Annotated in this window: 54 protein-coding genes and 2 pseudogenes; 24 read left to right on the plus strand and 32 right to left on the minus strand. The window is 72.7% G+C overall.

From position 1 onward, the window contains the following. Positions 1–480: 480 nt before the first annotated feature. Positions 481–798: a hypothetical protein gene (locus ABTZ91_RS22235; protein ID WP_352078936.1), complete on the plus strand. Its 318-nt coding sequence runs from the start codon at positions 481–483 to the stop codon at positions 796–798. Between the two features lie 37 nt (positions 799–835). Here ABTZ91_RS22235 and ABTZ91_RS22240 read toward each other — a convergent pair whose 3' ends face one another. Next, positions 836–1516 carry a DUF305 domain-containing protein gene (locus ABTZ91_RS22240; protein ID WP_352078937.1) on the minus strand — a complete coding sequence of 227 codons (681 nt, stop codon included), beginning with the start codon at positions 1514–1516 and terminating at the stop codon, positions 836–838. A gap of 331 nt (positions 1517–1847) precedes the next feature. On the opposite strand from ABTZ91_RS22240, the gene ABTZ91_RS22245 reads away from it, so the two are divergent. Continuing rightward, on the plus strand, positions 1848–2777 hold the full coding sequence (locus tag ABTZ91_RS22245) for a hypothetical protein (protein ID WP_352078938.1): 930 nt from the start codon (positions 1848–1850) through the stop codon (positions 2775–2777). Between the two features lie 434 nt (positions 2778–3211). Here the strand turns inward: ABTZ91_RS22245 and ABTZ91_RS22250 are convergent, their stop codons facing one another. The 3 genes from ABTZ91_RS22250 to ABTZ91_RS22260 form a co-directional block, all read right to left on the minus strand. Continuing rightward, positions 3212–3631 (minus strand): hypothetical protein, encoded by a 420-nt coding sequence (locus tag ABTZ91_RS22250; RefSeq protein WP_352078939.1) that lies wholly within the window; start codon positions 3629–3631, stop codon positions 3212–3214. 199 nt (positions 3632–3830) lie between these two features. Then, entirely contained in the window at positions 3831–4847 is a 1017-nt protein-coding gene (locus ABTZ91_RS22255) for a zinc-binding dehydrogenase (RefSeq protein WP_352078940.1), read from the minus strand. Positions 4848–4893: 46 nt separating this feature from the next. Continuing rightward, a complete protein-coding gene (locus ABTZ91_RS22260) occupies positions 4894–5265 on the minus strand; it encodes a MerR family transcriptional regulator (RefSeq protein ID WP_352078941.1) in 372 nt (123 codons plus the stop codon). Between the two features lie 193 nt (positions 5266–5458). On the opposite strand from ABTZ91_RS22260, the gene ABTZ91_RS22265 reads away from it, so the two are divergent. Further along, positions 5459–5911: a hypothetical protein gene (locus ABTZ91_RS22265; RefSeq protein ID WP_352078942.1), complete on the plus strand. Its 453-nt coding sequence runs from the start codon at positions 5459–5461 to the stop codon at positions 5909–5911. Between the two features lie 52 nt (positions 5912–5963). Here the strand turns inward: ABTZ91_RS22265 and ABTZ91_RS22270 are convergent, their stop codons facing one another. From ABTZ91_RS22270 to ABTZ91_RS22285, 4 genes are all read right to left on the minus strand, one after another. After that, entirely contained in the window at positions 5964–6323 is a 360-nt protein-coding gene (locus ABTZ91_RS22270; RefSeq protein WP_352078943.1) for an STAS domain-containing protein, read from the minus strand. A 336-nt stretch (positions 6324–6659) separates the two neighbouring features. Continuing rightward, positions 6660–7877 (minus strand): FAD-dependent oxidoreductase, encoded by a 1218-nt coding sequence (locus ABTZ91_RS22275; RefSeq protein ID WP_352078944.1) that lies wholly within the window; start codon positions 7875–7877, stop codon positions 6660–6662. 53 nt (positions 7878–7930) lie between these two features. Next, entirely contained in the window at positions 7931–8884 is a 954-nt protein-coding gene (gene sigJ / locus ABTZ91_RS22280) for an RNA polymerase sigma factor SigJ (RefSeq protein WP_352078945.1), read from the minus strand. Positions 8885–9096: 212 nt separating this feature from the next. Next, positions 9097–10200 carry a glutamate--cysteine ligase gene (locus ABTZ91_RS22285; RefSeq protein ID WP_352078946.1) on the minus strand — a complete coding sequence of 368 codons (1104 nt, stop codon included), beginning with the start codon at positions 10198–10200 and terminating at the stop codon, positions 9097–9099. A gap of 383 nt (positions 10201–10583) precedes the next feature. Between ABTZ91_RS22285 and ABTZ91_RS22290 the strand changes: the two genes are divergently transcribed. The 3 genes from ABTZ91_RS22290 (at position 10584) to ABTZ91_RS22300 (ending at position 13173) form a co-directional block, all read left to right on the plus strand. Continuing rightward, on the plus strand, positions 10584–11264 hold the full coding sequence (locus ABTZ91_RS22290) for a DUF4142 domain-containing protein (RefSeq protein WP_352078947.1): 681 nt from the start codon (positions 10584–10586) through the stop codon (positions 11262–11264). Between the two features lie 6 nt (positions 11265–11270). After that, positions 11271–11876 (plus strand): class F sortase, encoded by a 606-nt coding sequence (locus tag ABTZ91_RS22295; RefSeq protein ID WP_352078948.1) that lies wholly within the window; start codon positions 11271–11273, stop codon positions 11874–11876. Between the two features lie 331 nt (positions 11877–12207). Then, positions 12208–13173 carry a helix-turn-helix domain-containing protein gene (locus ABTZ91_RS22300; RefSeq protein WP_352079111.1) on the plus strand — a complete coding sequence of 322 codons (966 nt, stop codon included), beginning with the start codon at positions 12208–12210 and terminating at the stop codon, positions 13171–13173. 220 nt (positions 13174–13393) lie between these two features. On the opposite strand, the gene ABTZ91_RS22305 is transcribed toward ABTZ91_RS22300, so the two are convergent. After that, positions 13394–13702, minus strand: coding sequence for a hypothetical protein (locus ABTZ91_RS22305; protein ID WP_352078949.1), 309 nt, complete (start codon positions 13700–13702; stop codon positions 13394–13396). 441 nt (positions 13703–14143) lie between these two features. Here ABTZ91_RS22305 and ABTZ91_RS22310 point away from each other — a divergent pair, with 441 nt between their 5' ends. Both ABTZ91_RS22310 and ABTZ91_RS22315 read left to right on the plus strand, forming a co-directional pair. Further along, positions 14144–14512, plus strand: a complete 369-nt coding sequence (locus tag ABTZ91_RS22310; RefSeq protein WP_352078950.1) for a VOC family protein — start codon at positions 14144–14146, stop codon at positions 14510–14512. A gap of 281 nt (positions 14513–14793) precedes the next feature. Continuing rightward, positions 14794–15276: a VTT domain-containing protein gene (locus tag ABTZ91_RS22315; RefSeq protein ID WP_352078951.1), complete on the plus strand. Its 483-nt coding sequence runs from the start codon at positions 14794–14796 to the stop codon at positions 15274–15276. Between the two features lie 600 nt (positions 15277–15876). On the opposite strand, the gene ABTZ91_RS22320 is transcribed toward ABTZ91_RS22315, so the two are convergent. Beyond that, a complete protein-coding gene (locus ABTZ91_RS22320; RefSeq protein ID WP_352078952.1) occupies positions 15877–16461 on the minus strand; it encodes a TetR family transcriptional regulator in 585 nt (194 codons plus the stop codon). Positions 16462–16555: 94 nt separating this feature from the next. Between ABTZ91_RS22320 and ABTZ91_RS22325 the strand changes: the two genes are divergently transcribed. The 4 genes from ABTZ91_RS22325 to ABTZ91_RS22340 all read left to right on the plus strand — a co-directional run bounded on the left by ABTZ91_RS22325 (position 16556) and on the right by ABTZ91_RS22340 (position 20584). Beyond that, positions 16556–16933, plus strand: coding sequence for a DUF6463 family protein (locus ABTZ91_RS22325; RefSeq protein ID WP_352078953.1), 378 nt, complete (start codon positions 16556–16558; stop codon positions 16931–16933). Positions 16934–17090: 157 nt separating this feature from the next. Then, the gene (locus ABTZ91_RS22330; RefSeq protein ID WP_352078954.1) at positions 17091–18287 is read left to right on the plus strand and encodes a hypothetical protein; all 1197 of its coding nucleotides are present in this window, start codon (positions 17091–17093) and stop codon (positions 18285–18287) included. Then, entirely contained in the window at positions 18287–18943 is a 657-nt protein-coding gene (locus ABTZ91_RS22335; RefSeq protein ID WP_352078955.1) for a hemerythrin domain-containing protein, read from the plus strand. The genes ABTZ91_RS22330 and ABTZ91_RS22335 overlap by 1 nt, the downstream gene beginning before the upstream one ends. An 84-nt stretch (positions 18944–19027) precedes the next feature. Next, positions 19028–20584: a peptide ligase PGM1-related protein gene (locus ABTZ91_RS22340; protein ID WP_352078956.1), complete on the plus strand. Its 1557-nt coding sequence runs from the start codon at positions 19028–19030 to the stop codon at positions 20582–20584. On the opposite strand, the gene ABTZ91_RS22345 is transcribed toward ABTZ91_RS22340, so the two are convergent. Both ABTZ91_RS22345 and ABTZ91_RS22350 read right to left on the minus strand, forming a co-directional pair. Beyond that, positions 20542–23007, minus strand: a complete 2466-nt coding sequence (locus ABTZ91_RS22345) for a M20/M25/M40 family metallo-hydrolase (protein WP_352078957.1) — start codon at positions 23005–23007, stop codon at positions 20542–20544. The two genes, ABTZ91_RS22340 and ABTZ91_RS22345, sit on opposite strands and share 43 nt — an antisense overlap. After that, entirely contained in the window at positions 23004–23489 is a 486-nt protein-coding gene (locus tag ABTZ91_RS22350) for a DUF2243 domain-containing protein (protein ID WP_352078958.1), read from the minus strand. The genes ABTZ91_RS22345 and ABTZ91_RS22350 overlap by 4 nt, the downstream gene beginning before the upstream one ends. A 247-nt stretch (positions 23490–23736) precedes the next feature. Here ABTZ91_RS22350 and ABTZ91_RS22355 point away from each other — a divergent pair, with 247 nt between their 5' ends. Both ABTZ91_RS22355 and ABTZ91_RS22360 read left to right on the plus strand, forming a co-directional pair. Beyond that, a complete protein-coding gene (locus tag ABTZ91_RS22355; RefSeq protein ID WP_352078959.1) occupies positions 23737–24084 on the plus strand; it encodes a hypothetical protein in 348 nt (115 codons plus the stop codon). A 90-nt stretch (positions 24085–24174) separates the two neighbouring features. Beyond that, a complete protein-coding gene (locus tag ABTZ91_RS22360; RefSeq protein ID WP_352078960.1) occupies positions 24175–24924 on the plus strand; it encodes a DUF4241 domain-containing protein in 750 nt (249 codons plus the stop codon). Between the two features lie 733 nt (positions 24925–25657). Here ABTZ91_RS22360 and ABTZ91_RS22365 read toward each other — a convergent pair. The 6 genes from ABTZ91_RS22365 to ABTZ91_RS22390 form a co-directional block, all read right to left on the minus strand. After that, a complete protein-coding gene (locus ABTZ91_RS22365; protein WP_352078961.1) occupies positions 25658–26077 on the minus strand; it encodes a DUF3592 domain-containing protein in 420 nt (139 codons plus the stop codon). A 141-nt stretch (positions 26078–26218) separates the two neighbouring features. Continuing rightward, a complete protein-coding gene (locus ABTZ91_RS22370; protein WP_352078962.1) occupies positions 26219–26857 on the minus strand; it encodes an HAD family phosphatase in 639 nt (212 codons plus the stop codon). A gap of 26 nt (positions 26858–26883) precedes the next feature. After that, entirely contained in the window at positions 26884–27633 is a 750-nt protein-coding gene (locus ABTZ91_RS22375; protein ID WP_352078963.1) for a polysaccharide deacetylase family protein, read from the minus strand. Between the two features lie 191 nt (positions 27634–27824). After that, a complete protein-coding gene (locus ABTZ91_RS22380; protein ID WP_352078964.1) occupies positions 27825–29519 on the minus strand; it encodes a histidine kinase in 1695 nt (564 codons plus the stop codon). A 222-nt stretch (positions 29520–29741) separates the two neighbouring features. After that, on the minus strand, positions 29742–30590 hold the full coding sequence (locus tag ABTZ91_RS22385) for an ABC transporter permease (RefSeq protein ID WP_352078965.1): 849 nt from the start codon (positions 30588–30590) through the stop codon (positions 29742–29744). Continuing rightward, positions 30587–31525 (minus strand): ATP-binding cassette domain-containing protein, encoded by a 939-nt coding sequence (locus ABTZ91_RS22390; protein ID WP_352078966.1) that lies wholly within the window; start codon positions 31523–31525, stop codon positions 30587–30589. The genes ABTZ91_RS22385 and ABTZ91_RS22390 overlap by 4 nt, the downstream gene beginning before the upstream one ends. Positions 31526–31873: 348 nt before the next feature. On the opposite strand from ABTZ91_RS22390, the gene ABTZ91_RS22395 reads away from it, so the two are divergent. Continuing rightward, on the plus strand, positions 31874–32557 hold the full coding sequence (locus tag ABTZ91_RS22395) for a response regulator transcription factor (RefSeq protein WP_352078967.1): 684 nt from the start codon (positions 31874–31876) through the stop codon (positions 32555–32557). Between the two features lie 107 nt (positions 32558–32664). Further along, the gene (locus tag ABTZ91_RS22400) at positions 32665–33705 is read left to right on the plus strand and encodes a vWA domain-containing protein (RefSeq protein WP_352078968.1); all 1041 of its coding nucleotides are present in this window, start codon (positions 32665–32667) and stop codon (positions 33703–33705) included. A 112-nt stretch (positions 33706–33817) separates the two neighbouring features. Here the strand turns inward: ABTZ91_RS22400 and ABTZ91_RS22405 are convergent, their stop codons facing one another. Continuing rightward, positions 33818–35398, minus strand: a complete 1581-nt coding sequence (locus ABTZ91_RS22405) for a right-handed parallel beta-helix repeat-containing protein (protein ID WP_352078969.1) — start codon at positions 35396–35398, stop codon at positions 33818–33820. 166 nt (positions 35399–35564) lie between these two features. Between ABTZ91_RS22405 and ABTZ91_RS22410 the strand changes: the two genes are divergently transcribed. Next, a complete protein-coding gene (locus ABTZ91_RS22410) occupies positions 35565–36128 on the plus strand; it encodes a GNAT family N-acetyltransferase (RefSeq protein ID WP_352078970.1) in 564 nt (187 codons plus the stop codon). Positions 36129–36252: 124 nt separating this feature from the next. Here ABTZ91_RS22410 and ABTZ91_RS22415 read toward each other — a convergent pair whose 3' ends face one another. Then, entirely contained in the window at positions 36253–36564 is a 312-nt protein-coding gene (locus tag ABTZ91_RS22415) for a hypothetical protein (RefSeq protein ID WP_352078971.1), read from the minus strand. Positions 36565–37013: 449 nt separating this feature from the next. On the opposite strand from ABTZ91_RS22415, the gene ABTZ91_RS22420 reads away from it, so the two are divergent. Further along, positions 37014–38135: an ABC transporter substrate-binding protein gene (locus tag ABTZ91_RS22420; protein ID WP_352078972.1), complete on the plus strand. Its 1122-nt coding sequence runs from the start codon at positions 37014–37016 to the stop codon at positions 38133–38135. A 155-nt stretch (positions 38136–38290) separates the two neighbouring features. On the opposite strand, the pseudogene ABTZ91_RS22425 reads toward ABTZ91_RS22420, so the two are convergent. After that, positions 38291–39129, minus strand: a pseudogene (locus tag ABTZ91_RS22425) (TioE family transcriptional regulator). Between the two features lie 69 nt (positions 39130–39198). Here ABTZ91_RS22425 and ABTZ91_RS22430 point away from each other — a divergent pair. Beyond that, entirely contained in the window at positions 39199–40410 is a 1212-nt protein-coding gene (locus ABTZ91_RS22430; protein WP_352078973.1) for an erythromycin esterase family protein, read from the plus strand. 165 nt (positions 40411–40575) lie between these two features. Here ABTZ91_RS22430 and ABTZ91_RS22435 read toward each other — a convergent pair whose 3' ends face one another. From ABTZ91_RS22435 to ABTZ91_RS22450, 4 genes are all read right to left on the minus strand, one after another. Beyond that, the gene (locus ABTZ91_RS22435; protein ID WP_352078974.1) at positions 40576–40848 is read right to left on the minus strand and encodes a GlsB/YeaQ/YmgE family stress response membrane protein; all 273 of its coding nucleotides are present in this window, start codon (positions 40846–40848) and stop codon (positions 40576–40578) included. A 112-nt stretch (positions 40849–40960) separates the two neighbouring features. Then, positions 40961–41341, minus strand: coding sequence for an STAS domain-containing protein (locus ABTZ91_RS22440; RefSeq protein ID WP_352078975.1), 381 nt, complete (start codon positions 41339–41341; stop codon positions 40961–40963). A 108-nt stretch (positions 41342–41449) separates the two neighbouring features. Further along, positions 41450–41875 (minus strand): hypothetical protein, encoded by a 426-nt coding sequence (locus tag ABTZ91_RS22445; RefSeq protein ID WP_352078976.1) that lies wholly within the window; start codon positions 41873–41875, stop codon positions 41450–41452. 55 nt (positions 41876–41930) lie between these two features. Next, positions 41931–42941: a helix-turn-helix domain-containing protein gene (locus ABTZ91_RS22450; protein ID WP_352078977.1), complete on the minus strand. Its 1011-nt coding sequence runs from the start codon at positions 42939–42941 to the stop codon at positions 41931–41933. Positions 42942–43306: 365 nt separating this feature from the next. On the opposite strand from ABTZ91_RS22450, the gene ABTZ91_RS22455 reads away from it, so the two are divergent. Together ABTZ91_RS22455 and ABTZ91_RS22460 are read left to right on the plus strand one after the other, a co-directional pair. Beyond that, complete coding sequence (locus tag ABTZ91_RS22455) at positions 43307–45034, plus strand: PP2C family protein-serine/threonine phosphatase (protein ID WP_352078978.1); 1728 nt, start codon at positions 43307–43309, stop codon at positions 45032–45034. A gap of 228 nt (positions 45035–45262) precedes the next feature. Further along, a complete protein-coding gene (locus ABTZ91_RS22460; protein WP_352078979.1) occupies positions 45263–45799 on the plus strand; it encodes an NUDIX hydrolase family protein in 537 nt (178 codons plus the stop codon). Positions 45800–45886: 87 nt separating this feature from the next. Here the strand turns inward: ABTZ91_RS22460 and ABTZ91_RS22465 are convergent, their stop codons facing one another. The 5 genes and pseudogenes from ABTZ91_RS22465 to ABTZ91_RS22485 form a co-directional block, all read right to left on the minus strand. Further along, positions 45887–46357, minus strand: a complete 471-nt coding sequence (locus tag ABTZ91_RS22465; RefSeq protein WP_352078980.1) for a hypothetical protein — start codon at positions 46355–46357, stop codon at positions 45887–45889. A gap of 25 nt (positions 46358–46382) precedes the next feature. Further along, the gene (locus ABTZ91_RS22470) at positions 46383–46769 is read right to left on the minus strand and encodes a VOC family protein (RefSeq protein WP_352078981.1); all 387 of its coding nucleotides are present in this window, start codon (positions 46767–46769) and stop codon (positions 46383–46385) included. A gap of 146 nt (positions 46770–46915) precedes the next feature. Next, a pseudogene (locus ABTZ91_RS22475) lies at positions 46916–47185 on the minus strand (ArsR/SmtB family transcription factor); the annotation flags it as partial. A 125-nt stretch (positions 47186–47310) separates the two neighbouring features. Beyond that, on the minus strand, positions 47311–47934 hold the full coding sequence (locus tag ABTZ91_RS22480; protein ID WP_352078982.1) for a histidine phosphatase family protein: 624 nt from the start codon (positions 47932–47934) through the stop codon (positions 47311–47313). A 190-nt stretch (positions 47935–48124) separates the two neighbouring features. Continuing rightward, positions 48125–50035: an FAD-dependent oxidoreductase gene (locus ABTZ91_RS22485; RefSeq protein WP_352079112.1), complete on the minus strand. Its 1911-nt coding sequence runs from the start codon at positions 50033–50035 to the stop codon at positions 48125–48127. Between the two features lie 432 nt (positions 50036–50467). Between ABTZ91_RS22485 and ABTZ91_RS22490 the strand changes: the two genes are divergently transcribed. The 3 genes from ABTZ91_RS22490 to ABTZ91_RS22500 all read left to right on the plus strand — a co-directional run bounded on the left by ABTZ91_RS22490 (position 50468) and on the right by ABTZ91_RS22500 (position 53293). Beyond that, positions 50468–50905 (plus strand): nitroreductase family deazaflavin-dependent oxidoreductase, encoded by a 438-nt coding sequence (locus ABTZ91_RS22490; RefSeq protein WP_352078983.1) that lies wholly within the window; start codon positions 50468–50470, stop codon positions 50903–50905. 253 nt (positions 50906–51158) lie between these two features. Then, positions 51159–52244 (plus strand): nitric oxide synthase oxygenase, encoded by a 1086-nt coding sequence (locus tag ABTZ91_RS22495; RefSeq protein ID WP_352079113.1) that lies wholly within the window; start codon positions 51159–51161, stop codon positions 52242–52244. A gap of 143 nt (positions 52245–52387) precedes the next feature. Beyond that, positions 52388–53293, plus strand: a complete 906-nt coding sequence (locus ABTZ91_RS22500; protein WP_352078984.1) for an oxygenase MpaB family protein — start codon at positions 52388–52390, stop codon at positions 53291–53293. A 69-nt stretch (positions 53294–53362) separates the two neighbouring features. Here ABTZ91_RS22500 and ABTZ91_RS22505 read toward each other — a convergent pair whose 3' ends face one another. Both ABTZ91_RS22505 and ABTZ91_RS22510 read right to left on the minus strand, forming a co-directional pair. After that, positions 53363–53893 (minus strand): hypothetical protein, encoded by a 531-nt coding sequence (locus tag ABTZ91_RS22505; RefSeq protein ID WP_352078985.1) that lies wholly within the window; start codon positions 53891–53893, stop codon positions 53363–53365. 290 nt (positions 53894–54183) lie between these two features. Continuing rightward, positions 54184–55173: a Gfo/Idh/MocA family oxidoreductase gene (locus tag ABTZ91_RS22510; RefSeq protein ID WP_352078986.1), complete on the minus strand. Its 990-nt coding sequence runs from the start codon at positions 55171–55173 to the stop codon at positions 54184–54186. Positions 55174–55538 lie beyond the last annotated feature (365 nt).

Here is a 55538-nt window from a genome sequence, read left to right on the forward strand (position 1 = left end):
AGTTCACCACGACCGGGAACCCGAAAAAGCCGAGGAACACACCCGCGACGGCCGCCAGGGCCGAGACGAACGCCGAGACCTCCCCCACTCACCGAAGCGACGGGGTTGCCACCGGAGGCGGCTCGGGAGGGGCAGTCAGCGGCCCGGGTGGTGCGGGTGCAGACTCCGGCACCGGAGGCACGCTGTCGTCCGGCGATACAGCACCGCTGCTCATGTGCCCCCCTAGACACAGCCCCATCCAACAGCCACATTGAACCGGATCGCGCAGTCAAGTGACAGTGCAGCAAGGAGAGTTGGCCACGAGGAACCGCGCCGTCAACGTCGCACGGAAAGCCCTCCCTCGGCCCGGGTTGGGCAAAATACCGGGCGGCGGCGGAGCGAGCGTGCGGAGGCGGAGCTGCTCGGGGCTGGCTGATACGGATCGCACCCATGGGTGTCTTGAGGCGAATCGCTCGCCTCCGGTCGTGCAGGTCCAGCAGGATGCGGGCGACCGATCGACCTGAAGAACCGCGTGACGACCGTGACGAACGACGTCATCGGCGTGAACATGGCAACGCCGTCGGCTCCCTGTGCGCCGACAAGAACGGCTACCTGGAGTGGATGTTCTGCCAGGCCCTGGTCGACCGCTTCCTCGGCGCCTACGGGCTGGCACAGACCGCGTGGACAGCCACCTACGCCGCCCTCGCGGCGCCCGGCCCCGGCGGCACCACGGTGCCGCTGCGGCGCCTGCTGCGCCTGTCCACTCCCGCTCAGCTCCGGCCCCTGCCTACCCCCTTCTCCAGGCGCGCCCCGAGATGAGGGCAGGGAGGGCGCGGACAGCAGCGAGTGGATGCTCCTACCCGCGGCGGGCGAGCCAGTCTCTGAAGTCCTCGATCTCGGCCTGTTGGGCCGTGATGCCGGTCGAGGCGGCCTCGCGGAGCCGGTCATGGACGGCGCGGGACTGGGCTTCGAGCGAGAGGGCGATGCCCGCGGAGTGGTGGGGGATCATGCGCCTCACGAACGCGGTGTCGAAGTGCTTGCCGGCAGGCGTCCTACGCAGCTCGTCGACGCGTTGGCGCATCTCTTTGTCCATCTCGGCCATCTCCTCGCGCACTTCGGCGGGCGCCTGGTCCCTGGCCTGCTGCGGTGTGAGGCCGTACCAGTCGCGCAGCCAGCGGGTGAATCGGTCGAGCTGGTGCTGCTGGCCGCTGATGATGTTCCCGGCGCGGTCACGGACGCGAGGGTCGGCACCGTGTTCCCGTTCCAGCTTCGCCATCGCGAGGGCGTTCCGGTGGTGCGGGATGATCGCCGCCAGGAAGCTCACTTCGAGCTGCCTGCCCGACAGCCCGGCGAGCTCCTCTCCCAGCTCGTACGCCGCCGGAGACGTCGGCAGCGGCTGTGAGTCCTGGGATGTCGTGGTCACGGGCCGCTCGGGAACCGGACCCCCGGCGGCGAACGAGGCCGGCGCGAGGGCGAGGGACAGCACGGTGGCGACCGCTGCGACGGCGCCGCCGCGCCGCATGGGGTTCTTCGTCAAGGCTTCCTCCGAGAGGACGGTTGCGGGTGGCGTCAGTAACGTGTGGCCTCCCCTCGCCCTTCGGAAACCCCACCGGCCCAGCGCCACCCGATCACTGCACCGCCTCCCCCGACCGGCGGCCCCCGACCGGCGGCCCCCGACGGCGGCCCCCGACGGCGGCCCCCGACGGCGGCCCCCGACGGCGGCCTCCGACCGGGGCCGCCGCCGGCCCCGCCCCGCGCGGCGGAACACGAAGCTGGGAGGCCGAGGCAACGCGGGCGCCCGATCCCACGTCTGGCAAGCGGAGAACGCACGGGGCGAACCGGCCCCGACCGTGTGAAGGGACCCGCTTGTGCTCATAGGACTGCTGACCGCCGTCGCCGCCTCGATCTGTTACGGCACGGGATCCGTCCTCCAGGCTGTCGGATCCCGCAAGTCCGCCCAACGTGAGGCGGCCGCGGCGGGGCAGATCACCCAGCACGGCGGTCCGAGCCTGTCGTCGACCGCGAAAGCCGCGATGACCTGGGAGTTCATCGTGGGAACGATCCTGGACTTCGTCGGCTTCGGCCTCGGGGCGCTCGCCGCCCGTATGCTCCCGCTGTTCCTCTCCCAGACCGTCATCAGCGCCAACCTGGTCATCACGGCCGTCCTCAGCGTGAGGCTGCTCGGCATCCGGCTGACCCGCGCGGAGTGGACTTCGATCGGTGTGGTCTGTTCGGCCCTGGTGCTGCTGGCGAGCGCGGCGGGGCCGGAAGGCAGCGGGCACACGCCGATCGCGACGCATGGGTGGCTGCTCGCGGTCTCGCTGCTGCTGATGGTCGGGGGCACGGTCCTCGTACGCGTGCTGGGCGCCCGGGCGGCGATCCTCGCGGGACTCCTGTCGGGTCTCGGCTTCGGTGCGCTCGGGGTCGGTGTGCGGATCCTGAACGGAATCGACCCCTTCGACCCGGGCGCGCTCCTGACGGACCCGGCGCTGTACGCGATCCTGGTGGCCGGCGTCGGCGGCATGTACCTGCACACGGTCGCGCTGCAGATCGGCTCGGTGAACGGAGCGACGGCAGCCCTCGTGGTCGGCGAGACCGTGCTGCCGGGCATGATCGGCGTGTGGTGGCTGGGGGACGCCTCACGCCCGGGCTTCGCATGGCTGGCCGTCCTCGGCTTCGTACTGGCGGTTGCGGGCGCGGTGGCGGTGGCGTGGTTCGGCGCCCCGGAAAGCCATGGCGCGGAGCCCGGAAGCCAGCCGGATCCCGCACGAGACCGGGAGCCGGCGCGCGTCGGGTAGTCGTCGGCGGCCATCCGCTGTTCGCTGGGCCGGCCCCGACGGCTCAGCTTCGTCGCCTCTCCGTCGACGAGGTCCGGGCCGCTCTGCCTCGGGCTGAGGAAGCCATGCTCATGTCCGAGGCGCAGCGGAGCACCGCCCTGTCCGGATTGCCGATTGACCGCGGCGTACCGGACAATCCGTAGCGGCGCGTCGATGAGTTCGCCGCCTCGCCGGTGGGAGTGTCGCCCATGGCAGAGGGCGGTGCCGGTACCGCTGCGTTCGGCCGCTGGTACCGACCTCCGACCAGACTCGGTCCGTTCTGCCAGGCCGCTCCTCGCCACGCGGGTCGCTCATCATGGCGGCGAGGCGCGGCCGTGCCGTGCGGTGGTTGGACAGCGAGCGGCGGAGCACCGCCGGGGTGCCCGAGTGCGGCCGCACGGCATCGGTCCCGCGTATCAACGGATCTGCGGAGCAGACCGGCGCCTCTTGGGCCGGGGCGGGGGACGGTAGGCGAGGACCAGGGCGTTGCGGACGGCGAGCCGCCCCGCCTGGCGAAATGCCGTCGGGTGGGAGTCCACCGCGTGGACTCCCACGGCGCGAAGGACGACGGCCACCGCCACCTTCGACTCGGCCGCCAGCGCGCCCAGCTCCTCGCGGATACCGTCGGCGGCCGCGGTCACATACTCGGCCACCTCCTGCGGGTCGGCGTCACCACGGATCGCCAGCGCCGCATGCGACTCGAAGGCGACGCCCTCCTCCCACGGCTCGAAGTCCACGGTGACGTCCGCGAAGTCCGACGGGCACCCCGCCTGCCGGGCGTACACGGCGCGCACCCCTCGCAGCGGGCGGGGCGGGAAGCTCATCTCCTGATCCACAGCGTCACCGTAGTAGGCGTCGAGCCGACACACACGAGCCGGCGGCCGGCCGGCCGACGCCGGCGGTCACCTGCCCGACCCGCCCCCGGCGGGATGATGGACGGCGCCGACATCGGCCGATGGCCGGGAGCTGTGCGCGCGACCGGGGGTTGGCCGCGCGGTCGGCCGAGGCGGGGCCGGGCCGCGTGTCGCGGTGTTTCTAGCGCCAGGGGTCGAGGGCGTGCTTGCCGTGGGTCAGGCCTGCTTCGAGTTGCCGCAGGATTGCCGGTCCCTCCGCCAGGGCGTGGACGTGGGGGGTGCCGGGCGGGTAGACGCCCAGGGCGATGAGTGCCTCCAGCTCGGCGAGCAACGACGCGTAGAGGGACGGGGCCGCGGTCGCCAGCGCACGTATGTGCAGGCCCTTGACCTGGACCTGGTGAGTGAAGACCAGGTCATGCGTGCTGAGAGTGGCGTCCCCCGAGGCGGCGCCGAACACGACGACGCGTCCGGTGAACGGTCTGGTCACCGACAAGCTGACCTCGAACGTGGCCCGTCCCACCGATTCCAGCACCAGGTCCACGCCCCCGGTGAGACGGGTGATCTCCGCGGCCAGATCAGGGCGCCGGCTGTCCAGGACGTGGTCCGCGCCGAGGGCTGTGACGACGTCGTGCTTGGCCGGTGACGCCGTGGCGATCACATGTGCACCGTAGTGACGAGCGAGACGGACAGCCGCCTGCCCCACGCCCCCGGCCGCGGCGTGAACGAGCACCACGTCGCCGGTCTTGATCTCGCCCAACGGCTTGAGCGCCGCCAGGGCGGTGGCCCAGTTCAGGACCAGGCCGAGTGCTTCGGAGTCGCTCCAGCCGGACGGCACGGGAAGGACACCCGCGGCCGGCATCGTCATGTACTGGGCGAAGGCGCCCGGGCCGGTTCCGACGACGTGGGTGCCGACCGGCAGTGGGCGCTCGACGCCCGGGCCGACACCCACGATCTCGCCGACGGCTTCGAAGCCCGCCACGTAGGGCGGCTGCGGGCCGTCTCCGTAGGTGGCGTGGCTCTGCATGACGTCTGCGAAGTTGAGCCCGGCGACGCCGACGCGGATCAGGTACTCGCCGGGGCCCGGGGCGGGGCGGGGGTGATCGGTCGTGAGGATCAGGTCCTTCGGTCCGTCATGCGACCGCTGGACCAGTGCTCGTATCGGCTGCTCGATGGTGTGCTGCTGCTCGTTGATCTCCATGCACCGACCGTAGGAGTCTGACACTTGTGTCAAGGTCAAGCGCCTGTCATGGATCAGCGCGGCGGGCCTCTTGCAGATAGGCGTCGAGTGCCGCCTGCTGGTCGGTGAGAACGGCGATGCGTGCGGCCAGCCGGTCGCGGTAACTCCGCACCTGGTGCAGGAACTCGTCGCACACCGCGTCCGTGTGGCCGCCGCCATCGGGCCCGTCGGCGAGGTGAGGAAGGACTTCCTTGACCAGTCGCACGGGCAGCCCACTCTCCAGAAGGGAGCGGATGACGCGCACCCGGTCGATCGTGGACGGGCAGTAGTCCCGGAACCCGTTGCTGCAGCGACCGGGGACGATCAAGCCCTCGTCCTCGTAGTACCGCAACGATCTCGCACTCACGCCGCTGATTCTGGAAGCCTCACTGATCTTCATACCTGAAGGCAACGAGCGGGCACGCCACGATCTTCCGACACTCTTCGTCACAGGGAGCACACACCCTTCCAGGCGTCAGGGGCCGTCTGGCCGGCGGCTGTCGACGACCGAGGCGTCCGGATCGACGAACGGGACCCCTTCAGCTCATCCGGAGACGGAGACCGGCGACGCGGGAACGATCTATCGTGAGTCCATGGGAGTGCAGTCGGCGATCGCAAAGCTGGTCGAAGAGGCGGAGCAGCAGGTCCTGGAACGGATGTGGGAGCCGTCGTCGGGCGACCGGGCTCTGGCGTTCGAGACGGTGACCGGACTCAGCGAGGCGGTCGGGGCCGTGCGGGACGGGGAGGACCTGGCGGACATCCAACGGCTGGCGCACCTGCGCGAGGCGCTGGCCGCGTTGGCGATCACCCTGGCCCGTACCCACGGCCGTCTCGCCTGGTTCCTCGCCGCGTGCATCGAAGCGCTCTCCCCCATCCTTCACTGGCGGGCACTGCCCGCGGGCGAGGCACCGGCCTTCGGCACCACGCACCCGACGCCCGAGCAGCTCGCCGACGCCGAGGACGCGCTGCGCGATCTGGCCGCCGCACTGAACCGGATCGCGGCCGTGGAGCCGGATTCCGGCTCCACGGGGCTGGGCGGTCGCTGAGCGGTTGGGCGGAGAGCCTCACGCGACGGTCCCGGTGGTGTGCAGGGGGCCGTCAGGGCCGCTCCGGGGTCGCTCGGCCGGGCAGCGTCGGTGGCGTGTCGGGGAACAGGCGGGTGAGGTCGAAGGCAGCGGGGTGGATGTCGGCGGCCATGAGCAGCAGGCGAAGGGGCTGCCGGCGCAGGCCTGTGACGGTCGTCCGGCGGTCGGGGCCGTCGAGCGGGGTGCGGGCGAAGAGGAGGTGGAGGCCGGTGACGTCCATGAAGGGCGTGTGGCTCAGGTCCCACAGCAGGTCGGTCACGTGTGCCGGCAGCGCGTCGGCGGCGGCGCGGAGCGGGGGCAGGGTGTCGAAGTCGAGGTCTCCGCGCAGGGCGATGCGTGCGGAGGTGCCGTCGACGGTCGTCGTGATGTCCATGCCGGGCGCTCCTCCCTTCCCGAGGGTTGGTGGGCCCACTTGACGAAGCACTCCCGTGGGGGAGGGCGGGGAACCGGGTGCCCGTATCGGGGGCCTCGCCCCTTCCGGGAAGCCGGCATCCCAGGGTGCCGTCGGTGCCTTGGTCCGTCCACCGTCGCACACTTCCGTCCACGACCGCGATCCTGAGGAGGAAAACGCTCCGTAAAGCCTGTGTCGTACGGGCCGCCGCGTAGGGCAGGCCACTGCTCCCTTCGTCTTCGGCGGCGTGGGTCGCCGGCCGGCCCTCAGGGGGGGGAGGCGACCCACGCCCCCCGGGTGCGTCCCGCGCAGGCTGGTTCAGGACGCCGGTCGGGCGCCGGTGAGGACCAGGGGGTCGGCTGCGGCGAGAATGCGGGCGGCGTCGTGCAGGGGCGGGTAGATCCACTGCTCGGTGATGAGGCGTTTGCGGGTCTTCGCCTCCGCGCCGGTCAGCTCCACCGTGCGGTCGTACCCCGTGGTGAAGACGGCGCCGGCGGCGCCCAGGTCGAGGCACGTCACATAGGTCTTCGGGGCGAACGCGGTCAGAGGCCGGCCGAGGAGATCGGCGGCGGCGTTGTGGCCCGCGTACTTGCCCATGGGGATGGCGTGCTGGCAACTGGGCATGGTCAGGTGGCCGTCCTCGACGACGGCCGCCGCGGCGTCGCCCGCCGCGTACACCCCCGGAGCGGCGCCGACCCGGAGGTACGGGTCCACCCGCAGGCGCCCCATGTCGTCGCGGTCGCCGGGGATCCGGGCGGTGAGCCCGTCGGCTTCGACGCCCGCGGTCCACACCACCGTACGGGCCGCGATGCGGCTGCCGTCGGACAAGGTGACGCCCTCCGCGTCGACTTCCTCGGGGGTCACCGCGAGGCGGGTGCGGATGCCGAGTCCCGTCAGTGCGTCCTCGATCACCGCCCGGGGTCCCGAGCCCAGGCCGACGTTCTCGTCGCGGCCGACGAGTACCACACGGACCTCGTGCTGCGAGCCGTGAGCCGCGGCGATCGTGCGCAGCCGCGTCACCAGTTCGGTGGCGAGCTCCAGCCCGGTGAAGCCGGCGCCGACGACGACCGCGGTGAAGCGGCCCGCGGTGGCGGGGCCGGACGGCAGCGCGTGCAGGTGACGGTCGAGGGCGACCGCCGTCTCCAGGGTGTCGACGGCGTGCAGATGCTCCCCGCCGGGGATTTCGGGGGCGGTCAGGCGGCTTCCGGTGGCGAGGATGAGCCGTTCGTACGTCCTGCGGGTCTCGGCACCGTCCGGGGTGCGGACCGTGACGGAGCGCGCGGCGGTGTCGACGTCGGTGACGGTGGCCTTCACGCGCCGGACGCCGATGGGGGCGAGGAAGTGGTCCAGGGGTACGCGCATGCGGTGCGGGGCGGCCTCGTACAGGCGGGGTCGTATGACGAGGTCGTCGGTGGGGGCGACAAGGGTGACGGGGTGGCGGGCGCCCGCCGCGCGCAGGGCGCGGGTGGCGGCCGCGGCGGCCCAGGCGCCGGCGAATCCGCCGCCTGCGATCACGATTCCGGGGTTTTCGGGCATGCCGACTTCTTCTCCTGGCTCGGGTGGGGATCGGGGAGGTTGCGCGCCGCGCGTCAGGTTCCGTCAGCGACGGTCGCGGGGCGGGTCCGCGAGAGCTTTTCCGGGTTGCGTACGAGGTCGACGGCCGTGATCCGGCCCTCTGCGACCGTGAGCGAGAGGACACCGTTCACGCGGGCGCCCCGGGACCACAGCAGCCCGGGCAGGCCGTTGACCGCGACGACGGTGAACTCTCCTTGCGCCTTCCGGCAGACGCCGACCAGGTAGCGGGAGACCTTGTCCGCTCCCAGCACGGGGCGGCGCGCGGCCCGTACGACGCCGCCGCCGTCGGCGCGCAGCACCACGTCGGGGTCGAGGAGGGTCAGCAGCGCCGTGATGTCGCCCTCGCGGCACGCGGCGGCGAAGGCCTCGATGACGTGCCGCCGGCTCTCGGCCGTCACCTCGAAGCGGGGGGCGCCGGCGGCCACGCGTCTGCGGGCGCGGGACGCGAGCTGGCGGCAGGCCGTGGGCGTACGGCCCACGACCTGGGCCACCTCCGAGAAGGGCAGACCGAACACGTCGTGCAGGACGAACGCGGTGCGCTCGGGTGGTGTCAGCGACTCGAGTACGACCAGCAGCGCCATGCTGAGGGACTCGTCGAGGGTGACGCGCTCCGCCGGGTCGACGTGGCCTGGCGCGGTGTCGGCGGCGCTGATCAGCGGCTCGGGCAGCCACGGTCCGACGTAGGCCTCGCGACGGTGGCGGGCGGACCGCAGGACGTCCTGGGCCAGTCGGGACGTGGTCACGATCAGCCAGCCGGTGAGATCGGCGATGGCCGCGCGGTCCGTGCCGCACAGGCGCAGCCACGCGTCCTGTACGACGTCCTCGGCTTCGTCCACGCTGCCGAGGAGGCCGTAGGCGATCCCGACGAGGCGCGGCCGGAGACGATCGAACTCCGCGGCTGCCGCCGCCGTTTCGTCATTCGTGCGAGGAGCCTTCGTGCAAGGAGCCTTCGTGCGAGGAGCGTTCATGCAAGGAGGACGATACGGGGGCCGGATGTGTGACAGGAAGCGGGAAAGGCGGGACCGGCCCGTTCGACGGCGACCTCGCCGCGGACTGCGTCGATGCCCTTGAGGGGCGCGCCCGCGGGCAGGTCGTCGGCGAGACTCGCAGTGGACCGGGTCCTCCGCCGAAGGCCCTCGGCACCAGGCCCGCCGGTCCGGCGGATGCGGTGGGGATGCGGTCAGGCGGTGTCGCCCGCCGTGATCCGTACGCACTCGCGCACGACCTCGCCCAGGTCGGCTCCCGCGCGGTGGAGTTCGCGCTGGCGCTGGGCTCCGCCGCCGCGGGTGAGGAGGGTGGTCAGCGCGCGGTGGGCCCCGTCTCGGTCGCCGGAGTCGCGCAGGGCCTTGTCGGTGTGTTCCAGCAGCACCTCGAGGGCCGCTTCGGCGGGGGTCTCGCGCAGGGTGCGGGGATCGAGGAGCGGTCCCTGGAGTCCGGAGCGGGCCGCCCGCCAGGACGCCAGGCGCAGAAGTCCCGTCGGGATCCGGGCGGCCGGCTCGCCGTCGCGCCAGGCGCGGGCGGCGGTCTCCACCAGGGCCCGGGCCAGGGTCGCCACCAGCACGGTGGTGTCCGCCTCCAGGCAGACGTCGGCGACGCGGATCTCCACGGTCGGGTAGCTGTGCGAGAGCCGGGCGTCGAAGTAGATCATCCCCGTGTCGCGCAGGACACCGGTCGCCAGCATGTCGCGCACCCGGTCGTGGTACCCCTCCGCGCTGCCGAACGGCTCGTACGGTCCGGCGGACGGCCATCGGTTCCAGACCCGGCTGCGGTAGCTGCTGTACCCGCTGTCCTGCCCGTCCCAGAAGGGGGAGTTGCCGCTGATCGCGTTCAGCAGATACAGCCAGGGCCTGATCCGGTCCAGGACGGCGACGCCCTCCTCGTCGGACTCGACGGAGACGTGGACGTGGCAGCCGCAGGTGAGCTGTTCCTGCGTGGTGAGGGCGAACTGCTCCGCCATCCAGCGGTAGCGGGGGCCGAGGTTGCGGGACGGCTCCACCGGCAGCGGCGAGGTCGCCAGGGCCGCGACCTGGGCGCCCGCCTCGGCGGCGTGACGCGCCGCCGAAGCGCGCAGGGAGACGATCTCGTCGCGCAGTTCGCGCATGTCGCTCATGGGGCGGGTCGCGAACTCCAGCTGCTCCTGGTGCAGCTCCTTCTCGAACGCGCCGTGCCCCTCCCCCTCACCGCTGCCCGCCTGGGCCGCCAGCACCGCCGACGACACCGCGAGCGGTTCGCCCGTCGCGGCGCTGACGAGCAGCAGTTCCTCTTCGACTCCTACGGTGCGCATCAAAAGCTCCTGTACGACACGGGCCATACCCGACCCCCGGATCCCGGACCCCGAAACTGGGAAGTCCGCAGGTCATGCGTATGCCCAGGACCTCGCGGGTGACGCCTCCCACCTCGCGAAAAGATCAGCCGCTCGCCTGCGCCCCCGTGCGGACGTGGGTCCGCCCTCTTCCTCTGCCCGTCCCTGCCGCGAGGACCGGGCGGCGCGGCCGGGGCCGGCGTGGGCTGAAGCGTTCGGCCGTCGTTCGTCACTCTTTGCAGTGACACATATGCCGAGAGTGATGCGATGGTGTGTCGGAGGCGGGAGGTATGGCGTGCGGGTGCTAAAGAGCGCCCGCTCGTCGTGCCCGGCGGATGCGTCCGCGGGCGGAAGGAAGTACTCCCATGCGGATCAGCGTCATATCGTCCACCGCTCTCATGGCCGCCACCGCGTTCTTCGGTGCGCCACAGGCGCTCGCCGCCGAGCTCACCGACCAGGACCGGATGTTCCTCGAGGCGGCGCACCAGGGCAACCTCGCGGAGATCGCCGCCGGGCGGGACGCGCAACAGCACGCGACCACCTCGTGCGTGAAGACGGTCGGCGGCGCGCTCGTGCGCGATCACGGGAAGCTGGACGCGGATGTGACGGCGCTGGCGAAGAAGCTCGGCGTGTCCCTGCCGGCCCGGCCGGCGCCGGAGGAGGAGCAGAAGCTGGAGGCGCTGCGGGCCAAGGCCGGGACGCCGGCGTACGACGCGGGCTGGCTCGCCGGGCAGGAGGCCGCGCACACCAAGACTCTCGCTCTGATCGACCAGGAGCTCAAGACCGGCCGGAACAGCGAGGTGTTCGCGGCGGCCAAGTCCGCCCGCCCGGTCGTCGCGATGCACCTGGACATGGTGCGCGGCGGTGCCTGTCACGCCGCGAAGGCTCCCAAGACCGTCCACGCGGGCAGCGGCGGGCAGCTCGCGGCCCTCACCAACGACCGTGAGGTGCTCGGTACGGCGGCGGTCGGCAGCGGGCTCGTGCTCCTGGCCGGTGCCGGATGGTTGACCGTACGAGCGCGCCGCCGCGCCTCCGGCAGGAGCTGACCGGACGTGTCGCGAGCCCGCCGCGCCGGCGTGGTGGCCGCGGTCGGTGCCGGCGCGGTGCTGGTGGCGGCGGGCTGGGCGCTCCTTGACGTCTCCCGGCCGCCGGACGACGTGGGGACCCTGCCCGCCGCTTCCCCTGCCGCCGCGCGGACGACGCCGTACTCGCCACCGGTGGCCGTCGCCGTCGGCGGGCCGCACCGGCTGCGCGCCGCCGTCAGCGCCGTGGCCGCCACGCGTGAGGGAGATCTCGCGCTGCCCGAGGACGGTGACCACGTCGGCTGGTGGGCGCTGGGTGCCGGCCCGGGGTCGGGCCGGGGCACCGTCCTGCTCGCCGGACACGTCGACACCGAGGCCGGGCTCGGAGCCTTCGCGGAGCTGCACAACCTCGACGTCGGCGCCCGCGTCGAGGTGACCGGAGCGGACGGCCGCACCCACCCGTACCGGATCACGGCCCGCCGTACGTACGACCGCGGGGAGCTTCCCGCCGACCTCTTCTCCGCGCACGGCGCGCCCCGCCTCGCCCTGCTCACGTGCTCCGGCGACTACGACCCCGACACCGGGCTCTACGCCGAGAACCTCGTCCTCTACGCCGCCCCGGTCACCGGCACCTGACGGGCCGGGGCGCATGGCCGGTGCGCGGGCGGCCGGCCGCGGCACGGACCGGTCCCGGGGAGCGCACCGGTGTCGCCACGCCGGGCGCCCGGGGGCGGGCCGCGGCGCCTTGGCCGTAGCCGAAGGGGCGGCTGGGCGGTGATCGCCTCGAACGGCGGGCCGGTCTCCGCTCCCCCGCGCCGATCCGGCCAGGCGAGCGCCGGGAACCCGTCAGAGTTCACGGATCAGCGCACCGGGATGTGATTGGCTCAGACGGCGCTTCTTCCGGTGATCTTCGCGTCGCAGACTGCTGTGCGACCGCGACACCAGAAGTGCCAGGGGGACCATCGTGATGACGGTGCTGGATACGAAACGCCTACCCGTGCCCGAGAGGACGGGCGCCTGGGCCGAGGCCACCGCGTCGGCCTTGGTGGCCACGCACTTCACCTTTCCGGAGCCGGAGCGCTTCGACGCGCGCATCCGCCTCCTGGGCATCGGTGACGCGCAGTTGGCCGCGATGTCGTACGGACCTCTGCTGTGCTCACGGACCGTCCGCCTCATCCGGCGGTCCGACCCGGAGCTCTACCAAGTGGCGGTGATCGGGGGAGGGCGGCAGGGCATCGATCAGGCCGGGCACCACACGCTCCTCGCTCCGGGGCAGATCGTCCTGTACGACAGCTCGCGTCCTTTCGAGGCCAGAGCGGGGGCTGGCGGCGGCGCGGCCTCTTCTCTGGTGCTGCAGTTTCCGAGGCGGTCGATGCCTCTTCCGGACAAGGTGGTGGCCCCGCTCTGTGGGACGGCCATCAAGGGGACGGACGGCGTCGCGCGAGTCCTCCGGCAGACGCTGCGTTCGCTGGCGGATCCCGCGACGGAGCTGAGCGACACCGACCGTGTGCGGCTCGGCACCACCGTGATCGATCTCGCGGCCGCCGTGGTGGCCCGTCATGCCGAACAAACGGCGCTCCTCCCGCGCGAGTCGCGCACCGGCGTCTTGCGTCAGGAGGTCCTGGCGTTCATCGGCCGGAACCTCCGTGATCCCGAGCTGACTCCGGCCTCCATCGCCGAGGCGCACTGCGTCTCCACCCGGACGCTGCACCGCGCCTTCGAGGGGTTCGGCGAGACGGTCGGAGAGGTCGTCCGGCGTGAGCGGATCAACCGCTGTCGCAGGGACCTCGCCGACCCGGCGCTGCGGAACACGCCCGTCGCCGCGATCGGAGCGCGGTGGGGCTTCGCCAGGGCGTCGGACTTCACGCGCGCGTTCCGCAACGCCACGGGTCTCACTCCGACCGCTTACCGGGCAGAGGTACGGTGCCGTTGACGGCTCGCGTTCACGCGGCCGTGACGGGGCGGCCCCGGCTGGCGGGCGCAACGGAGCGTCCCCGACCCGCGGGCAGCGGGCGCGACCGGGCGTCCCCGGCCCGCGGGCAGCGGGCGCGACCGGGCGGCCCCGGCCCGCGGGCGGCGGGCCGGGGACGCTAACGGCAGGTTGTCGGGCACCGGGTCCTTGGCTCACCTGGGCGCCGACGTGGGCCGCGGTGTCAGCTACGGGTGCTGTAGGACCCGGAGGTGGAGTCCACGCCGTAGGGGCACTCCGCCTTGGCGTACTCCCAGCGCCAGGCGCTGGTGGAGGTGCTGCCGTTGGCACAGCGCACCGTGGCCTTGACGTACTTGCCGGAACCCGCGCACTTGGCGTGGTAGCGGCCCGCTCCGCCGGGACCGGCGTTGTCGTGCCAGGTCTGGCAGGCGGCGGCCGCGCGCTCGCTGGGTGCGCTCGCGACGGCGGGCGCCGCCATCAGGACGGACGACATCAGGGCCGCCGCGGCCAGGCCCGAGTAGATCTTCTTCATACTTCCCCCTGCGTCACAGAGTTGAGCGGTCAGGTGGAACAACTGCACGGCGATCCTGCCCCGCCTCCCGAGCCATGTCTTTAACGCACGGCGCCACGTGTTTGGCTCTCGGCGCCACCGCGTCCGTCCATGCGTCGCGCAGGAGAGGACTTCGGTCGCTCCTCGCGTGCGCCGGACATGCGCGGGGCGGGGGCAGGGCGGGCACGGGGCGGATCTTCCCGGACCGGTCCGCAGTCCGCGGACCGCAGTGCCCGCCTCCGTGAGCGCCGGCGCGGCGTACTCGGCCGCGCGGGCCCGCCGGCGGCCGGGGTGCGGTCGACGACCGGCGCGCTCGGCGGATCGCGGGCCGGGAGGGCGGGGGCCGGGAGGGCGGGGGCCGATGAGTTCACCGTCCTCGAACGGTCTGCCCTCCGCGCCATGCCCGTCCGCGACAGGAGTGCGATGTCCACCGTCCAGCCAGTGATCCTCACGGCCGACCAGGATGCCCTGGTCGCCTTCTATACGACGTTGTTCGGCGCCGAGGAGATCTTCCGGGTGCCAAAGGAGGGCCCGGCCTTCTACCTGGGGCTGCGGATCGGCGACACCGACCTCGGCCTGGTGGCCAAGGCGGATGTGGGGGCCACGGGGGCGCCACGGATCCTGCTCAGCATCGGTGTCGACGACGTCGACGAGACGCTCGCTCGGGTGGTGGCGCTGGGCGGCTCGGTCAGTGGTGGCGCCAACGACATGCCGTGGGGACAGCGCGTCGCCCACATCAAGGACCCCGACGGCAACCCGGTGAACCTCACCCAGCCGATCCCGGCCCGGTGACGCCGCCGTCCGGGGTGCTCAGCCGGTCGTTCCTCCGGTGACCCGGTGCCCTGTATCCGTCGTATTCGGGTTCGGTTAGGCTGACCTTGCCTGGCATGCTGGCGTGCAGGTTCGGGTTCCGGTGCCGCAGGCGGGGGACCCGAAGGACGGAACGGGCAGAGGCGGGGCGCGGGTGAAAGACGGTGACCAGGGCCTGTGCGCGTCGTGCGCCCGGTCGGGCCGGACGCCCGTGCGGGTGACGGGGGACGCCGGGTCCGGCCCGGGGACCGGGACGAGGCGTCGTGGATAAGATCGCGCTCACGGCCGGAGCCCTGTACGCCATCGTGCTGCTCCGCGCCGGAGGGACGTTCGCCGTCGGGTGGCTCGCCGGCGCCGGTGCCCGGCGCAGCCGGTTCGCCGGGCGGATCTCCTCGGCGAAGTTCCGGCGCGCCGAGCGGGCGATCCAGCGGTGGGGTGCGCCGGTGGTGGCCGTCTCCTTCCTGACCGTCGGTTTCCAGACCGCCGCCAACTTTCTCGCGGGCAGCATGCGCATGCCGTTGCGGCGCTATCTTCCCGCCCTGTTCGTGGGCGGAGCGGCCTGGGCGCTGATCTACGCGACCGCGGGGATCGGCGTACTCGAAGTGCTGGGAAGGCTCTTCGCCGAGCGGCCGGCCCTCGGGGTCTGCGCCGTGGCCGTCCTCGTCCTCGCGGTGTGCGGGGTGGTGGTGTACCGCAGGAGAAGGGCGGCCCCGTCCTCCGACGAGACGGTGGCGAAGGAATCCTGAGCCGTCCGCGAGGGCGCGCCTGAGCCTGTCCCGCGAGGGCGTCCCGGAGCCTGTCCCGCGAGGGCGTCCCGGAGCCTGTCCCGCGAGGGCGTGCGCGACAGCGGGCCGGCTGTGCCGCGGCGGTGAGGCGAGCCGCCTGGCCCGCAGGTGGCCGGCCTCGGCCTGCGCCTGGCCGACCTCGACCAGTAGCCGGCCGGCGTCGGCGTGCGGCTGGGCTGCCTGGGTCCGCGGCTGGTCGGTCTCAGCCTGTGGCTGCGCTGCCTGAGCCTGTGGCCGGCCTGCCTCGGCCTGCGCCTGGCCGGCGCGGCCCGCGGCCGGCCTGCGTCGCCGGGCCGCGCGATGTCGGGGCGCGCGGTGTCGGGGCGGCCTTCGCGCCGGGACACGGCGGTCGAATGCCGGGGCCCGCCGGGACCACGCGCTTCCGGCCACGCTCGTCTCCTCGCCCCCGCGCTTGCGCCCCGGTCCACGCGGCAGCGTGCCGGTGCCGCCTTCGCGGCTGGGGCGTCCGCTCGTCCGGACGGTCCGCTCGGACATCGTCGCGGCGCTCCTCCCCCGCCTCCCCCGCATCCGGTTCCGCGCGCAGGAGCCTGGTCGGTCGCCTCAGCTCCGCAGGCCCGGTCTCTCCAGTTCCGCGAGGAGGTGTTCGAGGGCGGTGGCGGCCGTATCGCCCGTGTCGGCGACCTCGGGCAGGATGTCGGCGGCGGCGCGGCGCAGTTCCACCCAGCCGAGGTACGCGGCGTACGCGACGACCGCCTGCCGGCGGGCCGAGGGGGGCTCCAGCCCGAGGTCGGCGTAGAGCTCGGTGAGGTAGGCGATCCGGCGGTCGGTGACCCGGCGCAGGACGGGCGCGACGGCCGGGTGGTCGGCGTGGGCGACGATCGCGGGCTCCAGGCCGGCGATCTCCTGGTGCCCCAGCGCGGTGGTGAACAGGGCCCGCAGCCGCCGGCGCGGGTCGGTGACACCGCTCAGCTCGGCGATGAGGCTCGCGGTGTTCTGCCGCTCCCACAGCTCGAGCGCGGCTGTCAGCAGCGCGTCCCGGTCCTTGAAGTGCCAGTAGAAGCTGCCCCGGGTCGCTTCGAGCTCGCTCGCCAGGGCGTTGACCGAGACCGCGGCCACGCCGCCGCGCGCCATCGCGCGCAGCGCCGCCATAGACCAGTCCTCGGGCGCCAGTTGCTTTCGTGCCATCGCCATACAGTACTGTACGGTCCATCCATACAGGGGTGTACGGACGAGGTCCGGAGGTCTTGCCCGGCACCACGCCCAGGAAGGAAGAACCGCGATGCTCAGGTGGATTCCCCGGCTGGTCATAGCCCTGGCGGCGGCGCACTTCGCGGTCTTCGTAGCGGCCTCCACCACCTTCGACGACATGGCCCGGGAAGGGCTGTGGAACACCGCTCCCGGCGAGGCGCGGCGCGCGTACGAGATGTGGTTCCTCCTCGCCGGGTTCGGTCTGCTCGCGCTCGGCACCCTCAGCCGGCGCATCGTCCGCGACACCGGCCGGCTCCCCGCACAACTGGGCTGGTACCTGCTCGCCATCGGCATTCCGCTCCAGGTCCTCTACCCGGTGTCCGGCGCGCCCGGCCTCATCCTGGTCGGAGCGCTCGCCCTGCTGACGTCCTGTCGGCAGGCCCGAGCGGCGAGCCGGCGCGAGACGTGACGAGCGCGGAAAGGAGCGGGCCTCGCGCCGCGCCGGGGTGACGAGGGGGCCGATGAGGTGGAACTGCCCCGCGCGGGCGTGTGGGGCGCCCCTGGGGGCAGGCGGGGAGAGAAGGATGTCAGCAAACGTCCTGTCCTCTGCCGAGAGCCGGTGCCCTATGAGCTTCAACCCTCTGGAACAGCGCGGAATCCCGCTGGACAAGCAGGTCCGCAGCTGGCGGGAGCTGAACGTCTCGCCGATCGACCCGGATGCCTCCGACCCGTACACCCGCTGCCGGATCATCACGATGAACGGCATCGAGGTCGAGGCGATCCTCTTCAGCCACACGCTCGCGCGCAACACCGTCGACCCCGAGGTCAAGCGGGGCCTGGCGGAGGTGCGGTACGTGGAGGCGCAGCAGCAGAAGGCGGTCAACTGGCTGCTGCCCGGGGTGTCGTCGGTGCTGGAGACGACGATCGCGTACGAGCAGGTCGCCGTCGACCTCACCGCCTGGATCGCGCGGATGGAGCCGGATCCGTACCTCCGGCAGGCGTACCAGTTCGGCGTGCTGGAGGACTTCGACCATCTGTACCGGTACGCGAACCTGTACGAGATGATCGAGCACCGCAAGGCCGAGGCGATCGTCGACGGTCTGACGGAGGTCATGCCGGGCCGCCCCACGCGGATGCACCACCGCCACCCGGTCGACAACGTGCGCGACCCCTACGACAAGAACGCCACCGACCCGCTGTCCAAGCTGCACGCGCTGACCGTCCTGTCGGCCGAGCAGCAGACGATGAACTTCTACATGAACACCGGCCCCACCTACATGGAGCCGATCGCCCGTCAGCTCTACCAGGAGATCGGGCTCATCGAGGAAGAGCACGTCACCCACTACGAGTCCCTCGTCGACCCCGGGGAGACGTGGTGGGAGCAGCTGGTCAACCACGAGTACAACGAGTGCTATCTGTACTACTCCTTCATGGAGCAGGAGAGCCACCCCAAGGTGAAGGCGCTGTGGGAACTGCACCTGAACATGGAACTGGAGCACCTGCGGATCGCCTGCGACCTCATGCGCCGCCACGACGGCCGCGACCCTGAGGAGATCCTCGCGCCCCAGCTGCCGAAGGTGCTGACCTTCGAGCCGAACAAGGACTACCTGCGCGAGCTGCTCGCCACACAGATCGACCTGACCACCCTCGGGGCGGGCTACGTCCGTGAGGCCCACGAGCGGTTCGAGCAGATGCAGCAGCGCCTGCACGACGGCGAGAAGCCACCGAGCGACCGCGTCATGGACCAGCACCGCGAGATGTTCGACCGCGATTACCGGCTGGAGACCGAGGGTCCGCACCCCGTCGCATCGGAGCGTGCGTGATGGCCAAGGCAAGGGACATGACCGTGGACGAGCAGGCCGAGGTCGGGGACCCCGTCGCCGACGACGACGTGGTGGCGCTCCTCATGCGGCAGCACGGCCAGATCCGTGCCCTCTTCGAGGAGGTCCGCACCGCCGAGGGGGAAGAGCGTACGGACGCGTTCCGTCGCCTGGTGCACCTGCTGGCCGTGCACGAGACCGCCGAGGAGGAGGTCGTCCACCCCAGTGCCCGTACCGCGTTCGACGGCGGTGCGGAGGTGGTGGAGGAACGGCTCGCCGAGGAGAAGGCGGCGAAGGAGAAGCTCTCCCTGCTGGAGGACATGGACACCTCCGACCCCCGGTTCATGCCCACCCTGCTGTCCCTCCGCGACGCCGTCCTCGTCCACGCCCGGTCGGAGGAGCGCTACGAGTTCGCCCTCCTGCGCCGCACCACCTCGCCCGCCCGGCTCGCCCTGATGGCCAAGGCCGTCCGGGCGGCGGAGGCGACCGCGCCCACCCACCCTCACCCCGGCGTCGAGAGCGCCACCGCGAACCTCGCGCTCGGGCCCATGGCCGCCGTCGCGGACCGGGCGCGCGACGCCATCCGCCGCAGAATGGAGGATGGGGATGGGGATGGAGATGGGGCAGCGGATGGGGACGGGGGCAGGGGAGGGCGCTGACACGGGAGCGGGACGGGGCCGGGGCAGGGAAGGGCGCTGAGCAGGAGCGGGACAGGACGGCGACGGAGGCACGGGGAGGTGGACGTGGACGGCACGCTCGAGTCCCGCCCTGAGCGGCCCGGTTCCCGGGTCCTCTACGCGAACCTGGTGTCCGACCTCGCGGTGGACCTGGACGAGCGTGACGTGCTGAGCGCCTGGGCGGAACAGGCCCCGCGAGAGGTCTGGCTGCTGCGGGCGGGCGACGTACTGGTGACACCGGTGCCGGTCGACACGGCGTTCCTCCGGTACTCCTGTGCGCTGATCGGCGTCCCCTCGGACTCGGTCAGCGTCCTGACCCTGCCGGAGGCGTTCGCGGCGGCCGACCGGCCGACTCCGCACCGTACGGCCGTCGAGGCGGTACGCGCGGTCCTCGGCGGCCGTGCCGTGAGCGGGGTCATCCCGACGGCCCTCGACGGCGCGGCGGTCGGTCTGGCACGGGGACTCGGCGTTCCCGTGGCGCCGTACGCCTCGGCGGACCAGGCCGAGGCCGCCCTGGAGCCGACCAGGCTCCTCAACACGAAGGCCGGATTCCGGCAGGCGGCCCTCGGACTCGGCATGCGGCTGCCCGACGGCCGGGTCTGCCGCCGCGCCGAGGTGGCGGGCGCCGTGGCCGAACTGCTCGCCTCGCACGGGCAGGTCGTGGTCAAGCCCGACCGGTCCGCGGGCGGGCACGGCCTGTGCTTCCTCGCGGCGGCGGCAGAGCCGTGGACCGGGTCCGATCTCGCCACGGTGGGCGGGCCCGAGGGCCTGTGGATCGTCGAGGAACGGATCGACGTCGCCCGCTCGGTGAGCGTCCAGATGGAGACCGGCCCGGACGGGACGAGGGCGCTGTTCAGTGGCGAGATGCGCACCGTGGCGGGCTGCTTCACGGGCTATCTGTCGCCGCTGCCGGCCGACGTGGCCGGGGTCGGGGGCACGGACGGGGGCAGGGATGAGGTCGGGGGCAGGGGCAGGGATGAGGGCAGGGGCAGGGGCAGGGATGAGGTCGGGGGCGGGGTCGGGCCGACGCTGGTGTCGTGGGGGCGTGCGCTGGGCGGCTTCCTGGCGGACCACGGGTACGCGGGGCCGTTCAGCATCGACGCGATGGTGTCGGCCGACGGTGAGGTCTTCGCCGGCGAGAGCAACGTACGGCGTACGGCCACGACCACCCCGCAGGCGATGGTGGCCCGCCTCACCGCGGTGGCCGGTTCCGGTGCGGGGGCGGTTGCGGGTGCGGGTGGCGCGCCTGGGGCGGGTGCCGGGTCCGGGGCTGGGCCCGGGGCTGGAGCGGGTGCCGGGGCAGGCGCGGAGGCCGGGGCGGGTGCCGGGGCGGGTGCCGGGGCAGGCGTGGAGGCCGGGGCAGGTGCCGGGCCCGGGGCCGGTGAGCCGGCGTGGGCGACGGGGCGGGTGCGGGCACCGGGGGCGTTCTCCTTCGACGAGGCCGTGGAGCGGCTGCGCGCCGACCGGATCGGCTACGACGTCTCACGCGGAGAAGGCGTCGTCCTGTACGCCGGGCCGCCGCCGGACGGTCTGACCTGGCGGTACGCCGTGATCGCCCGCGACCATGCCGCGGTGGCCCGTTACGAGGAGCTCCTGCGGTCCTCCTGGGCCCGCGCCCGCTGAGCCGGCCGTCCCCGCAGGCCGGCGGGCAGTTCCTCCAGAAAAGCGGCGAGCGTACGGACACCGAGGCGGAGGGCCTCGATCTCGACCCGCTCGTCCGGGCCGTGCCAGTCGTCGCCGGGAAGGCCGGTGCCGAAGAACAGCACGGGCGCGTCACACGCACGGGCCAGCTGGGCGGCGGGCGCGGCACCGCCGTTGCCGATGAGGCGGGCCGGTGAGCCGTACGCGCGTCCCACCGCGCGGCCCAGAGCGGAGAGCGCGGGGTGGTCCTCCGGCGTGCGGTAGGGATCCGAGATGGTGGAGGAGATCTCCAGGTCGTAGTCGAATCCCGGTCGGCGGTGGCCGGCCAGCCAGGCGCGCAGCTGGTCGGCGACCTCGTCGGCCCGCTGGTCGGGTACGAGCCTGAGCAGCAGGTCCGCGCCCGCCTCGGCGGGGATGAGGCCCAGGGACGGCGTGTCGGTGCGGCCCGCCGTGAGACGGGCGACCTCCACCGCGGGGCGGGTCCACAGCCGCTCCGGTGCGGTGAAGCCGTCCTCCCCCTCGGCCCGGAAGGTGCCGGTGTCGGCCAGCCACGCCGGCAGCTCGAAGGGCAGGGACTCCAGTGACCTGCGCAGTTCCGGGCCGGGGCCGGTCACCGCGTCGTAGAACCCCGGGAGCGTGATCCGGCCGGAGTCGTCGGTGAGCAGGCCGATCAGCCGGCAGAGTTCCAGGGCCGCGTTGGCAGCGGCGCCGGACACGGCACCGCTGTGCAGGTCCCGCTCGGCGCCACGGACCGTGAGAGAGGCGGTGACCGAGCCGCGGACCGTGGCACACACGGTCGGTTCCCGTAGGGACCACAGCATGGTGTCGGACACCATGACCACATCGGCGGACAGCTCGTCGGCGTGCTGGGAGAGCAGGTCGGCCATGTGGACGGAGCCGATCTCCTCCTCGCCTTCGATCAGGTATTTCACGGTGACCGTCGGGGCCGCGCGGTCGGCGAGATGGGCGCGCACGGCCCACAGGTGCGCCATGATCTGCCCCTTGGCGTCCGACGCCCCCCGTCCGTACAGACGTCCGTCGCGCCGGAGCGGGGAGAACGGCGCCGTCACCCGCCACTCGGCGGGATCGGCGGCATGGACGTCGTGGTGGCTGTAGACCAGCAGCACGGGGGCGTCGGGATCGGCGGCCGGCAGGCAGCCGTACACGGCCGGCAGCCCGTCCGTCTCCCAGACCTCTGCGCGCGGGAAACCGATGTCGCGCAGGGTGTCCGCCAGCCAGTGGGCGGACCGCCGTACGTCGCCCGCGCGGTCCCCGTCGGACGAGACGGAGGGAATGCCCACCCACTCCGCCAGGGCTCGCACGTCCCCGGGGTCGGTCAAGGGGTCGCTCAGGGGTTCGGTCAGGGCGTGCCGCGTCGTGGCGGACCCGGTGGCGTTCATGGTCGGCGGATGCCCGGCTTCACGGGTTCGAACCACATCCGCGGACCGTGGGAGGCCAGGGGTCGTCAGGCGGGGGACCGTCAGGCCGGGGGTCGGGCGGGTGTCGGGGCGGGCGCCGGGCGGGCTGAGGGGCCGGGCGCCGGGCCGGGCGTGGGGGCGAGCGCCGGGCCGGGCGTGGGGCCGGGCGTGGGGCGCCGTTTTTTTTCGGGCCGAGGCCCGGCCGGTGGAGGCGTACCACTGGACAGCCAGGACGAGGGCGAGCGCCAACTCGGCCGCGTCGCCGCCGTAGTACATGAGCTGTGCTCCCGCCCGCAGGTCGGCGGGGGTGAAGGCGACACCGGGTGGGCCGGCGGCGTACAGGCTCTTCGCGAGAACCGCGTGGGCGGTCCCGGCCGCGAGCAGTGTGCCCCCGCGAACCGCGATGCCGCCGCCGTGTGTCCCGAGGCCGCCGCCTGGGTGCCGTACGGGGTCGAGCCGGCAGACGGCGAAGGCGAAGAGCAGGCCGGCGGCCAGGAAGTGGGCCTGGACCAGCATGTGGAGGAGGGGCCGGTGCTGAGCCGCCGCGAACAGGGGTGTGCGGTGCAGCAGCCACAGACCGCCGACGTCCAGCAGGGCGGCGACAGGAGGGAACAGCAGTACGGCGACGGGACGTGAGTGCCCGACCCCCAGCAGTCCACGGCGCCCCCGGCCGGGTGGCAGTGTCCGCAGGACCAGCGTGAGCGGGCGGGCGAGCACGAAGAGGAGCGGCGCGGTCATGCCGACGAGCAGGTGGACGGCCATGTGTCTCGTGAAGCCCCCGTCGGGCAGGGGCCCCAGCGCGGCCCAGGCCGGCGCCGCACCACCTGCGGCGAAGGAGGCGTCCCGCCACCGTGGCCAGGCGTCACCACGGCGCCTGAGCCGGACGGCGGCCACCCGGTACCCGGCGACCGCCAGCAGCGCCGCCGCCGGGACGAGCGCCCCCAGGGCAACGGCGGCCGGACCGGAATGAACATGGTCGGGAGTCATGTCCTGGCATCCCGTGCGGCCCGCTGACGGGTACGCACGGCGAGGGCGCAGCCGGTCAGGAGCACGGCCGCCCCGGAGATGTTCCATGTCCAGTCGTACGGGGCGATCTCCACTCCGTAGCGGATCTGGTGCACGCGCAGCAGCTTGTGGTCCACGATGCCGTCGAAGAGCTGGAACGTTCCCGCACCGATGAGGAACCCGGCCCACGCGTGGCCGGCGGAGAGCGCGCCACGCCGGCGCAGGTCAGCGAACAGGAAGAAGCCCGCGACCGAGCCGAGGAGCTCCGCCGAGTGGAGCAGGCCGTCGGAGAGGAGCCCGACCGCCGGGGTGGAGCGGTCGTAGAAGTGGTGCCAGCCGAGGATCTGGTGGAAGACGATCTCGTCGAGGGCCGCCATGACGGCCGCGCCGATCAGCGCGCCGACGGCGGCCGACCGGCGGCCTTCACCGCCGGGGCCGGCCGCCTTCCTCGCATCGGGTTTCACCCGTCAACCTCCTGCTCGCGCGGTGTCGTGTCCTGGTGAGGGGGATACCCCTCCGCCGCTTGCCGTCGGGGGAAAGCCGCTCCACAGGGCCGTTTCCCACCCGAATAGGGGGTGCTGCTGCTGGGAGCGGAGGGGGGACCGGGACCGGTCCGTATGAGCGGTGGATGAGCGGTGGCTGCATGAGCACGGTCCGCATGAGCGGCGTCCGCATGAGCGCAGCCGGTACGGGCACTCGCCCTGCATGCAGATGACTCCCGCTCGCCTCGCCCGAGCACAGGGTGGCTTCCACGTTCTCAGTGGGGTCTGGCCCCTGGTCAACCGGCGCAGCTTCGAGGCGATCACGGGGCCGAAGGCCGACGTCTGGCTGCTGCAGACCGTGTCCGGGCTGCTCGTCGTCATCGGCTGGGCGCAGACTCGGGGAGCCGGAACGGATGCGGGCGACGCGCTCGCACGCCGGCTCGGCATCGGCACGGCCGCCACCCTGCTCGTCGTGGACGTCTCCTACGCCGTCCCTGGCCGCATCCGGCGGATCTACCTCCTCGACGCCGCCTTCCAGGCGCTGTGGCTCACCGCTTGGCTCCGCGCCAGGCCGTGAGCGGGCGGTCGTCCGTCCTCCTCCTGGATGTCAGTGGGCCGCCGTACGGTTTCATCAGGCCGTCCGCCCGGGCGGCGAGGAGGCGGGGACATGGGGCGGGACGTGGAGAGGGACATGGAGTGGGTGGGGGACGCTCGACTGGCAGCGGGGCCTGAAGCCGTCTGGTACCTGGAGACGGCTTTCACGCCCGGCGCTCATCTGGGGACGGTGTACGACGATCCGACAACGCCCGTCGTCGTGACCGGCGTCGAGGAGCTGACCACCCTGCGCGTACCCAGCGGCCGGCTCGTCGTGGATGCGCCGTGGGACGACGACGATGCCTGGAGGTACGAGAAGGGGCTGCCGACGAGGCCGCCGAGGGAGTTGGCGGTGAGGATTCCCCCGGGCGTCCACCGAGTGGAGCTCGCCTGGACGGCGGGCCCGTACGAGTTCTTCGGCGAGCACTTCGACGGCGTCGCGTGCGCCGCGACGCGCCTGTGCGTCAGCGATGCCCCTGTCGTCGGGTGGGAGATGGCCCTGGGCGTCGGCGAGGACGTCGACCGGCTGCCGGCCGGCGAGAAGCCCCGATTCGGCTCGGACGCCAATGTCGGCTGCTTCGCCGACGCCGGTGCGTGGACGACCTTGTCCGCGCCGTTCCGTACGTACGTCGACGGCGAGCCGGTGCCGCGTGACACCGAGCGGCTGTCCCACGGATACGAGCGGGTACGCGACGAGTCACGGCGAGCCGATCTGGTGACGTTCACGGCCGAGTCGGGCGGCGTGGTCTGGTTGGGCCGCACGGCGACCGGCGCGGTGGCCTCGATCGTCGTCACCAGCGGCATGGCCGGCGCCAAAGCCTGACGGCCGGCCTGCCCTTGGTCGGTGAAGGACTCGAGCGAGACGCCGCAACGCACCCGTTCGGACCAGTGCCACAGGCCTCGGCCGGAAGGCCCTCGTAGCGTGGCGGGTGATGTTGTCGAGCACTTCGGAGGTTCTCTGATGAGTGGTCGCTCTGTGGTCGCCGGCATAGTTCTGGCCGCCGCCTTCATGGCCCCCCTGTCCGGTGTCGCCCACGCTCAGGATCTCAACTGTCGCGACTTTGAATTCCAGGAAGACGCCCAGGCGGAGTTCAACCGAGACATGAGCGACCCTCACCGCCTCGACGAGGACCAGGGACCCGATGACGGCATCGCCTGCGAAGCACTGCCCAGGCGCACGAGCACGGAGCCCGCGCGGCCTCTCACCCCGAGCGCTGACGCCGTCCAGCCGGTGAACCCGAGTGCCACACCCCTTCGGCCGGCTACCCCTCTCCTGCCGAGTCGCGGCACTGAGGCCGGAATCGGCGGAACGTCCGGCCCCTCGGAGCTGAGCACGGTCCTCGGCGTCTCCCTGGCAGTCGGTGCCGCGGTGGCGGGCGGAACCCTCGCTGTGCGGCAGCTGAGGCGCAGGTCAAGCCAGGCGTGAGGGTCCGGCCGAATGCCGGGGGGTTGCCGGACGCCTCGCCCCTCCGCGCCGGGCAGTGCCGCCGAGGCACCAGCCGCACGCGCTGGTCGACGCCGTCCGGCCTTGTCGGCCCTCGTACCGACACCGTGCTTTACGGCCGTCCGCGGCCGAACAGGGCGATGCCCGTGCCGACGCCCACGATCAGCAGCCCGATGCCGCCGAAGACCAGCGGCAGCAGCCACATCGTGGCGAACCCCTCGATCCGGGCGTCCTCGGGGGAATCCGCGCGGTAGCGCACCTCGACCCGTTCGCCCACCTCGTACGCCGGCGGGTTGGAGCCCGTGAACTCGCGGAACCTCGTCGGTGTGCCGCCGGCCGGGGTGAACTCGACCACCGGGTGCGCCACCGGCTCGTTCCCCGACCGGGTCTTGCGGGAGCCGCCGGCGTGGCCGCCCTGCCATTCGAGGGCCACGACCGTGCCCGAGGCGCGCTCGCCGTTCGCCACGTAGGAGACCGAGATCCCCGCCAGGACCGTCCCGATGATCGAGAACAGCGCTCCGAACGCGATCAACCCGAAGGCGACCCACCGACGGGCCCGCCGCCCCCGCACCTCAACCCGCACGGCATCCCTCTCGATCGTCCGGGGAGGGGCGCTATCTCAGGCAGGCGCGGACATCGGAGGCAGGGGGCGCGCCCCGGAGCGTCTCCGACGTCAGCTGCGCGGAAGCGACCCCGAGACCAGGGGACGTGCGCCCAAGTGGGCTGCGATACGGGCGATGGTGCGGGCGTTGTCCTCGAACAGATGGGCCTGCATGCCCGCCGTCCGGGCGGCCTCGACATTGACCGCGGCGTCGTCGATGAAGAGGCAGTCCTCCGGTCGTACGTCCAAGCTGGTGCAGGCGGCCTGGAACGCGCGGGGGTCGGGTTTCTCGACGCCGATCTCGTGCGAGTAGACGATCTGCTCAACCAGTTCGTCGAAGTGATACCGCGTCGTCTCCTTCTCCCGGGCGCCCACGAAGCTGTTGCTGAGGATGCCGAGCCTGCAGGTGCCGCGCAGTCCTCGCACGTGGTCGATGAGCTCCTCGTTCGGCGTCCCCAGGTACTCCGCCCAGAGATCCGCCATGAAGGCGTCGACCTGGCGGGGGGCGAGACCGAGGCGGGCCGCCACCTGTTCGTGCACCTCTCGTTCGCTGATGGTCCCGACGCCGCCGGCCCGCCACACGTCGTCCATGCGCGCGGGGATCGTGCCCGGGGGCAGTTCCAGCCGCTGTTCCCACCGTCGTACCCACCCGGTGTCCGGCGTGATCTCCAGCACGCCGCCGATGTCGAGAATGACGCAGGCCGTGGTCATGTGAACTCCCCCTCTTCGTCGTGCATTCAGGCTGCAAGGAGGGTACGCAGGTCGATCACGCGGTAGCCGCGGGCGGTGAACGCGTCGAGGATGCGGGGCAGGGCCTGGGCGTCGATCACCTCCGTGCGGCCCTGGGACGCACCGACGTGCATCTGCAGGACGGCTCCCGGGCGCAGGGCGTCCACGGCCCGGCCCACTGCGCGGTCCACCGTCATGCCGCCTTCTGTTCCCTTCCATCCGTTGGTGTCGGTGGTGAACTCGATGGTCGCGAATCCGAGGGCGTTGACCTCCCTGATGTGGGCGGGGCTGGTCTCGCTGTAGGGGAACCGGAAGAACGGCGTCAGCGCGCGGCCCGCCCCGGCCCGGCGGAGGGCCCGGTCCGTCGCCGTCACCTCGTGCTGTCGTCCGGCCTCGGTCAGGTCCTTGAAGGAGGGGTGGCTGAAGGAGTGGTTGCCCAGTCCGTGGCCTGCTGCCGCGATCCTCCTCACCACCACGGGGCAGCGGTCGGCGAAGTCGCCGGTCAGGAAGAACGTCGCGGGCGCGCGACGGCGGGCGAGCTCGCCGAGGATGCTGTCCAGGCCGGCGTCGTTCCAGGCCGCGTTGAACGTCAGGGCGACCACCCGCTCGCGCGTACGGATCACCCGGTTCTCCGAGCCGAACAACGCACGCAGGCCCGGCGGCCGCTCCTTGCCGTCGGCGCTCGCCGCCGTCGGCGGGTACGGCGTCGCGGCTTGCGCCGGCCGGGCCGCCGGCCCGTGCGCGCAGGTCCACAGCACGGCGGCGGACAGTCCGGCAGCGGTCCCCAGCAGGCGCCGGAGGAGGGGGCGACGGCCCCTGGTCGCAGAAAGTGAGAGCACATCCAGCCATCGGCCGGCCGGGCCGAGGGCTTGAGCACACGCCGGCAACGCCAGAGGCCCGTGCCCGTCGGGGTCGTGCCCGGGACGCGGACAGCAGGCCGCCGGGCCTCTCACCGTGGGTCGGCCGCCAGGGTGTCCTTGCTGACCAGGAGGTCGTCGGACCAGCAGAGCCGGTAGAAGTCGACCTGGCCGAAGAGGTCTCGGCCGGAGCGGTAGAACGCGCAGTGTGTCGCCGTCGGCGGCCTGGGCGCGGAGCGGACGTGGTCAGGGGGGTACGGGAAGGAGCGGTCCGGGAGCCGGTCGGCGAGGGCGGCGCGCGGGCGTCCCGGTTCGAGCTGCTCGAACCGGGACGGCGGCAGCACACCGGTCGTCAGCTGCCAGGCCAGGTGGGCGGCGGCCGGCACGAAGAACGCCGCCGCCGTGAGCGGTGCCGCGAACGCGACGACGGAGCGACGGCGCGCGGTGCGGCGTACCGCGGCGAGGCGTTCGGTGGACTCCGGGGTGGCGCTGAGTCCTCTGTCGCTGCCCGAGCCGGCGGCGGCCGGCGGCCGTGTCCCGAGGCGGGCCGGGGTGTGGTGAGGAAGGACGGCGCTCACGCGGAAGCCGGCCCCGTGCGGACCGGTCCACAAGGAGCCGCCGAGCACGTGCATCCGCTCGCGGAGTCCGGTGAGTCCGCGGCGGCCGGCGCCCTCCGCCGGGCCGGGCCGCCGCCCGGCGTCGGCCGGGGGTGCCGCGTTGTCGACGGTCACACGGGTGCGGTCGGCCTCGTGGGCGATCGTCACCCGGACCGCGCCGCCGGGGGCGTGCTTCACGGCGTTGGTGAGGGCTTCCTGCACGACCCGGTACATGCCGCGTTCCACCAGAGGGGACAGCTCGGGCACCGTGCCGCGCCGTTCCCACCGCACCGGCACGCCGGAGGCGACAGCCCGGCCGAGCAGGTCTTCGACCGTGTCCTTCACCGGTAGACCGCCCACACCCGCAGCGGCGTCCGCCGCCGCGCCGGAGCCCGTCCCCGGCCCCGGTTCCGTCCCCGAGTTCGGTTCCGATTCCGGCTCCCGTGGGTCGTGCAGGACCGCGACGGTCTCCCGCAGTTGCTCGACGGCGTCGGCGACGGTCGCGCGGAGCTCGGCGAGGTCGGCGCGGTCGCGATCGGTGAGATCGGGCGAAAGCTCCAGAGCACCGGCCCGCAGGGCGACCAGGCTGAGCACATGGCCGAGGGAGTCGTGCATGTCGGCTGCGATGTCGGCGCGTTCGGTCAGTCTGGCGCGCTCCGCTACGAGGTGCTGGCGCTCCTCCAGGCTCCGGGCCAGCCGCCACCCTTCCCGTACGAGTTCCCGCCGGCCGCGCCAGTGCCGTCCGGCCAGCCATGGCACCACCAGGGCGGCGGGCAGCACGCTCAGGGCGTAGAACCACCACACGGGCTGCACCCGCAGCACCGCGCACACCACGACGTCGACGGCCACGCAGGCCGCGAGCGTCAGCAGCGGTCCGCGCGCCGCGGCGACCCGGACGCCCAGCAGGCAGCTCAGCGCGGCGAGCGAGACCACCTGGGCATGGGCGGGTGTCAGGGAGTCCGCGAGGCCCAGTGCGCACAGCCCGTTGACGAGCAGCACGGCGGTCTCCGGACGGCTGCGGGACAGCGGCACGGCCACCGCCAGGACCAGCAGTGGCAGCGCCAGGTCCACGACCGGCGACGGCGCGGTCGCCTCCCTGAACCCGTACGCGGTGGCCGCCGCCAGCACCACCCACAGCCCCGCGTCGACGAGCAGGTGCCTGATCGGGGGTGTCCGTGGGTGCTGCCGCATGGTGGGTCCGGTCCTTCGCTTCGGTGTCGCGTCGTCGTCGCGTCGTGTCGTGTCGTGTCGTGTCATGTCGTGTCGTGTAGTCACGTCTCGACTCGACTCGTCGCGTGCTCGGGTCGATTCTGTGCGACGTGTGCGAACGCCCGACGACGCGGTGGGCTCTCTCTCCTCGGCCCGGCGGGGACCCGACCGGGCCCGCCCGGTCCCTGCCGAGCCGACGGAACGTCAGGCGTCCCTGCGCCGCAGCACGTACAGGCCCGCCGCATGCGCCGCCGCTGCCCACGCGGCCACGATCAGGACCGAGGACGCCGACGAGTACGGCGCATCGGCGCCGACGCGCATAAAGTGGTCTCCCGCCGCGTACGGCAGGGCGTCGTTGACGGTCGCGAGGGTCTCGCTGCCGAGCCCGAGGAGCACGCTCGGCAGCGCCCACAGAAGCGTGGTGAGGATCGACAGCGCGCCGGCCGGGTGGCGGGTGGCGAAGGCCACGCCGACGGTGAGCACGGCGACCAGCGCCTGGTACAGGCCGAAGGCGAGGGCCTGTCCGAGAGCCGTACCGGCGTCGAAGGCGGCCCGTCCGTCGAAGGCTCCCCAGGCCACGGCCGAGCCGACCACGGCGTACCCCGTGCCGCCGAGGAACGCGACCGCGGCCGTCACCAGCGCCTTCGCCGCCTGGACCCGGTGGCGCCGCGGCACCCACAACAACGACGGCCGTACCGTCCCCGTCGTGTACTCGGACGTCACCGCCACCGTCGCCATGATCACGACGACGAACTGGGAGACGACGGCGGAGGTGGCCGCCGCGTTCCCGACGGGCTGGACCGGATGGTCGTTGATGCGGGCGATCGAGGCGTAGTAGAAGGTGAACACGCCGGTGATCACGAGGCCGGCCAGGAGACACAGGGAGGCGGATCGGACCGACCACAGTTTGGTCCACTCGGCGGCGACGGCGCCGACGAGACCGCCGGAGGCGCGCGGAAGTCGCGTGCCGGGCCCGGTCCTTGGCGGCGCGAGCGCTCCGCCGGGCGTCTGCGCAGGCGCGCCCCCGTCCCTGGTGGTCGCGTTCGGGGTCACTGCCGGTCTCCTTCCGTGCTGCCGCCCGTCGTGTACTCGACGCTCCGCGCGGTCAGGTCCAGGTACGCCTGCTCCAGCGACACCCGGACGTCGCTCAGGCCGTGCAGCCGTACACCGCTGTGGTGGGCCAGGTCCCCCACCTCGGCGGCCGTACGTCCCTCGACGGTGAGTTCGCCGTCCGCCGAGGTCTCGACGCTCACGCCGTCGGTGTCCATCAGGGCCCGCACGAGCGCCGCCCGTTGCACCGGGTCGGGCACCCGCGCCCGCGCCGACGCGGGCGAGGCCGTGGCCAGGAACTCCTCCATGGTGGTGTCGCTCAGCAGCCGCCCGCGCCCGATGACGACGAGGTGGTCGGCGGTCAGCTGCATCTCGCTCATGAGATGACTGGAGAGGAACACCGTGCGCCCCTCGGCCGCCTGGTCGCGTACGAGGCGGCGGATCCACCGCACACCGTCCGGGTCGAGGCCGTTGACGGGCTCGTCCAGGATCAGCACGGGCGGGTCACCGAGCAGCGCGCCGGCCACCCCGAGGCGCCCGCTCATGCCCAGCGAGTACGTTCCGGCCGGCCGGCGGGCCGCCTTGGCGAGGCCCACCAGCTCCAGCACCTCGTCCACCCGGCGTACCGGAATCCCGTTGGCCCGTGCCTGCGCGACCAGATGGGCACGGCCGGAACGCGCCGGGTGGACGGCCCGGGCGTCCAGCATCGCCCCGACCGCCCCCAGCGGCCGGCGCAGATCCGCGTAGGGCCGGCCGGCGATCAGGGCCCGGCCGCGGGTCGGACGGTCGAGGCCGAGGATCATCCGCATGGTGGTGGACTTCCCGGCTCCGTTCGGGCCGAGGAAGCCGGTCACGCGTCCCGCCCGGATGTCGAAGGTCAGATCGTCCACGGCGATCGTGTCGCCGTAGCGTTTCGTCAGTCCTCGGATGCTGATCACGGAAGTCTTCCTTCGTCGTCGGTCGCGAAGCTCGGCGTACGGGACGCGGAGCACAGGGGTACGAAAGGCGGCGCCGGCGCATGGCACGCAGCGCGTGCAGGGCACACCGCGTACACGGCGAGCACCGCGTACATCGCGTACATCGCGTACACCGCCTGCACCGCCTGCACCGCACTCGGCTGGCCGCCGTGTTTCCCGTACGTCAGCGACGCTACGAGCGGGCGCGGCCGGCGCCCATGGGTCGAAGGGAAGCGACGCCCTGCCTTTCGTCAGGGGTGCGCCGCGACCGTGGGCGGAGATGCCGGGCTCACGGCCCCCACGGCGGCGAACCGACCGTAGGCTCGTCGTGTGGAAGAGACGACACCCGGCAGCCGGCCGGTCCGCGTCCTGGTCGCCGACGACGAGGCGATGGTCCGGGCCGGGGTGCGCGCCATCCTCGCGCGGGACCCGCAGGTCGACGTCGTCGCGGAGGCGGGCGACGGACACGAGGCCCTCGCCCTCGCCCGGCGGCACCGGCCGGACGTGGTCCTGCTGGACATCCAGATGCCCGGCCTCGACGGGCTGGCCGCGGTGGCACGGTTCCACCGGGAACTGACCGCGGTCGGTGTGATCATGCTGACGACCTTCGGGCAGGACGAGTACATCACCCGGGCGCTGGAGGAAGGCGCGGACGGCTTCCTGCTGAAGGCGGACGATCCGAGGGAACTCCTCAACGGGGTGCGGGCGGTCGCGGCCGGCGGTGCCTACCTCTCCCCCAGGGTCGCCGGACGGGTCGTCGCCGGCATGCGCGCCCACCGCTCGGCGCACCCCCGTCGCCCGCTGGAGCGGCTGACGGAGCGGGAGCGCGACGTGCTCGCCGCGCTCGGTGCCGGGCTGTCCAACGCGGAGATCGGGCACCGGCTGCACCTGGTGGAGGGGACGGTCAAGGCGCATGTCAGCGCCGTGCTCACCAAGCTGGGCGCCCGCAACCGCGTGGAGGCGGCCATCGCCGCGCACGAGGCCGGTCTGATCCCTCCCCGCGGCCAGGGGTGAGCCGCCCGGCGTCCTTCGCTCCCCCTCCTCCACGAGCCGAGGCCGATTGTCAGTGGTGGGTGAGACGGTAGGAACGTCAAGCCGGAACACGAGGGGGAGCTGCTGCCATGTCCGGAAATCAGAACTACATCAACCATGTCGCTCTCGTCCTGGACGCCAGTTCGTCCATGTCGCACCTGAGCCGGAAGGTCGTCGAGGTCGCCGACCAGCAGATCGCGTATCTCGCGCGGCGTTCGAGGGAGCTGGACCAGGAGACGCGGGTCACGGTGTACGTCTTCGCCGACAAGGTGGAGTGCGTCATCTACGACAAGGACGTGCTGCGGATGCCGTCCCTGAAGCAGCTGTACCGGGTCGGTGGCATGACGGCCCTGCTGGCGGCCGCGCTGAAGTCGCAGCGGGAGCTGGCGCAGACGGCCCAGCTGTACGGGGACCACAGCTTCCTCACCTTCGTCCTGACCGACGGTCAGGAGAACGCGAGTCACCGCTGCGCGGACGCCCCTGCCAGGGATCCGCGGGAACTGGTCCAGGCCGTGGCCGAGATGATCGAGTCCCAGCAGGACAACTGGACGCTGGCCGTCCTCGTGCCGGACCAGATGGGCAAGCGCGAGGCCATGAACTGCGGTTTCCCGAAGGACAACATCGCCATCTGGGACGCCACGAGCACGCACGGGCTCGAGGAGGCCGGGCAGGTCATCCAGGAGGCCACGGAGAAGTTCATGGTGGGCCGCGCCCAGGGCATCCGTGGTTCGCGGGCGGTGTTCTCGACGGGGGCCGACGCCGTCAACAAGGAGACGATCGCGGCGGCCGGTCTCACTCCGGTGGAGCGGTCGGCCTATGAGTTGATAGCGGTGACCCGCGAGGCGGGGATCCGGGACTGGGTCGTCGAGTGCGGGCACACGTACCGGACGGGTGGTGCGTTCTACCAGCTGAGCAAGCCGGAGAAGATCCAGGCGAAGAAGCGGATCGCGGTGGTGGAGAAGAAGACCGACCTGGTCTACACGGGGCCCGAGGCCCGGGCCCTGCTCGGGCTGCCGGACGTCGAGGCGCGCGTCAAGCCCGACCACAACGACGACTTCACCATTTTCGTGCAGAGCACCAGCGTGAACCGGAAGCTCGTGCCGCAGACCCGGCTCCTGCTGATGCACTGACGCACTGACGCTTCACGGATCCGGGCCGGTGGGGCCGGCCGGCGCCGGCCGGCCCATCCGTCTTGTGGCTCCTTGTGCTCCTCGTGCCTCCTTGTGACGCTGCCTCCGGTGTCTACAGTCCCGGGCCGTTGTACGCGCCGCGGTGGGGCTTGGTCGTCGCGGAGACCGGGTTCGCCCAGTAGTCGCGGCCTCCGTTGCCGCTGATCACGGAGCCGTTGTTCAGGGCTGGTGAGGTGGAGCGCAGCTTGTAGCCGTCGGCGGAGTCGAGGGAGTCGCCGCCGGTGCCGGGGTTCACGAAGCGGGGGTCGCCGGTGATGCCGTTGGCGGTCGGCCGGGGGACGCCCTGGAAGACGTTCCACAGCCACTGGACACCGGGGGCGGTGGGCAGCCGGGAGTCGCTGGTGCCGACCCAGATGTTGTTCTCCACGACGCTCTCGTCGGGGAGGGTGATGTCGAGTTTCCGGTCGGTGCAGTAGAAGACGTTGTTGTACATGTGCAGCGCGGACCGGCCCGCGCTGACGCTGCTCATGCGGCAGTCGTTCTCGGAGATGTTGAAGCGGATGATCTGCTTGGCGCCGCCGATGGTGCCGCAGCCGTCACAGTCGAGGAAGAAGCCGCCGATGTTGTCGCGGCTGAAGTTGTACTGGATGGTGCAGGTGCCGGTGTTGCCCCAGTCGCAGTCGAAGGCCTGGCTGTCGGCCACGGACATCCGGGTGATGCCGTACACGGCGTTCTTCTGGATGGTCGGATTGTGGTCGCCGAGCACCCATATGCCGGCGAAGTTGCCGCCGGAGAAGGGATAGACGCCGTTGCCCACTCCGGAGGCGTTGTTGTACTGGATCATCGGCGCGTCGGCGTAGCTGGCGATGATGCCGTCGCCGCCGACGTCCTTGATGATGTTGTGTTCGATCAGCACCCCGGAGCCCTTGACCGCCATGGCTCCGACGCGGATCTTGAGGCCGCCGCCGCCCGTGTTGCTGATCTGGTTGTGGTGGACGTGGACGTCGTGGAGCGTCGAGTTGGTGCCGCTGGCTCCCGTGACGATGCCGGCGGACTGGACGAAGTCCTCCGTGGTGGGGCTGGTCTTGTCGGTCTGCCCGGCGACCCGGTCGATGACGAGATGGCCGATGTCGAACCCCCGGTGGGCCCTTCCGTCGGTGGCGGTGATCCTCAGGCCCGTGCGGCGGGCGAGGGTGGCGGCCGGGTTGGTCAGCTTGAGGTTGCCGACCCGCCAGTGGTCCTGGTTGCTCAGCAGCACGGCGTCGGCGGCGCCGTTGCCGTCGATCACGGGGAGGGCGCCGGTGCCGTAGGAGGTGAGGGTGATGGGGGCCGAGGCGGTGCCGCTGCCCTTGGGGGCGAGCGTGCCGGTGCAGGTGGTGCCGGACGCGAAGGCGAGCGTGTCACCCGGCGCGTAGGTCCGGGCGTTGGCCTGGCCGATGCTGTTGAACGGCGAGGTCTGGCTGCCGTCACCGGCGGTCGGCCTGGAGCAGTCCACATAGGTGGTGCTCGCGGCGGCCGGGGCGGAGACGCCGGCGACGGCGCCGGTGGCCGTGGTCGTGGTCGTGCCGGTGGCGGTGGCGGTGGCGGTGGGCACGCTCGTGAAGGCGAGCGCGGTGGTGCCGGTGAGAGCGAGGACGGCAGCGGCGAGGCGGCGCCCGGCCGCCCGCCGTCCCCTGAGTGCTCCGAACGTCATGGCGTCACACCCTTCTGGCGGTTCGGTGTCGCCAGAAGCTAGACCCGGCCGGTGATCGAGTCAACGCATCATTATCGATTGATCGAATTTCGATCAGAAGGTAGGTCGAAGTCGCCGTACCCCGCTGCCGGTTAGGATCGGGGGGGACCATCTGAGGGGGCATCACATGACGCGGCAGGGGCAGCGGGCCATCGTGCTGGAACGCATGGACGGATCGGCCGCGGCGGGGGCCCGGGACGCGTTCCGGCTGATCTACGCCGAAGCGTTCGGCGAGCCTCCGTACCACGAGACCGAGGAGGACGTGGCCGCCGCCTTCCGCCGGTTCCCGGCCCAGACGCGCAGGGACGGCTTCCGCGCGGCCCTGGCCCGTACCGAGGACGGCGATCCGGTCGGCATGGCGTACGGCTTCCCGCTCGCCCCCGACACGGGCTGGTGGGACGAACTGACCGAGCCCGTACCCGACGAGATGCGACGGGAGGACGGCCGCCGCACCTTCGGTCTGATGGAGCTGGCCGTACGGGGACCGTGGCGCGGGCAGGGCGTCGCGCGGCGGCTGCACGAGACCCTGCTCACCGGCGTCACGGCCGAGAGGGTGCTGTTGAACGTCAACCCGGCCGCGGAGGCGGCGTGGGCTGCCTACCGGGCTTGGGGATACCGCAAGGTCGGCGAGGCGCGGCCCTGGGGAACGGCCACGGACCTCCACGACGTGATGCTCCTCGACCTGCGCTGACCGCAGCCGCACAGGGGCGCAGGGGCACAGGGGCACAGGGGCGCAGTGGCATAGCCGGCGCCTGGGGGCGCGCCGGTTGCGGGACCACGGACCGCGGGGTGGTGCGCGTGGCGAACCTCGTCCGTCATCTTCCGTAGAGGAAGAAGCGGGCCGGGACGACGAGTTCGTGGCCGGTACGGAAGCGGATCCGCACCTCCTGCTGAGTCCATGTGGTGGTGTCGACTCCCTTGGCCGCCACGTAGGGCTCGACCTCGACCCAGTGTCCGTACGAGAACCCGGAATCCCGTCCGATCACCAGTCGGTAGCTGTGGCGCCCCGACAGGGTGTGCTCGTGCACCAGTCCCAGGACGTGTGGGAACCGGTCCTCGTAGACGACTGACGAGGGCGCGGTGCTCTGGTACGTGACCTCGGTGCGCGGCCACCACAGGACGGTCACGGCGATGACGGTCGCGACGACGCCGGCCGTGGCGCCCAGCAGGAAGGTGCCGATTCCCGCCCTGCGGCGGGCCGGTCGTGGGGCCCGGCCGGGACGGTCGGCGGAGGTGTCGATGGCGGACGTGTCGATGGCGCTTCTCCAGAATCGCGGTTGTCCGGACCGGATGACCGGTGGCCGGTGACCGGTGGCCGGTGCGGGACTCTCCTGCCTAGCTCTTCGTGCGGGCCCTCAGCCCGACCTTGTCGCCCTTCAGCATGCGGGCTTCCTATCCGACCCGTCCGGCCGGAGGCAAACGAATATGCGATCATCGACGGCGTTGCCCGGAGGCCGTGTCAGCGCCCCGGACTTCGCTCCGGGCCTGTTCCGGGTCGGCTCGTCCCGGGCGCCCCTGACGTTCACTCAGAGATCCGGGCACACGGCAACCCCTCGTACTCGGGAGACGCGCACGTATGAACACGTCCACCTCGCCCTCCGGTTCGGAACGGACGGCCGCCGAGCCGGCGGTCCGCATCGGCGCTCTCGTGCCGTTGACGCGGCCTGGTTGGGTCGAGGGGGGCCGGCAGCTGCTCGCCGGGCTCGAACTGGCCGTTCACGACGTGAACGAGGCCGGCGGCGTCGACGGCAGGCCGCTCGAACTGGTGGTGCGGGACACCGCGGCCGATCCGCGGCGGGCCGAGGCGGCCGTGGAGGAACTGGCCGGACTCGGCGTGGCCGCCGTGGCGGGCGAGTACCACAGCGTCGTCGCGCGGGCCGCCGCCGGACGGGCCGACGCGCTCGGTCTGCCGTTCCTCTGCTCGTCAGCGGTTCTGGACGCGCTCACGGAACAGCCCACCCAGTGGGTCGCACGCCTCGCTCCGCCGCAGTCCCGCGGCTGGCGGACGTACGCCGACTTCCTGCTCGGCGCGGGCCACCGCCGTATCGCCGTGGCGGCCCAGCAGAGCGTCTACTGGGCGTCGGGCGCCGGCATCCTGCGGGACCACCTCGCTGCACGCGGCGGCAGCCTCGTCGAGCTGGACATGGGCGCGCTCACGCCCGAGAAGGTGTGCGACGCACTCGACGAGGACGGCGCGACGGCGCTCCTGCTTCTGCTGGGTCATCCGGATCCGGCCGTGCCGGTCGTCGAGGCCGTCCGCCGGGACGGGCGGCTCGCCGGGCTGACGATCGGCGCTCCGGCAGGGCAGCCGGAGTTCGCCGAGTGGGCGGGGCTGCTCGGCGACGACGGCACCGCGATCCCGTTCCTGCGCTATCTGCCCGAGCGCCTCACTCCCCTCGGCGAGCGCGTCGAGCGGACCCTGCGCGAACGGCTCGCCGGGGCGCCGTCGTTCGTCGCCTTCGAGGGCTACGACACGATCACCGTGCTCGCCGATGTGCTGCGGCGGACCGGCGGCGGCGCGGACAGGGCGCGCACCGCCGCGTCGTGGCCGCGCGTGGTCGTGGAGGGAACCCGTGGGCAGATCCGTTTCTCCCGCACGCCCGGCATCGGCGTGTGGCAGTGGGCGGGGCCGCCGGTGCAGGTCGTCGACCGGGATCCGGCGGATCGGGATCGCTTCCGGGTGCTCCACACGGGCTGAGCGCCGGGGGTCGACGAGGAGCGGCGCCAGGCGGCCGGGGCCGAGTCGACGAGGAGCGGCGCCAGGCGGCCGGGGCCGAGTCGACGAAGAGCGGCGCCAGGCGGTCGGGGCCGACGCCGCGCCCCGATGTCCGACGCGCCCGGGGGGCGCGGGCGTCACCCGCGCTCTCGCAGGTACGTCTCCAGCTCCGCGGCGCCCGTCAGCAGCGCGCGCCCGCGGGCGGACAGCCGGCCCTGCCAGTCGTGCAGGGAGGCCTGCAGCGGCTCCAGTCCGCCGACCGCCCGTACGCGGTCGATCACCGGTGCGATGTGGTCCAGCGGGTAGCCGCCCCGCCTGAGCTGGTGGGCCAGTCGCGCGTCGCGCACGTCGGCCTCGTCGTAGACGCGGTATCCGGTCCGCGGGTCGCGGCGTGGGCGCACCAGTCCGGCCCGCTCCCACTTGCGCAGCGTGGCGGGGCGGATGCCGAGCCTGTGTGCCAGCGGTCCGATGAAGGTGCCCCCGGGCGCGGACGCCGGCGCCTGCCGGGACCCCTGGGCCTGCCGGGACACGTCCGCCTGCCGGGACACGGGCGTCGGCCCCGACGCCACCGCCGACCTCGACCCCACCGTCGGCCCGACGCCACCGCCGGCCCGGTCTCCGCGGCGGGCCCCAGGTCGCGCAGCGCGTTCTCCACGGCCTGAAGGGTCCTCCGGTCGTCGAGGAGTCGGGCGTGGCTCTCGTCGATGAGACGGAACGCCTCGTCGACGGCGTCCTGGTGCACGGCCCGCATGATCGACGCGGCCGTCCGGTGTCCATGACCGGGTACGAGGGCGAGAAAGGCGCGCAGGGCCGCCGCGTGGAGCGAGGTATAGGTGCGGTAGCCGTGCGGCGTGCGCGCGGCGGCCGGGAGGATGCCGGCCTCTTCGTAGTTCCTGACCGCCTGGGTGGACAGACCGTGCCCACGGGCCAGATCGATCGGCCGCAGCCGCTCACCGCTTTGAAGGTTATGCCGCATGACTCCGACGATATCGCGGGACTTCGCCGCCGAAGTCTCCACCGAAGGTTCAACGATAGCGTCGAAGGCATGGCGACTGACATCAAGGACACCGCCCATGCCGTCGACGCTGCCGCCCTCATGAGGCTGCTGCCGGTACGGCCCCGACTGCTCGCCCTGGGCGAGCCCACCCACGCCGAGGACACCCTGCTCGGCCTGCGCAACGAGCTGTTCCGGCAGCTCGTCGAGGAGGAGGGCTATCGGACGATCGCGATCGAGACCGACTGCCTGAGGGGACTGCTCGTCGACGACTACGTCACCTCGGGCGCGGGCACCCTGGACGAGGTGATGGAGCGGGGCTTCAGCCACGACTGGGGAGCGTGTGCCGCCAACCGCGAGCTGGTGCGCTGGATGCGCGCCCACAACGACGGCCGACCCGCTTCCGAGCAGGTCCGCTTCGCCGGTTTCGACGGCCCGCTGGAGATCACCGCCGCCGCGAGCCCCCGGCAGGCCCTCCTCGCGCTCCATGGCTTCCTCGCCGCCCGGCTGGACGAGAATCTGCTTCCGTGCACGGCGGAGACGCTCGACCGGCTGCTCGGCGCGGACGAGCGGTGGACCGAGCCCGCCGCGATGCGGGACCCGTCCCGGTCCGTGGGGCAGTCGGCCGAGGCCGCGCGGCTCCGCCTGCTCGCCGACGATCTGGTGGAACTGCTCGACGCCGAGGCGCCCCGCCTGCGCGGGACGACCTCCGAGGACGGCTGGGAGCGGGCGCGCCTCCACGGGCGCACCGCGCTCGGTCTGCTGCGCTACCACCACGGGATGGCCGACACCTCCCCGGCCCGCCTGACGCGTCTGGTCGCCGTACGGGACCAGATGATGGCCCGTAACCTCCTGGCGCTCGCCGCCGCTCGGGGGCCGGTGTTCGCCCACGCCCACAACGGGCACCTCCAGCGGGAGAGGAGCACGATGCGGATGGGCGGGGCGCCTCTGGAGTGGTGGAGCGCCGGTGCGCTGGTGAGCGCCGAGCTCGGCGAGGGGTACGCCTTCGTGGCCACCGCCCTCGGCACGGTCCGGCACCGCGGAGTGGACGCGCCGCCGCCAAACACGCTCGAAGGGCTGCTGTACGGCCTCCCGGAGGACCGGTACGTCGTCGACTCCAGGCGGCTGGCCGCGGTCGTCCGTGACACGCCGCTCGTGCCCCGGGTGTCCCCGTGGTTCGGCTACGCCCCGTACGACCCGGCCCACTTGGCGGACAGCGACGGCCTCGTGTTCGTCAGGGACGTACACGTGCCGCAGGAATGAGCGGGGGCGGGTGGGGGCCTCCGTACGGAGACCCGATCCGGAGGGACGCCGACGCGCCCGCTCCCCCGCCGTCCACGCGGTGCCGGGCGTGGACCGATGTCGGTCCACGCCCGGCCACCTGCCCGCGCCCGGTCACCTTCCTGTCAGGTGTGCCGGCGCTTCCTGTCAGGCGTGTCGGCGCCTGCCACCGGTCACAAGCCGGTAGATCGCCAGCAGGATGAGCGAGCCGACGATGGCGGCGATCCAGGTCGAGAGCTCGAAGAACCCGTCGATGGAGTCGACGCCGAAGATGACCTTGCCGAGCCATCCGCCCAGCAGACCTCCCGCGACACCGATCAGGATCGTGACGATGAAGCCGCCCGGGTCCTTCCCCGGCATCAGGAGCTTCGCGATGATGCCGGCGATCAGGCCCACCAGAATCCAGCCGATAATGCCCACGGTGCACCCCTTCTCAACGCGCTCGATTCCTGCTCCTCCGTATGCGCCGTACACCGCTTCCCAAACCCTCACGTAACGGTCAAAGACGGATCGGGTGAGGCGGCGAGGCCGCTCAGTCCGCCGCGGCGGCGGCTCTCAGGAGGCGGGTCACGGCCCTGGAGGGGTTGACGAGCCGGAGACGGCGTCCGCTGCGGGGCCACCAGCCGAGGACGCTCAGCAGACCGGAGTCGCAGAAGGTGACCCGGAAGGTGTCGAGCACGAGGCCGGTGTATCCGTCCGCGGCCGCCGAGACCATCAGGGCGCCGAGCGGGGCGGCGCTGAAGCGGTCGATCTCCCCGCTGACCTGGACGACGAGGGTCGTGCCGAGGGTGGTGCAGGAGTCGACGACTATGACGCCGGGCGCGGTGTCCGCGCCCGAGTCGTGCGGGGAGTGGGCGGTCAGGGGCGCGAGAGCCGTGGGCAGTATCGGGGGTGGTGTGCTTGAGGTACTCACGCCTCCATCAACGCCGCACGGCCACCCCGGGGACACGAGGCACGCGTCCGCTTCACCCCATCTGACCAGCGCCGATCCCCGGCAAGGGGGAATCCGCGGGCCGCCGGCTCAGCGAGGCCGGTGCCGACGGGCGCGCCGACGGACGTGCCGGCGGGCGTACCGACGCAGGCGGGCGCGCCAGCGGGCGAGGAGTTCGGCGGGTGTACGGGGCGGGGGCGGCGGTTCGGTCCGCCCCTGCTCCTGTCCGGTGAGCGGGGCCAGCGGCATCAGGTACTGCCGGCCCTCGATGACCGCGGCGCACAGCGGTTCGGCGTCGGGAAGGTCGGCCAGGCGGACGGTGAACGGCCGCAGGACACGCTCGGGTTCGGCGATCTCGCCGCAGAGCTCGGTGGTGGCACCCGGGGTCGTCCGCGCCACGGCCACCACCTTGCCGTCGACGAGCAACTCCGCCCGACGCCGTCCCGCCTCCCAGACGACGGTGATCGAGTGCCCACCCTGGTCGAGGTGGAACCGGCGCTGACGAGCCCCAACCACGGCCGCCTCCCTGTCCGTGCCGCACCTCCAGCGTAGCCAAAGGGCGTCGGCTCGCTCAGGAAGCGTCGACCCCGTTCAGGGACCGCTGCCGGTGCTCCTTGGGCGAGAGCCCGTAGGCGGCCCGGAAGGCCCGGGTGAAGTCGGAGGCGCGGGTCATGCCCCAGCGGGCGGCGACCGCGTGGATCGGGGTCGTACGCAACGCCGGGTCCGCCAGGTCGCGGTGGGCCCCGGCGAGTCGCTGGGCGCGTATCGAGGCGGCCACCGTCTCGCCGCCCGACTGCCGGGTGAAGACGCGGTGCAGATGGCTGAGCGAGATGTGGTGGGCCGCGGCGATCACCCCGGGGGTGAGGTCCGGGTCGTGCAGGTTGCGCTGGATGAACGACCGGATGTGCTGGACCAAGGCCTCCTGGCGGGTCTCGGGGGGCAGCGCGGCCTCGGCTTCAACGAGCTGGGCGAGCCAGGCCGCCATGAGGTCCCGTACGACCGTGCCGAGACGGGGGCCGTCGGAAGGCTGGAGGAAGGCGGCCTGGCGTTCGAGGCCGACGAGGAAGTCCGCGAGCAGCGCGCCCGTGCCCTCCAGGGCCGGGACCGACCGGCCCATGAGGTGGCGTACCCGGTGCGGCGACATCGGGAGCATCGCCTTGGGCAGGTCGACGGCCACGCCCTCGACGACGCGGATCTGCTCCCGGCCGGCGGACCGGACGTCGTACGCGCGGACGTCGTAGGGCTGCGAGCTGTCGATGACGCTGAGGCAGCGCGGGCCGATCAGGGCCGTCGGACTCGCGTCGGGGCTCACGGCGAGGCCGCCGTCGAGCACGAGCGTGAGGTGGTAGAGCTCGGGGTCGTCCCGGCGTGCCATGGCCGCGTTCCGCAGGAAGCGGGTGGGCGGGATGGAGGTCTTCCACACGGTCACGGGCCCCAGCTCCATGTGGCGCAGCTCCGCCCGGAAATCGGCGGCGTGGGGGCTGATCGCCTCGCAGTGCCGCGTCCGGCCGGTGAGCTCGCGCCAGCAGTCGAACCTGTCCTCCGCCGGCACGTCCTCGCTGCGGAACACGGTCCCGATCATCGCATCACTCTCCGTTCTCCCGGCTGGGTGGCGCCCGTGGGGCCGGTCCGGTTCCGGCCCCACGCCATTGACGGGGCAGGAGGGTTTTTCGTGACACGTCTTCGTGACGCGTCCTCGTGACACGCTGCGTGGCCCCCGTGCCGCGTCACGGCGGGACTCTACGCACGGCGGAGCCGGTACGGCCGGACGGGTGACGGGATCGTTCCCGTACCTGAGGACGCCCCCGGCACGCATGATCCGGGTCGAGGTGGGCAGCGGCGCGGGTGGCAGCCGGTGGCGCGAGGGCCGAGCCGCCGGTTCGATGTGCGCGCGAGCCGGAGTACCGGTGGTCTCGGCGTACGCGTGAACCGGCCCGGGAGGCGATCGTGAATTTTCCGCTGCCTGACACCGTCGACGAGCTCAAGTCCCTGATCGGCCGGGAGGTCTCCGCCCTGCGCGGCTCCGTGCGGCGTACCGCGGAACGGTTCCCCGCCCCCGTACCGGGTGAGGAGGTCACCTCTCCGGTGCGACTGCTCGCCCCGACGTCCGCCTCGTCGCACGAGCCGACGCCGCGTTGTCTGTGCAGCACCCACGACCGCGACACGGCGGGGACGTGCTCGGCCCTCAGCGCGATCCCGGCGTCGGCCGCGCTCCTCGAACCGCTCCACGACGCCGGGACCGGCACGGTACGGGACTTCCGCATCGTCGCCGGCAACCGGACCCGGTCGGCCGACTGGCTGGAGGCCCCGGACCAGCAGGTCGGGCAGCGGTTCCTGGAGGCACGGCCGGGGGCGGCGGCCAGCGGGCTGCTCGCCGCGCTCGTCGAGGTCGCCGGTGGCGGCGGGCCGATGGAGGGCCGGGTCGTCGACTACACCGAGCAGCGGCTCGGCCGACTGCACCGCGCTCCCCTGCTGTACTCGGCGGCGCTCTGCGGCGAGCAGCTGCTCGTCACCTGGCGGCCGGTGCAGAGCCAGACGGAGCTGCTGACGATCGACGCCCAGTACCTGGCCTCGCTCGGCTGGGGCAACTGGGATCTGCTGTCGGGGAAGGTGACCTGGTCGGAGGGGCTCAGCCGGATCTTCCACGCCGATGTGCGGATGCCGTGGACGCTGGAGCAGCTCTGTGACGCGCTGCTCCCGGACGATCTGACGGCGTTCGCCGAGTTCCTGACCTCCGTCCTCGCGGGCGAGGAGCCGGCCTGGACCCGGATCCGGTTCCTGGTGCTCGGCGAGGTGAGGACGCTCGACCTGCTCGGCCGTCCGGTGGCCGGCACCGACGGCAGGCCGTGGGCCGTCAACCTGGTGGCCAGGGACCTCACCCCGCAGATCCGGAGCCGCCGCCGGCTGGCGGAGACGGAGCGCGAGTCCGACCGGCTGCGGCGGCAGGCCCAGGCGGAGCGGCGGATCGCCGACGCCCTGCGCGAAGCGCTGCTGCCGACGCACTCCGAGGCGCTCGCCGCGGTCGGGCTGTCCGTCGCCGCGTCGTACAAGCCGGCGGAGCCGGACGCCGCGGTGGGGGGCGACTGGTACAAGTGCCGGCTGCTGCCGGACGGGCGGGTGCTGATCGCGATCGGCGACGCCTCCGGGCACGGCCTGGACGCGGTGGCCCGGATGTCGCAGCAGCGTCACGCGCTGGCCGGTCTCGCCCAGACCGGGGCGTCGGCCGGTGAGATGACGACCTGGCTGAACGAGCTGATCTGCAGCGACCCTTCGGGACAGACCGCCACCATGATCACGGGGCACATCGACGAACGCCGGGCGCTCCACTGGGCCGACGCCGGCCACCCGGCGCCGCTGCTGCTCCGGGACGGCCGCGCGGCCCCGCTGCACACGCCGCAGCGCGGCCCGCTGCTCGGTGCCCTGCCGGGGTACGCGTACGAGACCACGACGACCGAGCTGCGCGAGGGCGATCTGCTGCTGCTGTACACCGACGGGATCGTGGAGCGCCGGGGCGAGGACGTCACCAAGGGCATCGAGCGCCTGGCCGATCTGATGACGCGTTCGCCGGGCGTGGGGCCGCAGGAGCTCATCGACACCGTGCTCGCCGACCCCGATCAGGCCGCCCACGAGGACGACGCCTGCATGCTGGCCATTCATCTCACCGAGCGGCGCTGACGGGCATCGGCGGGGGCCGGGGGGCGAGCGAACTGGCAGGACTGGCAGGCCCGCGCGCAGGGGATGTCCCTGGGGGCGTCTCCCCGCGGTCCGGGCGGTCCGGATGGTCCGGATGTCCGGACGGTCCGGACGGTCCGGACGGCGGGTGCGACGCGCGACGGAACGAAGACACGGGACGCGCCCGGCGGTTCTGCCACCGCGACCCCTCCAGGAAAGTATGATCAAGCGATGTCTGACATGACTGAGACCACGCCCGGCTGGCTGACCACGGACGAGCTGGACATGGCCCGGGCCCGGATGCCGATCCTGTACGTCGAGGCCGTGCCCGTACGCGTGGACGACAGCGGCGAGGTCACCAGCATCGGACTGCTCCTGCGGATCGGCGCGGACGGAACGATCAGCCGCACGCTGGTGTCCGGGCGGGTGATGCACCACGAGCGGGTACGGGACGCGCTGCTGCGGCACCTGGAGAAGGATCTCGGCCCGGTCGCCCTGCCGCGTATCCCGGCCTCACTGCAGCCGTTCACGGTCGCCGAGTACTTCCCCACGGCGGGCATCACGCCTTACCACGACCCTCGCCAGCACGCGGTGTCCCTCGCGTACATCGTGCCGGTCACCGGTGACTGCCGCCCTCGGCAGGACGCGCTCGACCTGGTCTGGTTCAGTCCGCAGGAGGCGGCGTCCCCGGCCGTGCAGAGCGAGATGCCGGGCGGGCACGCGGTCCTGCTGAAGCAGGCGCTCGCGCACGTCGGCCACACGTTCTGAGCTCTCGCTCCGAGGTCCCGTTGCTGGATGCCGTTCCCAGGTCGGGGCGCGGCACCGGCCTCGGCCGGGCCGGCGGCGCGAAGGCCGTCACCCGGCGGGGCGCGGGTGACGGGTGGCCGCGATGCGGACGCGGCGGGTGCGCCCCTGCTCGGCGAGCAGGGTGAGGGCCGCCGGTGATACGGGGAAGGTGCCGGTCACGGCGGTGCGCTGGCACCAGTCGGATGCGGCGGTCAGCTCTGCGGGGGTCCAGGGCTCGCCGAGCGCGAGGGCCCTGAGCAGGGTCCATTCGCGCAGGCGGCGGGTGAGGACGTCCCGTCCGGCGACGACGCGGGACACCGTGCGGCACCAGGCGGGGAACCGGGCGTCGGTCAGCAGCTCGGCCGCGCGGCGGTCGACATGGCGGACCACCGCGCTCTGCGCCATCACCGAATCCTCGTCCCCGAGGACGGCGCCCACCAGCTCCGCCTCGTCCGGCTCGGCGACGGTCTCCAGCGCGGCGAGGTACCGGGCGAAACGCCGGTGCTCGGCCGGCTCGGGGCCGAGGGGTATGTCGGTCATGCGGTGCCTCTTTCGGGAACCGGCCCTACGCGCTGTGGACGATCTGGATCAGGTTGCCGCAGGTGTCGTCCAGGACGGCGGTCGTGACCGAGCCCATCTCCAGCGGCTCCTGGGTGAAGAACACGCCGAGCTCGCGCAGCCGCTCGTATTCCGCGCGGACGTCGTCCACGGCGAAGGAGGCGGCCGGGATGCCGTCGTGCACCAGTGCCGTCTTGTACGGCTGCACGGCGGGATGTCCGGACGGCTCGAGCAGGAGTTCCGTCCCGTTCGGCTCCTCGGGCGAGACGACGGTGATCCACCGGTCCTCCCCCATCGGGACGTCGTGCTTCTTCACAAAGCCCAGCACGTCGGTGTAGAAGCGCAGGGCCTTCTCCTGGTCGTCGACGAAGACGCTGGTGAGGTGGATCTTCATGGGGTGCTCTCCGTGGTGTCCGCGCGCTCGGCGCTCTCGGTGCTCGTGGCGCTGCTCGTGGTGTTGCTGTTGCTGTTGCTGTTGCTGTTGCTGTTGCTGTTGCTGTTGCTGTTGCTGTTGCTGTTGCTGTTGCCACTGTGGCCGTGGGGGTCGAGCCATCGGGTCATGACGCGCTCGAGGGGTTCGGTGTCGAGGTCGTGGAATTTGTAGCGGCCCTCGCGCCGTGAGACGACGAGACCCGCCGCTTCCAGTACGGCCAGATGCTGGCTGATCGCCTGCCGCGACAGGCCCAGGCCGTGCTTGGTGACCAGCCGTGCGCATATCTCGAACAGACTCTGGCCGTTCCGCTCCGCCAGCTCGTCGAGGATGCGCCGTCGGGTGGGATCGGCCAGCGCCTTGAAGACATCCTCTGCCATGACCGCCACGATAGGCAAGCAGCGACTTGCCTATCAAGTCGGCGGGTGTCACATCCGACGGGGGCCATGGTTCCGGGGCGGGGTCGGGCCCGTGTCCTGAGGCTCGGTCCGGCGCCTGCGCCGCTTCAGACGTGGAGGTCGGGCGGGAAGCCGGTCCAGCGGAGGTCGGCGGGGAGGTGGGCGGTGTCGTTGAAGAAGAGGACGGACGCGGGGCGGCCGGGCGCGTAGCGGATGACGGTCAGGGCGGCGTTGGCGTGGTTGAGGCCCATCCAGCGCCACTCGGGGGCGTCGAGCGCCGCGCGCACGAGCCAGCCGATGAGGAAGTTGTGCGTGACGACGAGTTCGTGGCGCGGCTCGCCACCGTCGACCGGGCCCGTGAACCGCGCGACGGCCTCCCGGGCCAGTCCGGGGCCCTGCTCCCGTTCCTCCGCGGGGAACCGGGCGAGGCGGCCGAGCATGGCGTCGGCCGATTCCGGTGGCAGTTCCTCGTGCCGCGGCAGGTAGGGGAGGTAGTCGCCGGCCGCCGCGGCGGGGGCGAGGGGAACGCCGTCGAGCTGCTCGCCGATCAGCTTCGCCGTCTGCTCCGCCCGCGCGAGGGGGCCGTGGTGGATCGCGGCGAGCGGGGCGCCGCGGAGGCGCTTTCCGAGGAGGACGGCCTGGCGGCGGCCCTTGTCGCTCAGGCCGGTCTCGTCCGGCGTGGCCTCTCCATGGCGGGTGAGGTAGAGGTAGCGGGCAGCGGTGGCCGTCATCGGCGCGTCCTCCGGCGGGGTCCGTCGTGCTGTCGGCGATCTTGCGGATGCCTGAACGGACGTCGGTGCCGGCGGCGCGGTTCCGCGGCCAGGGGCCGGTCCGCGGCTGGCGGTGGTCGTCGGGGGAAGGCGGGGCGGGGCGTCGACGGTCAGCCGCGGCGCCCCGCCGCGGCTTCGGGCGGTGTGCCGCTCAGCCCGTGTGGACCGTCAGCGCGGTCCGCACGGCGGATTCGAGGGCCCCTTCGATCCAGGCGGGTTTGACGGACGTGTGGTCCCCGGCGAAGTGCAGCGGACCCTCCGAGGTGGGGACGTCGGGGAACAGCTCGGTGTGCTGACCGGGAAGGAGCACGGAGGCCTCTCCGTACGCGTACGGGTCCCGCATCCAGGACTGCGTCCTGCACTTGCCGGTGAAGAACACCTCGCAGCGCCGGCCGAAGACGGCCTGCACGCCGGCGAGGGCGCGGAGGTACCGCTCCTCGTCGGCGTAGGAGTCCCACTTCAGGGCGTCGTCGGCCCAGCTGTAGGAGGCGAGCATCACGCCTCCGTCGCTGCCCTCCATGGGGTGGGCGTGCTCGAAGAACATGAAGCGGTTGGCGTTGTCACTCGCGGAGCCGCCGCCGCGGACGTGGGCGGCTTCGGGTTCACGGCCGGCGACGGGGCGGAAGGCGGTGAAGCAGTGCCTGAGTTCGTCGGGGACGGTCACGCCGAGGTCCTGCACGGAGCGGTGGGCGCCGAGCTGCCTGCCGTTCTTGACGCGGCCCGCCTTGTAGGCGGCGTAGAGGCCGTCCTCGACGGAGTTCAGCTCGGCCTCCCACTGCTCCTCGGTGAACTCCCACCAGCGCCGGGAGAATTCGAGGAGCACCTTGGTCGCGGCGTCGTAGTGCAGCTCCGTGACGGCGCGGCGCTTGCCGTAGCTCAGCGGAGGGTCGAAGGCCACGTGGCGCAGTCCGGAGAAGGGCACGGTGATGATCGCCTCGTCGCCCTCGAAGACCTCCGTGACACCTCCCTTGCCGGTCTGGCAGTCCTCGGACACGGTGTGCACCCGCACCGTGCCGCCGCTCCGTTCGACGCGTACGGCGCGCCGGTCGAGCCGGACCTTTCCCCTCACGCGCGCGTACAGCGCGTCGATGAGCACCACGGTGCCGCCCTTGAGTTCCCAGAAGGTGGTTCCGGGGTCGATCAGCGCGCTGGACAGGAAGCTGTGCAGGAAGGAGAGATGGAGTCGTGACGTCAGGTTCTGGACGGTGCCGACGAGGTCGATGGTCCTGGTGTCCAGGCCGGCGACCTCGGTGAGATAGCGGTACATGGACCAGTGGCCGTACCGCCTGAGGACCTCGGCCCAGCCCTCGACGAGGGCCGTTCCCTCCTTGCCCCGGACGAGCCGGCGGGCGGGTTCGAGGGCGTCGGCGAGGATGGCGGACGCCGTCTTCGTGCGGTAGGCGCCGGGGACGCCGAAGGTGTCGTTGACGACTTCGGGGTGCTTCTCGTAGTCGGCCTTGCGGACGTGGAGGCCGTTGACGTGGATCCAGGTGCGGTTGGCCTTCTTCGTGGGGTCCTCGACGTCCACGTCGACGAGCAGGAATTCCTGGCGGGGGAGGTCGAACTTCTCGATCAGGGCCATGAGGAGGGGGTGGCTTCCGGGCAGCCGCATGGCCCCGGCCTCGGCGTACTGCCGGGGGTCGGCGAAGGGCTGCCGTCCGTTCTCGTGGCCGCCCTGGCGGAAGGTCTTGACGCGGCCGCCGACCCGGTTGCCGTTGGCCTCGATGACGACGACGTCGTGGCCCGCCCGGTTGAGCAGGTCGGCGGCGAGCAGCCCGGCCGGTCCGGCGCCGACGATGAGGACCCGCTTCGTGGCCCTTCCCCGGCTCGGGGGCAGTCCGTTCTCGACGACCTTCAGATAGCGGGGGACGAGGGGCCTGTCGTGTTCGTCGTGCACGACGATGGCACGGGCGACCGTGGTGTACGCGGAGGGGTCGGTGCCGGGCGGGAGGGAGGAGGGGATGGTGGCGGGGACGGTGCCGGGGGGTGACGCGGTCGCGGGCGCGGCCGAGGCGGCGGTCAGTCCGGCGGCGAGTGCCGTGGCACCGCTCGCGGTGACCACCGTCCGCCGCGAGGGCCGGGCGGCGAGGGACGGAGCCGAGGCGCGCGTGAGGGGGAAGGCGCCCTGAGCCAGGGGCTCTTGTGCGCTGGGTGCGTCGGCGGCCGTGTCGTTCGTGCTGGGGATGCTCACTCCCGAGGTGCTCGAGGGGCGGGAAAGGGTGCTTGCGGAGGCTCGTGTCGCGGGGAGCCGTCGCGTAGATGCTCGCGGCACCTCCGAGGCGGAGCCGGACTCGTTCACACGAAGGAGAGTTCAAACCACACTTTCCGGTCATCGCGATGCTCGCCGCCCGTCTCCGGGCTCCCTGGGGAAACGTTTCCGGGACGCGACGTCGAGACCGAAGGAGCGGGTGCGAGACCGAAGGAGCGGGTGAAAGGGCCGGTTGGGGAGTAGCCTCGCGCGGGTCCGTGTTCGTCGTGTCCATGGAGGTCAGTGATGTCGCTTGAGGGTGTGTACGAGCCGAGTCCGGAGAAGTGGGTACGGGATCAGGTCGAGCTGTACGAGTCGTCGGGCGGCACGAAGGGCACGACGATGCGGGGCCTGCCCGTCGTGCTGGTGACGAGTGTCGGCGCGAAGAGCGGCAGGATCCGCAAGACGCCGCTCATGCGGGTGGAGCACGAGGGTGCGTACGCGCTCGTCGCCTCCAACGGCGGTGCGGTCCGGCATCCCGTCTGGTACCACAACCTCCTCGCCTCGCCGCTGATCGAGCTGCGGGACGGCCCCAGGGTGTGGGAGATGAAGGCGCGGCTCGCCGAAGGTGAGGAGCGGCGGGTCTGGTGGGAGCGGGCGGTCGCCGCCTTCCCCGACTACGCGGACTACCAGCGCAGGACCGAGCGGGAGATTCCGCTCTTCGTCGTCGAACCGGTCGGCTAGCGATTGGCGGGGGCACCTTAGCAGCCGACGGCCGGCCGCGGGCGAGGAACGACTACTCTCCACGCTCCCGTGCGTGCGTACGGTAGTCATGGGCCAGGGAGGGAACACCTTGGTCTTCAGTCTGAGTCGTCGCCGCAAGTCCGTCTCCGTCCAACCCGTCTCCGTCCAACCCGTCTCCGTCCAACCCGTCTCCGTCCAACCCGTCTCCGGCCAACTCGTCTCCGGCCAACCCGCTTCCGTCCAGCGGTACGTCGTGGACCGACGGCAGGCGGAGGAGTTCGTGCGCCAGTTCCATCACGAGCAGCCGGACGCGGGGGACGTGGAGAGGAGGGTCCGTGAGGTGCTGGCCGAGATCGACCGGACGGGGACCTACGAGCACTCCCCCGCCGAGCTGGCCTTCGGGGCGCGGGTGGCGTGGCGCAACGCGGCGCGCTGTATCGGGAGGCTGTACTGGCGCAGCCTCGTCGTGCGCGATCTGCGGTCGGTGACCTCCCCCGACGACGTCGCCGAGCAGTGCGTCGAGCACCTGCGCCTGGCCGGCAACGGTGGCCGGATCCGGCCGGTGGTCTCGGTGTTCGCTCCGGACCGGCCGGGCCGTCCCGGGCCGCGGATCGTCAACGACCAACTGGTCCGCTATGCCGGGCACCGCACGTCCGAGGGGCGCTGGATCGGCGATCCGCGCGGTGGAGCGCTGACCGAGCGCGCCCGGGCGCTGGGCTGGAAGCGGGAGGAGGAAGCGTTCCAGGTGCTGCCGTTGATGGTGCGGGAGCGCCCGGCGGCGCCGCCGGAGTGGTACGAGCTGCCGGACGACTCCGTGACGGAGGTGCCGCTGCGGCATCCGGACCACGCGTGGTTCGCCGAGCTCGGGCTGCGCTGGTACACGGTGCCGGCGATCAGCGACATGGTCCTGGAGATCGGCGGGGTGCGGTATCCGGCGGCGCCGTTCAACGGCTGGTACATGGGGACGGAGATAGGCGCCCGGAACCTCGCGGACACCGAGCGCTACGACCTCCTCCCCGTGGTGGCCGACCGGCTCGGGCTCGACCGGTCGAGCGAGCGCACGCTGTGGCGGGACCGTGCGCTGGTCGAGCTGAACGTGGCCGTTCTGCACTCCTTCCAGGAGGCGGGCGTGACGATGGCCGACCATCACACCGAGTCGGAGCGGTTCCTCCGGCACATCGCGCGCGAACGCCGCCACGGCAGGGCCACCCCCGCCGACTGGAGCTGGATCGTCCCGCCGCTGTCCGGCTCCGCCACCCCCGTCTTCCACCGCTACTACGACCCGGTGGATCCGTCGCTGCGGCCGGCCTTCCTCCCCGGCGAGCCGGCCCGCGGGTAGCTCACCCGGTCTGCCGGGGGCATGCGATCGTCGCCCCTCCCTTCCACCCGCCGGCAGCCGCAGCCGCCCGCCTCACGCGCGCCGTGGAACGCGGAAGGGGCGGGGACCTTCCCGGCGCCGGGAACGGGGCGCACACTTGAGTCGTGCCCTGGCGTGTGCCGTTCTCCGGCGCGCTGCGGAAACGGGCCGGTGAGGCACTGCTGCACCGGGTCGCCGGTCCCACCGCGCACCGGAAGCGCATCCGGATCCACGGGACGCCCGGGCCGCGCTGGTTCGGCCCCGGGCGCCCCGTGCGGGTCGTGCACGCGGACGCGTCGATGTACGTGGGAGGGCTCGCCGCGCTCCTGCTCCAGTCGCTGCACCCGGTCGCCATGGCGGCGGTCGCCGCGCACTCCGGCTTCCGGGGCGACCCGTGGGGGCGGCTCCAGCGCACCAGCACCTTCCTGGCGACCACGACCTTCGGCACCGCCGAGGACGCGGAGCGAGCGGTGCGGCAGGTGCGCGCGGTACACGACAAGGTGCGCGGACGGACGCCGGAGGGCGTGCCGTACCGGGCGTCCGATCCGCGGCTGCTCGCCTGGGTGCACGCGGCCGAGGCGCACTGCTTCCTGGAGGCTCACCAGCGGTACGGCAGGGCTCCGCTGGATCCCGCGGGCGCGGACGGGTACGTGGCCGACATGGCGCGGGTGGCGCGCCGGCTGGGCGTGGTCGACCCGCCGGAGAGCCGGGCCGCGCTGGCGGCCGTCCTGTCCGCGTACCGCCCCGAGCTCCGCGCCACCGCCGCCTCACGGGGAACCGCGCGCTTCCTGCTGTCGCACGCGCCGCTGCCGTGGCCCGCGCGGCTCCCGTACGCCTTCCTCGCTGCGGCCGCGGTCGACCTGCTGCCCGCCTGGGCGAGGTCCCTGCTGGACCTGCCGTACACCACGCGCCTGCTCCTGCCCCTCGCCCGCCCGGGCGGCCGCGCGGTGGTCGCGGCGATCCGCTGGGTGACTCCGCCGCTGCCGCGGGGCTCGGGGCGTGCGCGGGAATCGGGGGCGGACGCACGCTAGGGGCCGAGCCGGGAAGGTGTCCCGGCCTCGTGGGCCCGGCGCCCCGCCCTGCGTCCCGACGCGGCGGCGTCAGCCGCGGCCGCCCCGTCGGGGGCGGCCGCCGCCCTGGCCGGGCTTGCCTCCCTGGCCGCCGCGGCGGCCGGCGCGCTTGCGGGGTGAGGGCGGCCCGGAGACGGCGGGTCCGCCGGCGGCCTCGGGGGACGAGAACATCATCGGTACCGCCGGTGGGGCCGCCGGGCCTGCCGCCGTGGGGGCGGGGGGCGCGGTCGGCGCCTTCCCGGCCGCGGCGGCGGCGCGGGCGGCGAGCGAGTCCTGGGAGCCGGCGGCGCCGGCCCCGGCGACGACGGTGGCGTGGGCGATCAGGGGCGCGCAGGCCTGGCAGATCTCGGCCAGCGTCCAGACCTCGGCGACGGCCGGGTTGTGGATGAGGACCAGCAGCGTCCGGCCGGTGCAGGTGGCGCGGGCCGTGTGGTGACGGCAGCCGGTGGCTCCGCAGGCGCAGTCGGCGTTGGGCCGGGGCGTGGCGAGGCGGCCGTGGGCGCGGGCGTGCTCGGCGGCGAAGACGCGCAGCGCCTGGATGTCCCGGGACCGTGCCGGCATGCGGCAGCCCGCCGTGGTGCAGGTGACCGTGGCGGAGTGGTCGGGATGACCGGTGAGACGAACCGTCCAGGTCCTGCCTGGCACACGTGATCCGGGAAGCATGCTCAACGCGCGCGTGTCCGTTCGAGTGAGAGGGGTGTTGGCCATGGTTTTACCCCGTTGGCGGCGAAGGTTCACATCCGGGTCCCGGTTCCCGGCGCGTTCGGCCGAACCCGGCCCCCACGGGAGGGGGGCTCGGGTCGGCCCGCCCGCTCGGACGGCGTCAGCACGCCCAGGCGGTGTCCGCCCGCTCAGACGGTGTCCGCCGGATACCGGACGCCGATGCGCTCGCGTACGGCGTCCAGGGTCCGCATGGCGGCCAGGGTGCCGTCCAGGGGGACCAGGGGCGACTCGGTCTCGCCGGCCCGGAGGCAGCGCATGACCTCGGCGGCCTCGTGCTGGAGGCTGTCGCGCCGTCCCGGCACCGTGAACTCCTCCGGTTCGCGGCCGTCGCGGTGGAGCACGAAGCCCTCCGGGTAGAAGAAGCCCCGGGGGACCTCGATCCGGCCCTTGGTGCCGGTGACCGAGGCGGTCAGCGGTGTGTCGGCCACGATGGAGCAGGAAAGCAGGGCCGTCGCGCCCGAGTCCCAGCCGAGCAGCACGCCGGTGTTGAGGTCGACGCCCTCGGGGGACAGCAGCGCGTCGGCGAAGACGCGGTCGGGCTCACCGAGGAGCAGCTGGGCGAAGGAGACCGGGTACACACCGAGGTCGAGCAGCGCGCCGCCGCCCATGGCCGGGTCGCGCAGCCGGTGGTCGGGGGCGAAGGGGCCTTCGAGGCCGAAGTCGGCGTGGATGGTGCGGACCTCGCCGATGGCTCCGTCGGCGACGAGCCGGGCCAGTTCCCGGACCACGGGGTTGCAGTACATCCACATGGCCTCCATGAGGAACAGTCCGCGCCGGCGGGCGAGGGCGACGAGTTCCGCGGCCTCGCGGGCGTTGAGGGTGAAGGCCTTCTCGCACAGGACGGCCCGGCCTGCCTCCAGGCAGAGTTCCACCGCGGCCCGGTGCGCGGAGTGCGGCGTCGCGACGTAGACGACGTCGATGTCGGTGTCGGCGGCGAGCTCCGCCCAGTCCCCGTACGCCCTCGGTATGCCGAACCGCTCGGCGAAGGCCTTCGCCGAGGCGGTGCTCCGTGAACCCACGGCGACGACCTCGGCGTCCGGCATCTCCAGCAGATCGGCCGTGAAGGAGGCCGCGATGCCTCCCGTGGCCAGTACACCCCATCGTACGGTCGCGCTCACGCCGTCTCCCACCCTCTTGTTCCGCGCTGACACCGGCACCGGACGTGCCGACCGCTGCGGAGCCTAGAGGGGCGCGAACTCCCGGAACAGGGCCGCCCATTCCGGGGACGACGGGCGCACACGCCGTCCGAACACCTACACCTCACCTGGCGGTGCGGCCTCAAACCCGAAAGAGGGGAGGATCTCACGGATCGGGGAGGGGCAGGTCCCGCACCTTCAGGCCGTTATCCAGCCGTTATAAACGGTCACTTTGTCGCCTTATCGTCCCATTTGCCGGGGTGGATGTGACCGACTTTCCCGCCGCGCCCCCATCCCGCACCTATCGCATCCTCCACCCCTCGCACAACCCCGCCGCACCAGGAAGT

The organism is Streptomyces sp. NPDC126499, assembly GCF_040302485.1.
Classification (GTDB): domain Bacteria; phylum Actinomycetota; class Actinomycetes; order Streptomycetales; family Streptomycetaceae; genus Streptomyces.

Bases quoted from the DNA above. Each gene is read 5' to 3' on its own strand.
- ABTZ91_RS22235 (WP_352078936.1), top strand. From the start codon at position 481: ATGCGGGCGACCGATCGACCTGAAGAACCGCGTGACGACCGTGACGAA.
- ABTZ91_RS22255 (WP_352078940.1), bottom strand. From the start codon at position 4,847: ATGGAGATCAACGAGCAGCAGCACACCATCGAGCAGCCGATACGAGCA.
- ABTZ91_RS22260 (WP_352078941.1), bottom strand. From the start codon at position 5,265: ATGAAGATCAGTGAGGCTTCCAGAATCAGCGGCGTGAGTGCGAGATCG.
- ABTZ91_RS22265 (WP_352078942.1), top strand. From the start codon at position 5,459: ATGGGAGTGCAGTCGGCGATCGCAAAGCTGGTCGAAGAGGCGGAGCAG.
- ABTZ91_RS22270 (WP_352078943.1), bottom strand. From the start codon at position 6,323: ATGGACATCACGACGACCGTCGACGGCACCTCCGCACGCATCGCCCTG.
- ABTZ91_RS22275 (WP_352078944.1), bottom strand. From the start codon at position 7,877: ATGCCCGAAAACCCCGGAATCGTGATCGCAGGCGGCGGATTCGCCGGC.
- sigJ (WP_352078945.1), bottom strand. From the start codon at position 8,884: ATGAACGCTCCTCGCACGAAGGCTCCTTGCACGAAGGCTCCTCGCACG.
- ABTZ91_RS22285 (WP_352078946.1), bottom strand. From the start codon at position 10,200: ATGCGCACCGTAGGAGTCGAAGAGGAACTGCTGCTCGTCAGCGCCGCG.
- ABTZ91_RS22290 (WP_352078947.1), top strand. From the start codon at position 10,584: ATGCGGATCAGCGTCATATCGTCCACCGCTCTCATGGCCGCCACCGCG.
- ABTZ91_RS22300 (WP_352079111.1), top strand. From the start codon at position 12,208: ATGACGGTGCTGGATACGAAACGCCTACCCGTGCCCGAGAGGACGGGC.
- ABTZ91_RS22305 (WP_352078949.1), bottom strand. From the start codon at position 13,702: ATGAAGAAGATCTACTCGGGCCTGGCCGCGGCGGCCCTGATGTCGTCC.
- ABTZ91_RS22310 (WP_352078950.1), top strand. From the start codon at position 14,144: ATGTCCACCGTCCAGCCAGTGATCCTCACGGCCGACCAGGATGCCCTG.
- ABTZ91_RS22320 (WP_352078952.1), bottom strand. From the start codon at position 16,461: ATGGCACGAAAGCAACTGGCGCCCGAGGACTGGTCTATGGCGGCGCTG.
- ABTZ91_RS22325 (WP_352078953.1), top strand. From the start codon at position 16,556: ATGCTCAGGTGGATTCCCCGGCTGGTCATAGCCCTGGCGGCGGCGCAC.
- ABTZ91_RS22330 (WP_352078954.1), top strand. From the start codon at position 17,091: ATGAGCTTCAACCCTCTGGAACAGCGCGGAATCCCGCTGGACAAGCAG.
- ABTZ91_RS22335 (WP_352078955.1), top strand. From the start codon at position 18,287: ATGGCCAAGGCAAGGGACATGACCGTGGACGAGCAGGCCGAGGTCGGG.
- ABTZ91_RS22345 (WP_352078957.1), bottom strand. From the start codon at position 23,007: ATGACTCCCGACCATGTTCATTCCGGTCCGGCCGCCGTTGCCCTGGGG.
- ABTZ91_RS22355 (WP_352078959.1), top strand. From the start codon at position 23,737: ATGACTCCCGCTCGCCTCGCCCGAGCACAGGGTGGCTTCCACGTTCTC.
- ABTZ91_RS22360 (WP_352078960.1), top strand. From the start codon at position 24,175: ATGGGGCGGGACGTGGAGAGGGACATGGAGTGGGTGGGGGACGCTCGA.
- ABTZ91_RS22370 (WP_352078962.1), bottom strand. From the start codon at position 26,857: ATGACCACGGCCTGCGTCATTCTCGACATCGGCGGCGTGCTGGAGATC.
- ABTZ91_RS22380 (WP_352078964.1), bottom strand. From the start codon at position 29,519: ATGCGGCAGCACCCACGGACACCCCCGATCAGGCACCTGCTCGTCGAC.
- ABTZ91_RS22400 (WP_352078968.1), top strand. From the start codon at position 32,665: ATGTCCGGAAATCAGAACTACATCAACCATGTCGCTCTCGTCCTGGAC.
- ABTZ91_RS22405 (WP_352078969.1), bottom strand. From the start codon at position 35,398: ATGACGTTCGGAGCACTCAGGGGACGGCGGGCGGCCGGGCGCCGCCTC.
- ABTZ91_RS22410 (WP_352078970.1), top strand. From the start codon at position 35,565: ATGACGCGGCAGGGGCAGCGGGCCATCGTGCTGGAACGCATGGACGGA.
- ABTZ91_RS22420 (WP_352078972.1), top strand. From the start codon at position 37,014: ATGAACACGTCCACCTCGCCCTCCGGTTCGGAACGGACGGCCGCCGAG.
- ABTZ91_RS22430 (WP_352078973.1), top strand. From the start codon at position 39,199: ATGGCGACTGACATCAAGGACACCGCCCATGCCGTCGACGCTGCCGCC.
- ABTZ91_RS22450 (WP_352078977.1), bottom strand. From the start codon at position 42,941: ATGATCGGGACCGTGTTCCGCAGCGAGGACGTGCCGGCGGAGGACAGG.
- ABTZ91_RS22460 (WP_352078979.1), top strand. From the start codon at position 45,263: ATGTCTGACATGACTGAGACCACGCCCGGCTGGCTGACCACGGACGAG.
- ABTZ91_RS22465 (WP_352078980.1), bottom strand. From the start codon at position 46,357: ATGACCGACATACCCCTCGGCCCCGAGCCGGCCGAGCACCGGCGTTTC.
- ABTZ91_RS22470 (WP_352078981.1), bottom strand. From the start codon at position 46,769: ATGAAGATCCACCTCACCAGCGTCTTCGTCGACGACCAGGAGAAGGCC.
- ABTZ91_RS22480 (WP_352078982.1), bottom strand. From the start codon at position 47,934: ATGACGGCCACCGCTGCCCGCTACCTCTACCTCACCCGCCATGGAGAG.
- ABTZ91_RS22490 (WP_352078983.1), top strand. From the start codon at position 50,468: ATGTCGCTTGAGGGTGTGTACGAGCCGAGTCCGGAGAAGTGGGTACGG.
- ABTZ91_RS22505 (WP_352078985.1), bottom strand. From the start codon at position 53,893: ATGCCGGCACGGTCCCGGGACATCCAGGCGCTGCGCGTCTTCGCCGCC.